Annotated in this window: 52 protein-coding genes and 1 riboswitch (2 of these 53 only partly in view); of the genes, 38 read left to right on the forward strand and 14 right to left on the reverse strand. The window is 61.4% G+C overall.

The features are described 5' to 3' along the window. Positions 1-129, forward strand: the 3' end of a protein-coding gene (locus L8I05_RS01545; protein ID WP_242166982.1) for an NlpC/P60 family protein. Its footprint begins 501 nt before the window's first position; 129 of the gene's 630 nt are visible here — the last part of the coding sequence; the start codon falls outside the window, past its left edge; the stop codon is at positions 127-129. Positions 130-273: 144 nt separating this feature from the next. Continuing rightward, on the forward strand, positions 274-813 hold the full coding sequence (locus L8I05_RS01550; RefSeq protein ID WP_159958706.1) for a C40 family peptidase: 540 nt from the start codon (positions 274-276) through the stop codon (positions 811-813). 166 nt (positions 814-979) lie between these two features. Here the strand turns inward: L8I05_RS01550 and L8I05_RS01555 are convergent, their stop codons facing one another. Then, entirely contained in the window at positions 980-2,293 is a 1,314-nt protein-coding gene (locus L8I05_RS01555; RefSeq protein WP_242166983.1) for a sorbosone dehydrogenase family protein, read from the reverse strand. A 99-nt stretch (positions 2,294-2,392) separates the two neighbouring features. Continuing rightward, positions 2,393-2,641, forward strand: a riboswitch (cobalamin riboswitch). Between the two features lie 78 nt (positions 2,642-2,719). On the opposite strand from L8I05_RS01555, the gene cobO reads away from it, so the two are divergent. The 13 genes from cobO (at position 2,720) to L8I05_RS01620 (ending at position 14,597) form a co-directional block, all read left to right on the forward strand. Further along, entirely contained in the window at positions 2,720-3,331 is a 612-nt protein-coding gene (cobO, locus tag L8I05_RS01560) for a cob(I)yrinic acid a,c-diamide adenosyltransferase (RefSeq protein WP_060756089.1), read from the forward strand. Then, positions 3,328-4,731, forward strand: a complete 1,404-nt coding sequence (locus L8I05_RS01565; protein ID WP_242166984.1) for a cobyrinate a,c-diamide synthase — start codon at positions 3,328-3,330, stop codon at positions 4,729-4,731. Before cobO ends, L8I05_RS01565 begins: the two co-directional genes overlap by 4 nt. Then, complete coding sequence (bluB, locus tag L8I05_RS01570; protein WP_242166985.1) at positions 4,728-5,378, forward strand: 5,6-dimethylbenzimidazole synthase; 651 nt, start codon at positions 4,728-4,730, stop codon at positions 5,376-5,378. Before L8I05_RS01565 ends, bluB begins: the two co-directional genes overlap by 4 nt. Beyond that, positions 5,375-6,283 carry an adenosylcobinamide-phosphate synthase CbiB gene (cbiB, locus tag L8I05_RS01575; protein WP_159958698.1) on the forward strand — a complete coding sequence of 303 codons (909 nt, stop codon included), beginning with the start codon at positions 5,375-5,377 and terminating at the stop codon, positions 6,281-6,283. Before bluB ends, cbiB begins: the two co-directional genes overlap by 4 nt. Then, the gene (cobD, locus tag L8I05_RS01580; protein WP_242166986.1) at positions 6,276-7,265 is read left to right on the forward strand and encodes a threonine-phosphate decarboxylase CobD; all 990 of its coding nucleotides are present in this window, start codon (positions 6,276-6,278) and stop codon (positions 7,263-7,265) included. The genes cbiB and cobD overlap by 8 nt, the downstream gene beginning before the upstream one ends. After that, positions 7,262-8,713: a cobyric acid synthase gene (locus L8I05_RS01585; protein ID WP_242166987.1), complete on the forward strand. Its 1,452-nt coding sequence runs from the start codon at positions 7,262-7,264 to the stop codon at positions 8,711-8,713. The genes cobD and L8I05_RS01585 overlap by 4 nt, the downstream gene beginning before the upstream one ends. Before the next feature lie 598 nt (positions 8,714-9,311). Beyond that, on the forward strand, positions 9,312-9,833 hold the full coding sequence (gene cobU / locus L8I05_RS01590) for a bifunctional adenosylcobinamide kinase/adenosylcobinamide-phosphate guanylyltransferase (RefSeq protein WP_242166988.1): 522 nt from the start codon (positions 9,312-9,314) through the stop codon (positions 9,831-9,833). Continuing rightward, positions 9,830-10,885: a nicotinate-nucleotide--dimethylbenzimidazole phosphoribosyltransferase gene (gene cobT / locus L8I05_RS01595; protein ID WP_242166989.1), complete on the forward strand. Its 1,056-nt coding sequence runs from the start codon at positions 9,830-9,832 to the stop codon at positions 10,883-10,885. The genes cobU and cobT overlap by 4 nt, the downstream gene beginning before the upstream one ends. Continuing rightward, positions 10,882-11,457 carry an alpha-ribazole phosphatase family protein gene (gene cobC / locus L8I05_RS01600; protein WP_242166990.1) on the forward strand — a complete coding sequence of 192 codons (576 nt, stop codon included), beginning with the start codon at positions 10,882-10,884 and terminating at the stop codon, positions 11,455-11,457. Before cobT ends, cobC begins: the two co-directional genes overlap by 4 nt. Positions 11,458-11,459: 2 nt before the next feature. Beyond that, positions 11,460-12,188: an adenosylcobinamide-GDP ribazoletransferase gene (locus L8I05_RS01605; RefSeq protein ID WP_242166991.1), complete on the forward strand. Its 729-nt coding sequence runs from the start codon at positions 11,460-11,462 to the stop codon at positions 12,186-12,188. Positions 12,189-12,230: 42 nt separating this feature from the next. After that, complete coding sequence (locus L8I05_RS01610) at positions 12,231-12,635, forward strand: MarR family transcriptional regulator (RefSeq protein WP_017734645.1); 405 nt, start codon at positions 12,231-12,233, stop codon at positions 12,633-12,635. Positions 12,636-12,698: 63 nt separating this feature from the next. Continuing rightward, positions 12,699-13,898 carry an MFS transporter gene (locus L8I05_RS01615; protein WP_242167462.1) on the forward strand — a complete coding sequence of 400 codons (1,200 nt, stop codon included), beginning with the start codon at positions 12,699-12,701 and terminating at the stop codon, positions 13,896-13,898. 150 nt (positions 13,899-14,048) lie between these two features. Then, positions 14,049-14,597, forward strand: coding sequence for a redoxin domain-containing protein (locus L8I05_RS01620; protein WP_242166992.1), 549 nt, complete (start codon positions 14,049-14,051; stop codon positions 14,595-14,597). A gap of 65 nt (positions 14,598-14,662) precedes the next feature. On the opposite strand, the gene L8I05_RS01625 is transcribed toward L8I05_RS01620, so the two are convergent. The 4 genes from L8I05_RS01625 to L8I05_RS01640 all read right to left on the reverse strand — a co-directional run bounded on the left by L8I05_RS01625 (position 14,663) and on the right by L8I05_RS01640 (position 17,830). Continuing rightward, positions 14,663-15,952 carry an outer membrane protein transport protein gene (locus L8I05_RS01625; protein ID WP_242166993.1) on the reverse strand — a complete coding sequence of 430 codons (1,290 nt, stop codon included), beginning with the start codon at positions 15,950-15,952 and terminating at the stop codon, positions 14,663-14,665. A 146-nt stretch (positions 15,953-16,098) separates the two neighbouring features. After that, complete coding sequence (locus L8I05_RS01630; RefSeq protein WP_159958676.1) at positions 16,099-16,581, reverse strand: hypothetical protein; 483 nt, start codon at positions 16,579-16,581, stop codon at positions 16,099-16,101. A gap of 275 nt (positions 16,582-16,856) precedes the next feature. Beyond that, complete coding sequence (locus tag L8I05_RS01635; protein ID WP_019407963.1) at positions 16,857-17,081, reverse strand: hypothetical protein; 225 nt, start codon at positions 17,079-17,081, stop codon at positions 16,857-16,859. 443 nt (positions 17,082-17,524) lie between these two features. Continuing rightward, a complete protein-coding gene (locus tag L8I05_RS01640; protein ID WP_242166994.1) occupies positions 17,525-17,830 on the reverse strand; it encodes a hypothetical protein in 306 nt (101 codons plus the stop codon). Between the two features lie 456 nt (positions 17,831-18,286). On the opposite strand from L8I05_RS01640, the gene L8I05_RS01645 reads away from it, so the two are divergent. After that, positions 18,287-18,610 (forward strand): hypothetical protein, encoded by a 324-nt coding sequence (locus tag L8I05_RS01645; protein ID WP_043293316.1) that lies wholly within the window; start codon positions 18,287-18,289, stop codon positions 18,608-18,610. 175 nt (positions 18,611-18,785) lie between these two features. Continuing rightward, positions 18,786-20,150: a DNA recombination protein RmuC gene (gene rmuC / locus L8I05_RS01650; protein WP_174245685.1), complete on the forward strand. Its 1,365-nt coding sequence runs from the start codon at positions 18,786-18,788 to the stop codon at positions 20,148-20,150. A gap of 103 nt (positions 20,151-20,253) precedes the next feature. On the opposite strand, the gene L8I05_RS01655 is transcribed toward rmuC, so the two are convergent. From L8I05_RS01655 to L8I05_RS01665, 3 genes are all read right to left on the reverse strand, one after another. Beyond that, a complete protein-coding gene (locus tag L8I05_RS01655) occupies positions 20,254-23,724 on the reverse strand; it encodes a PAS domain-containing hybrid sensor histidine kinase/response regulator (RefSeq protein WP_242166995.1) in 3,471 nt (1,156 codons plus the stop codon). A gap of 230 nt (positions 23,725-23,954) precedes the next feature. Continuing rightward, a complete protein-coding gene (locus L8I05_RS01660) occupies positions 23,955-24,338 on the reverse strand; it encodes a YbaN family protein (protein ID WP_159958668.1) in 384 nt (127 codons plus the stop codon). A gap of 20 nt (positions 24,339-24,358) precedes the next feature. Then, a complete protein-coding gene (locus L8I05_RS01665; protein ID WP_106576431.1) occupies positions 24,359-24,946 on the reverse strand; it encodes a YecA family protein in 588 nt (195 codons plus the stop codon). A gap of 275 nt (positions 24,947-25,221) precedes the next feature. Between L8I05_RS01665 and recQ the strand changes: the two genes are divergently transcribed. Continuing rightward, positions 25,222-27,351: a DNA helicase RecQ gene (gene recQ, locus L8I05_RS01670; RefSeq protein WP_242166996.1), complete on the forward strand. Its 2,130-nt coding sequence runs from the start codon at positions 25,222-25,224 to the stop codon at positions 27,349-27,351. A gap of 121 nt (positions 27,352-27,472) precedes the next feature. Further along, the gene (locus L8I05_RS01675; protein ID WP_083357468.1) at positions 27,473-27,907 is read left to right on the forward strand and encodes a MarR family transcriptional regulator; all 435 of its coding nucleotides are present in this window, start codon (positions 27,473-27,475) and stop codon (positions 27,905-27,907) included. A gap of 144 nt (positions 27,908-28,051) precedes the next feature. Here the strand turns inward: L8I05_RS01675 and L8I05_RS01680 are convergent, their stop codons facing one another. Beyond that, a complete protein-coding gene (locus L8I05_RS01680) occupies positions 28,052-30,241 on the reverse strand; it encodes a patatin-like phospholipase family protein (RefSeq protein WP_242166997.1) in 2,190 nt (729 codons plus the stop codon). An 84-nt stretch (positions 30,242-30,325) separates the two neighbouring features. On the opposite strand from L8I05_RS01680, the gene L8I05_RS01685 reads away from it, so the two are divergent. Further along, positions 30,326-30,613, forward strand: coding sequence for a SelT/SelW/SelH family protein (locus L8I05_RS01685; protein ID WP_159958664.1), 288 nt, complete (start codon positions 30,326-30,328; stop codon positions 30,611-30,613). 3 nt (positions 30,614-30,616) lie between these two features. Here the strand turns inward: L8I05_RS01685 and L8I05_RS01690 are convergent, their stop codons facing one another. Together L8I05_RS01690 and L8I05_RS01695 are read right to left on the reverse strand one after the other, a co-directional pair. Next, the gene (locus tag L8I05_RS01690; protein ID WP_242166998.1) at positions 30,617-31,501 is read right to left on the reverse strand and encodes a DMT family transporter; all 885 of its coding nucleotides are present in this window, start codon (positions 31,499-31,501) and stop codon (positions 30,617-30,619) included. Between the two features lie 93 nt (positions 31,502-31,594). After that, entirely contained in the window at positions 31,595-32,344 is a 750-nt protein-coding gene (locus L8I05_RS01695; protein ID WP_242166999.1) for an AraC family transcriptional regulator, read from the reverse strand. Positions 32,345-32,482: 138 nt separating this feature from the next. On the opposite strand from L8I05_RS01695, the gene L8I05_RS01700 reads away from it, so the two are divergent. After that, positions 32,483-33,292, forward strand: coding sequence for a UDP-2,3-diacylglucosamine diphosphatase (locus L8I05_RS01700; protein ID WP_242167000.1), 810 nt, complete (start codon positions 32,483-32,485; stop codon positions 33,290-33,292). A gap of 124 nt (positions 33,293-33,416) precedes the next feature. Here the strand turns inward: L8I05_RS01700 and L8I05_RS01705 are convergent, their stop codons facing one another. The 3 genes from L8I05_RS01705 to phhA all read right to left on the reverse strand — a co-directional run bounded on the left by L8I05_RS01705 (position 33,417) and on the right by phhA (position 35,856). Further along, positions 33,417-34,610, reverse strand: coding sequence for an amino acid aminotransferase (locus L8I05_RS01705; RefSeq protein ID WP_242167001.1), 1,194 nt, complete (start codon positions 34,608-34,610; stop codon positions 33,417-33,419). Continuing rightward, positions 34,610-34,966, reverse strand: a complete 357-nt coding sequence (locus tag L8I05_RS01710; RefSeq protein WP_242167002.1) for a 4a-hydroxytetrahydrobiopterin dehydratase — start codon at positions 34,964-34,966, stop codon at positions 34,610-34,612. Before L8I05_RS01710 ends, L8I05_RS01705 begins: the two co-directional genes overlap by 1 nt. Before the next feature lie 98 nt (positions 34,967-35,064). Continuing rightward, positions 35,065-35,856, reverse strand: a complete 792-nt coding sequence (phhA, locus tag L8I05_RS01715) for a phenylalanine 4-monooxygenase (protein WP_177018985.1) — start codon at positions 35,854-35,856, stop codon at positions 35,065-35,067. 258 nt (positions 35,857-36,114) lie between these two features. Between phhA and L8I05_RS01720 the strand changes: the two genes are divergently transcribed. The 17 genes from L8I05_RS01720 to L8I05_RS01800 all read left to right on the forward strand — a co-directional run. Next, positions 36,115-37,677: a sigma-54-dependent transcriptional regulator gene (locus L8I05_RS01720; RefSeq protein ID WP_159958652.1), complete on the forward strand. Its 1,563-nt coding sequence runs from the start codon at positions 36,115-36,117 to the stop codon at positions 37,675-37,677. A gap of 314 nt (positions 37,678-37,991) precedes the next feature. Beyond that, positions 37,992-38,732 carry a flagellar basal body rod protein FlgF gene (locus tag L8I05_RS01725; protein ID WP_197627243.1) on the forward strand — a complete coding sequence of 247 codons (741 nt, stop codon included), beginning with the start codon at positions 37,992-37,994 and terminating at the stop codon, positions 38,730-38,732. 71 nt (positions 38,733-38,803) lie between these two features. Continuing rightward, on the forward strand, positions 38,804-39,589 hold the full coding sequence (gene flgG / locus L8I05_RS01730) for a flagellar basal-body rod protein FlgG (protein WP_005790105.1): 786 nt from the start codon (positions 38,804-38,806) through the stop codon (positions 39,587-39,589). 53 nt (positions 39,590-39,642) lie between these two features. Further along, on the forward strand, positions 39,643-40,338 hold the full coding sequence (gene flgH, locus L8I05_RS01735; protein ID WP_003214607.1) for a flagellar basal body L-ring protein FlgH: 696 nt from the start codon (positions 39,643-39,645) through the stop codon (positions 40,336-40,338). Positions 40,339-40,365: 27 nt separating this feature from the next. Beyond that, a complete protein-coding gene (locus L8I05_RS01740) occupies positions 40,366-41,454 on the forward strand; it encodes a flagellar basal body P-ring protein FlgI (protein ID WP_162530309.1) in 1,089 nt (362 codons plus the stop codon). A gap of 4 nt (positions 41,455-41,458) precedes the next feature. Then, entirely contained in the window at positions 41,459-42,727 is a 1,269-nt protein-coding gene (flgJ, locus tag L8I05_RS01745; RefSeq protein ID WP_242167003.1) for a flagellar assembly peptidoglycan hydrolase FlgJ, read from the forward strand. Between the two features lie 10 nt (positions 42,728-42,737). Next, the gene (flgK, locus tag L8I05_RS01750; RefSeq protein WP_242167004.1) at positions 42,738-44,774 is read left to right on the forward strand and encodes a flagellar hook-associated protein FlgK; all 2,037 of its coding nucleotides are present in this window, start codon (positions 42,738-42,740) and stop codon (positions 44,772-44,774) included. A gap of 14 nt (positions 44,775-44,788) precedes the next feature. Beyond that, complete coding sequence (locus L8I05_RS01755; protein WP_242167005.1) at positions 44,789-46,372, forward strand: flagellar hook-associated protein 3; 1,584 nt, start codon at positions 44,789-44,791, stop codon at positions 46,370-46,372. 277 nt (positions 46,373-46,649) lie between these two features. Continuing rightward, a complete protein-coding gene (locus L8I05_RS01760; RefSeq protein WP_177018988.1) occupies positions 46,650-47,579 on the forward strand; it encodes a ketoacyl-ACP synthase III in 930 nt (309 codons plus the stop codon). Positions 47,580-47,846: 267 nt separating this feature from the next. Further along, a complete protein-coding gene (locus L8I05_RS01765; protein ID WP_242167006.1) occupies positions 47,847-49,292 on the forward strand; it encodes a flagellin in 1,446 nt (481 codons plus the stop codon). Positions 49,293-49,367: 75 nt separating this feature from the next. Beyond that, complete coding sequence (locus L8I05_RS01770) at positions 49,368-49,727, forward strand: flagellar protein FlaG (protein WP_106576448.1); 360 nt, start codon at positions 49,368-49,370, stop codon at positions 49,725-49,727. Between the two features lie 79 nt (positions 49,728-49,806). Beyond that, the gene (gene fliD / locus L8I05_RS01775) at positions 49,807-51,210 is read left to right on the forward strand and encodes a flagellar filament capping protein FliD (RefSeq protein ID WP_242167007.1); all 1,404 of its coding nucleotides are present in this window, start codon (positions 49,807-49,809) and stop codon (positions 51,208-51,210) included. A 141-nt stretch (positions 51,211-51,351) separates the two neighbouring features. Continuing rightward, positions 51,352-51,741, forward strand: coding sequence for a flagellar export chaperone FliS (gene fliS, locus L8I05_RS01780; RefSeq protein WP_242167008.1), 390 nt, complete (start codon positions 51,352-51,354; stop codon positions 51,739-51,741). 24 nt (positions 51,742-51,765) lie between these two features. Next, on the forward strand, positions 51,766-52,062 hold the full coding sequence (locus tag L8I05_RS01785; protein WP_177018991.1) for a flagellar protein FliT: 297 nt from the start codon (positions 51,766-51,768) through the stop codon (positions 52,060-52,062). A 169-nt stretch (positions 52,063-52,231) separates the two neighbouring features. Continuing rightward, entirely contained in the window at positions 52,232-53,707 is a 1,476-nt protein-coding gene (locus L8I05_RS01790) for a sigma-54 dependent transcriptional regulator (RefSeq protein WP_197627247.1), read from the forward strand. Positions 53,708-53,817: 110 nt separating this feature from the next. After that, complete coding sequence (locus tag L8I05_RS01795; RefSeq protein ID WP_159961584.1) at positions 53,818-55,029, forward strand: ATP-binding protein; 1,212 nt, start codon at positions 53,818-53,820, stop codon at positions 55,027-55,029. A gap of 7 nt (positions 55,030-55,036) precedes the next feature. Beyond that, a protein-coding gene (locus L8I05_RS01800; RefSeq protein ID WP_177018992.1) for a sigma-54 dependent transcriptional regulator crosses the window boundary here: on the forward strand, positions 55,037-56,238 show its 5' portion. 178 nt of this gene lie beyond the right edge of the window; 1,202 of the gene's 1,380 nt are visible here — the first part of the coding sequence; its start codon is at positions 55,037-55,039; the stop codon falls past the right edge of the window.

Genomic DNA, 56,238 nt, shown 5'->3' on the forward strand with positions numbered 1-56,238 from the left:
CACTCCAGCAGCCGCCGCAGTGGTGGTGTTCGAGTCGACAACCTGGGCGACAGCTACTGGAGCAAAACCTTCATCGAAGCCAAGCGCGCACTCGCCATGGCCCCGACTACGGTTACCGCCAGTAAGTAAAGTTAAAGTGATACTTGAAGTTTGACGTGTAAGCGCTAGAATCCCTGGACATTGTTGTAATCCGTTCGCGCGAGCTTTGCTTGCGCGTTCTGGTTTTCAGCGTTCGGCAGCGAAAGCCGCATCCAGACCAGGATTGTTCTGCCCATGTCGACCTCAGCCCGCCTCATTCTGCTTGTTTGTGCCGCGCTCCTCAGCGCCTGCGCAAGCCGTCCACCGCCGCCTGCGCCCGTCGCCGTCAAGCCTAAGCCGGTGTTCAATTATTCCACCCAAAGCTTCTCGCCTGCGGCAGAAGACGTGCTATTCCGTGCGCTGGGCTTGGTCGGCACGCCTTATCGCTGGGGCGGCAACACGCCGGACTCGGGCTTTGACTGCAGTGGCTTGATTGGTTTTGTCTACCGTGACGCGGCGGGCATCTCTTTGCCGCGCACCACCCGTGAACTGATCGTGATGCGTGCCCAGGACGTCAGCGAAGCGAACCTGCAGACCGGTGACTTGCTGTTCTTCGCTACCGGCGGCGGTTCACAGGTCAGCCACGCGGGGATCTATGTCGGCGAAGGCCGCTTTGTGCATGCGCCGCAAACCGGCGGCACCGTGAAGCTGGATACGCTGTCCAAGGCCTATTGGCAGAATGCCTATTTGAGCGCCAAGCGCGTGCTGCCAGCGAATCTGGCGCGCAACCCTTAAGGCTCAGCAGAAATAAGAATGTGGGAGCTGGGCCTTTGTGGGAGCCGGGCTTGCCCGCGATGCAGGCACCTCAGTCTTCAAATTGGACCTAGGTGATGCAATCGCAGGCAAGCCAGCTCCCACAAAAGCCAGCTCCCACATTGGTTTGTGGTGTATTCGAGATCGGCTATTTGGCGGCCGACACCCGCCACACCTTATTCCCCACATCATCGGCCACCAGCAAATCCCCCTGCTGATCAATCACCACGCCCACTGGCCGGCCCATGGCTTTCTCGTCTTTGTCGAGGAACCCGGTCAGCACATCCACCGGCTGGCCTTTAGGCTGGCCACCCTCGAACGGCACGAAGATCACCTTGTAGCCACTGTGCGGCTTGCGGTTCCACGAACCGTGCTGACCGATAAATGCGCCATTGCTGAACTGCGCCGGGAGTTTGCTGCCTTCGGCAAAGGTCAGGCCCAGTGATGCTGTGTGCGGCCCCACCGCGTAGTCCGGCGCAATCGCCTTGGCGACCAGGTCCGGGTTTTGCGGAGAAACGCGTACATCCACGTGCTGCCCGTAGTAACTGAACGGCCAGCCATAGAAGGCCCCATCCTTGACCGAGGTAATGTAGTCCGGCACCAGGTCGCTGCCGATCTCGTCGCGTTCATTCACCGCCGTCCACAGCTTGCCACTCTGCGGTTCCCAGGCCATGCCGTTCGGGTTGCGCAGGCCTGAGGCAAAAATGCGGTGCTTGCCGGTAGTGCGGTCGACTTCCCAGATCGCCGCGCGACCTTCTTCCGCCGCCAGGCCGTTCTCGCCGACGTTGCTGTTGGAGCCGACGCTCACATACAACTTGCTGCCGTCCTTGCTGGCCACCACGTTTTTGGTCCAGTGGTGGTTGATGCTACCGCCCGGCAAGTCGACCACCGTGGTGCCGGCTGCCTTGATCGCGGTTTCGCCCGGCTGATAGGGGAAGCGCAACAGCTTGTCCGAGTCGGCCACATACAGGTCGTTACCGACCAGCGTCATGCCGAACGGAGAGTTGAGGTTCTCCAGGAACACGGTACGGGTTTCGGCTACACCATCGTGATCGGCATCACGCAGCAGGGTGATACGGTTCGGGCTCGGCACAGCGGCGCCGGCGCGGCCCATGACTTTCTCCATGACCCAGCCACGAACGCCCTTGGCATCATCCGGCTTGGGCGGCGCGTTGGTTTCCGCCACCAGCACATCACCGTTGGGCAATACATACAGCCAGCGCGGGTGGTCCAGGCCTTCAGCAAACGCCGCGACCTGAGTGCCGGAGGCCGCTGTCGGCTTCGCGCCGTCGGGCCAGCCAATTGCCGGGGCGATGTTCACCGTGGGGATCAGGGTTTTATTCGGCTCCGGCAGCTTGGGCGAAGGCCCGGTGCCGTCGGAGACCTGCAAGGTAGAGCTTTCGCCGCAGGCGGCGAGGGTGCCGGCGAGCATGATCAGTAAGGCGAGTCTGGTTTTGTGCATGGTTTTCTCCTTAATACCTGTAAGGGTAGAGAAGCGCGGCAGTCGGATGGTTCAAGTGCAAGGCCAGCTTTAATTGACGCTCCACCCCCAACCCACTAACCTTCGCGGCTTGTTCCAGGTGCTCTGTGGCCGTGTGCCGACAGAGTGAAACAGGGAAGCCGGTGAGCGAGCGCACTTGTACACAGTGCTGCCGCGATTCCGGCGCTGCCCCCGCAACGGTAAATGAGTCAAGACGGTGCCTTTTGCCACTGTATCCACGCGATATGGGAAGGCGCGCCGTTGGCCTGTTTTCTATCAAGAGAACGCCACTCATGAGTCCGGAGACCGGCCTGGATCATCCAACAGCATCACGGTGGGCGATGCTTGGCTGTCTGTTTTTTCTTTTTCCTGCCCGCCGTTTTTGTCCAGCCCCAACGGAGAGCTGCCATGACTGATTCCCCCGACCGCGACGAACGCCACCTGGCGCGCATGCTGCGCAAAAAAGCCGTGATCGACGAGCGCATCGCCAACTCCCCGAACGAATGCGGCTTGCTGCTGGTATTGACCGGCAACGGCAAAGGCAAAAGCAGCTCGGCGTTTGGCATGCTTGCTCGCGCCATGGGCCACGGCATGCAATGCGGCGTGGTGCAGTTCATCAAGGGGCGTAACAGCACCGGCGAGGAGTTGTTCTTCCGCCGCTTTCCCGAGCAAGTGCGCTTCCATGTGATGGGCGAAGGCTTTACCTGGGAAACCCAGGACCGCCAGCGCGACATCGCCGCCGCCGAAGCCGCCTGGGCGGTGTCCCGCGCAATGCTGCAAGACCCCTCCATTGGCCTGGTGGTCCTGGATGAGCTGAACATCGCCCTCAAGCACGGTTACCTCGACCTCGACCAAGTACTCAGCGACCTGCAAGCCCGTCCGCCGATGCAGCACGTGGTGGTCACCGGCCGTGGCGCCAAGCCCGAGCTGATCGAAATGGGCGACACCGTCACCGAAATGGGCATGCTCAAGCACGCATTCCAGGCCGGTATCAAGGCACAGAAGGGCGTCGAACTTTGAATCAGCCCCGTCATTGCCCGGCCGTACTGATCGCCGCTCCGGCGTCCGGCCAGGGCAAAACCACCGTCACCGCCGCGTTGGCGCGTTTGCACCGCAACCTGGGGCGCAAGGTGCGCGTGTTCAAATGCGGGCCGGACTTTCTCGACCCGATGATTCACGAACGCGCCAGCGGTGCGCCGGTGTATCAGTTGGACATGTGGATGGTCGGCGAGCAGGAGAGTCGGCGTTTGCTCTGGGAAGCGGCGGGCGAGGCCGACCTGATCCTGATCGAGGGCGTGATGGGCCTGTTCGACGGCACGCCCTCCAGCGCCGACCTGGCGCGGCACTTCGGCGTGCCGGTACTCGGCGTCATCGATGGCACCGCCATGGCCCAGACCTTTGGTGCACTGGCGTTGGGCCTGGCGCGCTACCAGCCGGACCTGCCGTTCGCCGGCGTGCTGGCCAACCGTGTCGGCACCCTGCGCCATGCGCAACTGCTGGAAGGCAGCCTCACCGAAGGCCTGCGCTGGTATGGCGCGCTGTCGCGTGAAACCGGAATCGAGCTGCCCAGCCGCCATCTGGGCCTGGTGCAAGCCAGCGAACTGAATGACCTCGACGTGCGCCTGGATGCCGCCGCCCAAGCCTTGGGCAGCAGTTGCGAAGTCGCCTTGCCGCCGCCGGTAACCTTCGCCGCGCCTGAGGTAATCGAAGCCGAGCCGCTGTTGGCAGGCGTGCGCATCGCCGTGGCCCGCGACGAAGCCTTCGCCTTCACCTATGGCGCCAGCCTCGACCTGCTGCGCGCGATGGGCGCCGAGTTGCACTTCTTCTCGCCGATCCATGATCACGAATTGCCTGACGCCGACAGCCTCTATTTGCCCGGTGGTTACCCGGAACTGCATCACCAGGCGCTGTCGGAAAATACCCCGATGCTCAACGCTATCCGCGCGCACCACGCCGCCGGTAAACCGCTGCTCGCCGAATGTGGCGGCATGCTCTACCTGCTGGACTCGCTCACCGATGTTGACGGCACCCGCGCCGAGCTGGTTGGCCTGCTGCAGGGCGATGCGGTGATGCAAAAGAAACTCGCGGCGCTGGCCCTGCAAAGCGTAGAGTTGCCGGAAGGCGTGCTGCGCGGGCATACCTATCACCATTCCCTGACCAGCACCGAGTGGCAGCCGATTGCCCGTGGCCTGAGCCCGAATGGCGGGCGCGGTGCCGAGGCGGTTTACCGGCAGGGGCGGATGACGGCCTCCTACGTGCACTTTTACTTCCCCTCCAACCCGGCGGCGGTGGCTGCATTGTTTGCGCCTAGCCTTGAGAGTGCTATCGCAGGCAAGCCAGCTCCCACATCGACAGCGTTCGCAAATCAAAATGTGGGAGCGGCGGTGCGACGATTCGACTTGCCCGCCAACAAGCCATGACAGACAACGCCTTCCCCCAAGCCGACCGCCAGGCCGTCTACCGCGCCATCGCCGAACGCCGCGACATGCGCCACTTCACCGGCGGCAGCGTCGCCCCCGAACTGCTGCAACGCCTGCTCCAGGCCGCGCACCAGGCGCCCAGCGTCGGCTTGATGCAGCCCTGGCGATTCATCCGCATCAGCGACCGTGCCCTGCGCGGCCAAATCCAGCAATTGGTGGAAGAAGAGCGCGTACGCACCGCCGAAGCCCTGGGGGAGCGCTCCGATGAGTTCATGAAGCTCAAGGTCGAAGGCATCCACGACTGCGCCGAGGTGCTGGTCGCCGCGCTGATGGATGATCGCGAGCGCCATATTTTTGGCCGCCGCACCTTGCCGGAAATGGACATGGCGTCGCTGTCCTGTGCGATTCAGAATCTGTGGCTGGCCGCCCGCGTCGAGGGCGTTGGGATGGGCTGGGTTTCGCTGTTCGAACCGCAAGCCCTGGCCGACCTGCTGGGCTTGCCGCCCGGCGCAAAACCCCTGGCGGTGTTATGCCTCGGGCCGGTGGCGGAGTTCTACTCGGCACCGATGTTGCAACTCGAAGGCTGGACCGAACCACGGCCGCTGAGTGACATGTTGTATGAGAATGTGTGGGGAGTGAGTCAATGAGTGTGGCCTTGCTGTGTGTCGCTGCGGTGGCGCTGGATGCGCTGCTGGGCGAGCCCAGGCGCTGGCATCCGCTGGTGGCGTTCGGCAATTTTGCCGGGCGCATCGAGCAACGCTTCAACACGGGCGGGCGCGGTTGGCGCAGCCACGGCGTGACCGCGTGGTTTATCGCGGTGGTGCCGCTGACCCTGCTGGCGACTGCACTGTCATGGGCGCCGTATATCGGCTGGGTCCTGGAGATTCTGGCGCTGTACCTGGCGTTGGGCATGCGCAGTCTCGGCGAGCATGTGATTCCGGTGGCCCAGGCCCTGCGTGGCGATGATCTGGATGAGGCACGCAAGCGCGTGAGTTATCTGGTCAGCCGCCAGACCAGCGAGCTGGACCGCACCGAAGTCGCGCGCGCGGCGACCGAGTCGGTATTGGAGAACGGCAGCGACGCCGTATTTGCCGCCATTTTCTGGTTTGTCGTCGCCGGTGTGCCGGGCGTGGTGCTTTACCGCCTGAGCAACACCCTCGACGCCATGTGGGGCTATCGCAACGAGCGCTTCGAGCGCTTTGGCTGGGCGGCGGCAAAAATCGACGATGTACTCAACTACATTCCTGCACGCCTGGTGGCATTGACCTACGCCGTGCTCGGCAAAACTCGCCTGGCGCTTAAATGCTGGCGCACCCAGGGCCCGACATGGGACAGCCCCAACGCCGGGCCGGTCATGGCGGCGGGTGCGGGCGCATTGGGCGTTGAACTGGGCGGCGCGGCGATCTATCACGGTGAGCTGCATCAGCGTCCGCAACTGGGCGAAGGCCCGGCGGCAGACGCCGACGCCATCGACCGTGGCTGGCAACTGGTGCAGCGCGGCGTATGGTTATGGCTGTTGATCCTCTGCGCGGGGGCGCAATTTTATGCTTGAGCACGGTGGCCGGCTGCGTAAGGCCGTGATTCAGTACGGGATTGCCGAGGCGGACTGGCTTGATTTGTCCAGTGGCCTCGCGCCCTGGCCGTGGCCGATCCCCGAGATCCCGCTGCGGGCCTGGGCGCGGTTGCCTGAAACCGATGACGGCCTGGAAAAGGCCGCCAGCGAGTACTACGGCGCCGCCCACGTATTGCCGGTGGCGGGTTCCCAGGCGGCAATTCAATTGCTGCCGCGCCTGCGCCGCTCCGGCAAGGTCGGCGTGTTGTCGCCGTGTTATGCCGAACACGCCGAAGCCTGGCGCCGCGCCGGTTACGTGGTGCGCGAAGTGCAGGAGCAGGAAGTCGACTTCTTTCTCGACGGCCTCGACGTGCTGGTGGTGGTCAATCCGAACAACCCCACCGGCCTCAGCCTGAGCCCGCAACGCCTGCTGGACTGGCACGCGCGGCTGGCCCAGCGCGGCGGCTGGCTGGTGGTGGACGAAGCGTTTATGGACGTGACGCCGCAATTGAGCCTGGCCAGCCAGGCCCATCAAGTCGGCCTGATTGTGTTGCGCTCGTTCGGCAAATTCTTTGGCCTGGCCGGCGTGCGCCTGGGCTTTGTGCTGGCGGAACGCAAGCTGCTCAAGTTGCTCGCCGAACAGCTCGGCCCTTGGGCCGTCAGTGGGCCGACGCGGGTGCTTGGCCAGGTGTGCCTGCGCGATACGGCGGGGCATGTGCAACAGCGAGAGCGTTGTATCGACGCCGGCCAGCGCTTGTTTGACCTGCTTGAGCGCCATGGCTTTCAGCCTCACGGTGGCTGCGCGTTGTTCCAGTGGCTGATCACGCCGCACGCCGAGCGCATGCACGAATTCATGGCCCAGCGCGGCATCCTGCTGCGCCTGTTTATTCACGACAGCAGCCTGCGTTTTGGCCTGCCCGACACGGAGGCGGATTGGTTGCGCCTCGATCAAGCCCTGGCCGCCTACAAGGACGCTGTATGAGTACGCTGATGGTGCAAGGCACCACCTCCGACGCGGGCAAAAGCACCCTGGTGACTGCGTTGTGCCGCTGGCTGGTGCGTCAGGGCATCGCCGTAGTGCCATTCAAACCGCAGAACATGGCGCTCAACAGCGCCGTCACCGCTGAAGGCGGCGAGATCGGCCGCGCCCAGGCGGTACAGGCCCAGGCCGCCAACCTGGCGCCGCACACCGACATGAACCCGGTGCTGCTCAAGCCCAACAGTGACACCGGTTCCCAGGTGATCATCCACGGCCGTGCCGTCACCAGCATGAACGCCGTGGCCTATCACGACTACAAAGCCATCGCGATGCAAGCGGTGCTGGCCTCCCACGCGCGGTTGAGCGCGGCCTACCCGGTGGTGATGGTGGAAGGCGCAGGCTCCCCGGCGGAGATCAACCTGCGCGCCAACGACATCGCCAATATGGGCTTCGCCGAGACGGTGGATTGCTCGGTGCTGCTGATCGCCGATATCAATCGTGGTGGTGTGTTTGCCCATCTGGTCGGCACCCTCGAATTGCTCTCGCCGACGGAGCAGGCGCGGGTCAAGGGGTTCATCATCAACCGGTTTCGCGGCGATATCGCCTTGCTGCAGCCAGGGCTCGATTGGCTGGAAGCGCGCACTGGCAAACCGGTGGTCGGCGTGTTGCCCTATGTGATGGACCTGCACCTGGAGGCCGAAGACGGCATCGACCAGCGCCAGATCGACAAGGCCGCGCAAGTGCTCAAGGTGGTGGTGCCGGTGTTGCCGCGCATCAGCAACCACACGGATTTCGACCCCCTGCGCCTGCATCCGCAGGTCGACCTGCAGTTTGTCGGGCCCGGCCAGGCGATTCCGGCCGCTGACCTGATCATTCTGCCCGGCTCGAAAAGTGTACGCAGTGATTTGGCCTACCTGCGCGCCAACGGCTGGGACACGGCAGTGGCCCGGCACTTGCGCTATGGCGGCAAGGTGCTGGGGATTTGCGGCGGGTTGCAGATGCTCGGTGAACACGTGCACGACCCGCTTGGGCTGGAAGGGCCTGCCGGGTCGAGTGAAGGCTTGGGCTTGCTGGCATTCAGTACGACGCTGGAACAAGAAAAGCAGTTGCGCAATGTGCGTGGGCGCTTGTTGCTCGAGGACGCGGAGGTCAGCGGCTATGAAATCCATGCGGGTGTGACCGCAGGCAATGCCTTGTCGCGCGCCGCCGTGCTGCTCGATGACGGCCGCACTGACGGCGCCCAGAGTGAAGACGGCCAGATTCTTGGCACCTATCTGCATGGCCTGTTCGAGACCCCGGCGGCGTGCAGTGCGTTGCTGCGTTGGGCTGGGTTGCAAGACGTGCAAGAGGTGGATTACCACGCCTTGCGCGAGCGCGATATCGAGCGGTTGGCGGACCTTGTGGAGAACCATCTGGACACCGATTTGCTGCGTAAGCTGTGCGGGATCTGACGGTGTATATCCGATTCCTCTGTGGGAGCTGGCTTGCCTGCGATGGCGGTGGGGCGGTGTATATATCCATTCCTTGGGTCACGGCCACCTATGGTTCCGCTCTTACAGCGGCTCACTTTTTGAGGGACCAAAAAGTAAGCAAAAAGTCCTCGCCCCACCACTCGGCACCTCGCTCAGGCTCGGTGTGCCCGAACGCAGGCTTGAATCCGTGGGCCGCCGCGATGGGCCATCCTTGGCCCAGCGCGGCTAACCCGGCGTCCTGCCGGGTTACCCACGGATTCAAGCCTGCGCTCGGCCAGCGTGGTTTAACGGGGCGCCTGAGATCAAAATCAAAAGCCAGATCTACAGCCAGATCAAAAGCTAGATCAAAAGCCAATCTGCCTTTCTGTGGGAGCTGGCTTGCCTGCGATGGCGGCCTGCCAGCCAACCCCTATTCATCTGATGCACCACACCTTAAATGTGGGAGCGGGCTTGCTCGCGAATGCGGTGGTTCAGTCAGCTCATTTGTAACTGACACACCGCATTCGCGAGCAAGCCCGCTCCCACACTGGACAGTGTTCGCCTCAAACTTTCGGCCGGCCGATAAAGGTGCCTTCCCATGTATCAACTGATCCTCGGCGGTGCCCGTTCCGGCAAGAGTCGGCTCGCCGAAAGGCTTGCCAGTGAGAGCGGCCTGGATGTCATCTACATTGCCACCAGCCAACCGCTGGACGGCGAGATGAACGAGCGCGTCGCGCTGCATCGTCAGCGCCGTCCCGAGCACTGGGGGCTGGTCGAAGAGCCGGTCGAGCTCGCGCGCGTGTTGCGCGAAAACGCATCCGCCGAGCGCTGCCTGCTGGTGGATTGCCTGACGCTGTGGCTGACCAATCTGCTGATGCTTGAAGACCCGGCGCGCCTGGCGTTTGAGCGCGATCAACTGCTGGAAACCCTGGCTTCGTTGCCAGGGGAAATCATGTTTGTCAGCAACGAGACCGGTCTGGGTGTCGTGCCGCTGGGCGAATTGACTCGCCGCTATGTGGATGAAGCCGGTTGGCTGCATCAAGCCTTGGCCGAGCGGTGTCAGCGCGTTGTCCTGACCGTCGCCGGCCTGCCCCTGACTTTGAAAGGTACTGCGTTATGACTGACACCTGGTGGCTCAACCCCTGTAAAGCCGTCGATGCTTCGGCACATGCACAAGCGCTGGCTCGCCAGCAGCAATTGACCAAACCGGCCGGTTCTCTCGGCCAGTTGGAGGCCGTGGCGGTGCAGCTGGCCGGGCTGCAAGGCCAGGTCAAGCCGCTGGTAGATCACGTATGGATCGCCATTTTCGCCGGTGACCACGGCGTGGTCGCAGAAGGCGTGTCGGCATTTCCCCAGGAAGTGACCGGGCAGATGCTGCACAACTTTGTCAGCGGTGGCGCGGCCATCAGTGTGTTGGCGCGGCAGCTGGATGCGCAGCTGGAAGTCGTCGACCTTGGCACGGTCACGCCGTCGCTGAATCTGCCCGGTGTGCGCCACCTGAACATCGGCGCGGGCACGGCCAACTTCGTCAACGGCCCGGCCATGACTGAGGCCCAGGGGCGCCTGGCCCTGCAAGCCGGTCGCGACAGCGCACGCCGTGCACTGGATAACGGCGCGCAGCTGTTTATCGGTGGCGAGATGGGCATCGGCAACACCACCGCCGCCAGCGCCCTGGCGTGCGCGTTGCTCGATTGCGCGGTGAGTGACCTGACTGGCCCGGGCACCGGTTTGAATGCCCAGGGCGTCAGCCACAAAGTGGCCGTCATTGAACGCGCGCTGGCGCTGCATGCCGGGCAACGGGGTGACGCACTGCACACGCTGTTCAACCTCGGCGGTTTTGAAATTGCCGCGCTGGTGGGGGCGTATCTGGCCTGCGCCCAGGAAGGCATCGTGGTGCTGGTGGACGGGTTTATCTGCACGGTCGCCGCCTTGGTTGCCACGCGCCTGAACCCGGCATGCCGTGAGTGGCTGGTGTTTGGTCATCGTGGTGCCGAGCCAGGCCATCGTCATGTGCTGCAAAGCCTCGACGCGCAACCGTTGCTGGAGCTGGGTCTGCGCCTGGGTGAAGGCAGCGGCGCGGCGCTGGCCGTGCCGATGTTGCGCCTGGCGTGTGCGCTGCACGGGCAGATGGCGACGTTCGCCGAAGCGGCCGTGGCAGATCGCCCGGCATGATCTTGCACCTGGACCTGCTGCGCCACGGCGAAACCGAGCTGGGCGGTGGCCTGCGCGGCAGCCTCGACGATGCGTTGACGGCCAGGGGCTGGGCGCAGATGCGCGCCGCCGTGCTGGAACAGGGCCCGTGGGACCGGTTGATCAGTTCGCCGCTGCAACGTTGCGCGCTGTTTGCCCATGAGCTGGGCGCGCGGTTGAATCTGCCGGTGAGCTTGGAAAAGGATCTGCAGGAGCTGCACTTCGGCGCCTGGGAAGGGCAGAGCGCCGCAGCGCTGATGGAGACCGACGCTGAAGGGCTGGGCCGGTTCTGGGCCGATCCGTACGCTTTTACGCCGCCCGAGGGCGAGCGCGTCAGCGACTTTTCCGAGCGTGTTCTCGGCGCCGTCTCACGTCTGCATCAGGCCTATGCCGGTGAGCGTGTTTTGCTGATCAGCCACGGTGGCGTGATGCGCCTGCTGCTGGCGCAGGCGCGTGGCTTGCCTCGGGAGCAATTGCTGAATGTCGAAGTCGGCCACGGCGGGCTGTTCAGCCTGCAAGTGGCGGCCGACGGCGTGTTAAAGGAAGGAATCTGACGATGTTGCCGTTCTGGATCGCCCTGCAATTTCTCAGCAGCCTGCCGATTCGGCTGCCAGGCATGCCGCAGCCTCAGGAGTTGGGGCGTTCGCTGCTGTTTTATCCGCTGGTGGGGTTGTTGTTCGGGTTGCTGTTATGGGTGCTGAATACAGCGCTGATGGGCGCGCCGTTGTTGCTGCACGCCGCGCTGTTGCTGACGGCCTGGGTGCTGCTCAGTGGCGGCCTGCACCTGGACGGCCTGGCGGACAGCGCCGATGCCTGGCTCGGCGGCTTTGGCGACCGCGAGCGCACGCTGACCATCATGAAAGACCCGCGCAGCGGGCCGATTGCCGTGGTCACCCTGGGCCTGGTGTTGTTGCTCAAGTTCACCGCGCTGGTGGCCTTGATCGAACAGCACAACGGCGCGGCGCTGATTCTGGCGCCGCTGATCGGGCGCGCTTCGATGCTGGCGCTGTTCCTCACCACACGCTATGTGCGTGCAGGCGGATTGGGGCAGGCACTGTCGGATCACTTGCCGCGAGTTGTAGGCCAACAGGTGCTGATCCTCAGCGGCCTGGCTTGTATCCTGATCGGCGGTTTCAGTGGCGGGATTGCCGTCTTACTCGCGGCGCTGTGTTTTATCGGGCTGCGCCAGTTGATGGTCAATCGACTTGGAGGCACCACTGGCGACACTGCAGGAGCCCTGCTGGAGCTGCTGGAAGTCGCGGTGTTGGTCGGCTTGGCGCTGTAACACTTTCTTGCATTTTCATAATCGCGGGTATATACACGGTCCATGCTTGCCTCCCAATGTTTATGCACCAACCTGCGACGTGCCGCCCGTGGCGTCAGCAGGCATTACGACGGCGCTCTCGACGGCTTCGGGATCAACGTCGCCCAGTATTCTTTGCTGTGTAACCTGCAGCGCCTCGACCAACCGAGCATTTCCAGCCTGGCCGAAGCCATGGGCCTGGATCGCAGCACGTTAGGGCGCAACCTGCGGGTGTTGGAAGGCGAAGGCCTGGTGCAGTTGGTTGAGGGTGACGACCTGCGCAACCGCCTGGTGCTGTTGACGGCGGCCGGTGAAGAACGCCTGGCTGCCGCCTTGCCGGCGTGGGAAGCGGCACAGCAGAAATTAATTGACCGGTTAGGCGCCGAAAAGCGCGAAACCCTGTTGGCCTTGCTGGATGAACTCGCCTGAAGGTGGGTTTGTTCGACTACAAGCGGGTATATACCCGCGAGCGGAGAATAAGAAATGACCTCGATGTGGCGCACCAGTGGCTGGGTTCTTGTAGGGAGTGCGCTGATCCTGGCGTTGTCGTTGGGCGTGCGGCATGGCTTCGGCCTGTTCCTGGCGCCGATGAGCATGGAGTTCGGCTGGGGCCGTGAGACCTTTGCCTTCGCCATCGCCCTGCAAAACCTGATCTGGGGCCTGGCACAGCCGTTTACCGGCGCCCTGGCCGACCGTTTCGGCGCCACCAAGGCGGTATTTGTCGGCGGGGTACTTTACGCCGTGGGCCTGGTGTTGATGGGCATGTCCGACTCGGCGTGGTCGTTGTCGCTTAGCGCGGGGTTACTGATTGGCATCGGCCTGTCGGGCACGTCGTTTTCGGTGATTCTCGGTGTTGTCGGCCGCGCCGTGCCGCCGGAAAAGCGCAGCATGGCCATGGGCATCGCCAGCGCCGCCGGTTCTTTCGGCCAATTCGCCATGGTGCCGGGCACCTTGGGCCTGATCGGCTGGTTGGGCTGGTCCGCCGCCTTGCTCGCACTGGGTTTGATGGTGGCGCTGATCCTGCCGCTGGTGGCGATGCTCAAGGACAAACCGCTGCCCGTGATGGTCGGCCAGCAAACGCTGCGTGAAGCGCTGAAAGAGGCCTGCTCCCATTCCGGGTTCTGGTTGCTGGCGTTCGGTTTTTTCGTCTGCGGGTTCCAGGTGGTGTTTATTGGTGTGCACCTGCCGGCGTATCTGGTGGACCAGCATCTGCCGGCCACGGTCGGCACCACGGTGCTGGCGTTGATCGGCCTGTTTAATGTGTTTGGTACGTACACGGCAGGTTGGCTTGGCGGGCGTATGTCCAAGCCGCGTTTGCTCACCGGCTTGTACCTGCTGCGCGCAGTGGTGATTGCGCTGTTCCTGTGGGCGCCGGTGACCGAAGTCACGGCCTACCTGTTCGGCATGGCCATGGGCTTTTTGTGGCTGTCCACCGTGCCGCTGACCAACGGCACCGTCGCGACTTTGTTTGGCGTGCGCAACCTGTCGATGCTCGGCGGTATTGTGTTCCTGTTCCATCAGCTCGGCTCGTTCCTCGGCGGCTGGTTGGGTGGGGTGGTCTATGATCGAACCGGTAACTACGATTTGATCTGGCAGGTGGCTATCCTGCTGAGCCTGCTCGCTGCCGCGCTGAACTGGCCGGTGCGCGAGCGGCCGGTGGCGCGTTTGCAGACGCAAATGGAGGCGGCATGAGTGTGACGGTGCGCTGGCTGGCCCTTTCGGCGGGCGTGGTTTTGTTGTTGCTGGCCTGGTGGGGCTGGCAGCACGGCGGGCTGGCGTTGATGCAACTGGGGATGTCGATCTGTTAAGTTCTGTTTCTGTACTGACTCAAGGACCTCCAAGATGCTGATGCGCTGGCTCGCTGTACCCGTCCTGATGGCTGTTGGCAGCGTGGCCATGGCCGCCAATTGCCCGCCGTTGCTGGAGGGCCAATTGCCCAAGTTGCGGGCCAAGGAATCCATCGATTTATGTCAGCGCTTTGCTGGCAAGCCCCTGGTGATCGTCAATACCGCCAGCTTTTGTGGCTTTGCGCCGCAGTTCAAAGGCCTTGAAGCCTTGTATCAGCGCTACAAGGGGCAAGGGCTGGAAGTGATCGGCGTGCCGTCCGATGACTTCAAGCAGGAAGCCAAGACTGGTGAAGAGACTGCCAAGGTCTGTTACGTGAATTACGGCGTGACCTTTACGATGACCGAACCGCAGAAGGTCAAGGGGCCGGATGCGGTGCATCTGTTCAAGGCTCTGGCGCAGCAGAGCAACGCGCCGAAGTGGAATTTCTACAAGTACGTGGTCGACCGCCAGGGCAAGGTGATTGCTGATTTCTCCAGCCTGACCAAACCGGACAGTCCGGAGCTGATCAAGGCGGTGGAACAGGCAATTGCGTCCAAACCCTGATTAGCGCCGACTAAAAAGCCCCGCCTCCTTTGCAGGAGAGCGGGGCTTTTTTATGCAGCGTCAGATCAGAACTTGTACGTTACGCCCAGGCCAAAACCGTTGGCGCTGTTTTCGTACTTGGCGTTGTAGGACTGGCCCAGTGCGTTGGAGCGCGCAACCTTGACTGGTTCTTCCTTGAGGTAGGAGTAAGCCAGGTCAACGGTCATGTTCGGCATTACGTCGTAGCCCAGGCCGAGACTGAAGATAGTCCGGTCACCGGTAGGGATACGTGGCGAACGATCGGTGTTGTTGGTCGGCGACTGGTCGAAGGTCAGGCCGGTACGCAACACCACTTGCTTGGTGACGCGGTACGACGTCCCGAGGGCATATGCCCAGGTATCGTGCCAGTTCTGATCTTCTTTGATGCTGCCGACAATTTGCGGAGCCAAAAGACCGCTACCGGCTGCGGCCGATACACCTTCGTTGTTGACGGTGATGTCTTTCAGGCGGCTCCAACGAGTCCAGGTGGCACCTGCGTAGAGTTTCCAGGCGTCGCTCATGTCTTGAGTAACGGACAGGTCCCAGGTTTCAGGGGTGTCGATTTTCAAGGAAGCGTCGTAGCGGCCATTGTTAAACAGCCCGGCCGGTACGTTGGTGCCCTTGCTCACTTCGGTGTGGCCTTCGAGCTTGTATTTCACCTTCGAGTGGTAGGTGAGGCCCACGCGGGTGGTGTCAGTGGCTTGAACCAACAGGCCGGCGTTGAAGCCGACGGCGGTGTCATCACCCTTGATCTTGATGTTGTTGGAGCCTGTGCCCGGGACTGGCAAGTTGATGTCGGACTCAAGCGTACCCGAGATACGGTTGATGGTCGGACCAAAACCGATGGAAACCCGGTCATTGAAGGCATAGCTGACAGTCGGCTGGAAAGTGATGACTTTCACTTCACTCTTACTGCCAAAGGCTTTGCCCTGGAAGCCATTTTCGTAGTCGGTCACCAAGCCAAACGGAGCATAAACGCCGAAACCGACAGCCCATTGCTCGTTGAGTTTATTGGTGTAGAAGCCGAAAGGCACAGCGGTGAAAGGCACCATATCGCCTTTGTTCGAACCGCTGGAGCGGCCGCTGACATCCTTGATATTGGTCGAAGCATCGATCGCTGCAACACCGCCGGTGATTTGCTGGCCTTCGAGGCGAGCCATACCGGCAGGGTTACCGTAGACAGTGCTGGCGTTTTCGGCAGAAGAAGAACGGCCTGCGAAACCCGTACCCATGCCCGCGACGTCTTGTTCGTTCAAGGCGAAGCCGCTTGCAAACAGTTGGGAGGAGGCCATGGTAACGGCGAGGCTAAGTGTGGTCTTGAGCATTACTTTTTTCATTATTAGAACTCCGTGGTGATCACCGCTGCGGAAAGTAACAATAAATTTACGTTAGCGCTATAGGGCGTAATGCAGGAGATAGAGCGGTTTTGTAGGACAATCCGACCAGATTCGCGGTTTTTTGCCGAATCTTGCAAAACGCCTGATCAACAAGTGACCTGATTCATGGGTGAAACACAGGTTTGCCACGCTTGGGTGAAGTCCCGGAGCCGACCTTGAGGGTGAAATATTTCTTTCCAGATACGCGCCATGGCCAGTACATCGCCCGCCGGCGGCAGGGCAGGGCGGTGTTGTTCTACCAGGAGCCAGGCGATGGCGGTGGCGTAACGCAGGTTGACGGTCAGTTCCAGCTGCGGCGCGCTGAGAAATGCATGCTGGCTGGCCAGGCCACGTACCAGGCTGGCACGTTCGGGATCTTGTGCGAGGTAGCCGTCCCACAGGGCGCGGTGACGAGGTTCGGTGATGCTGTAGAGGCCGTGGCCGCGCCGGTCATGCAGGGCCGAGCCGAGTTCCGACTGGCTGGCGGCAATGCCCAGCAGCAGGGCTTCGGCTGTCGGGTTATGGCGGCCGAGGTAAATCAACGTCGGCCTGATCACATAACGACACAATTCACTGGCGGCGATACCCATACAAGCCTCGATCCATGAAAGTGGTCGACGATGCCTGAGAGGGGGCTTGGCAGCTGTGAATCGGATCTCAGGCTCGTCGCAAGCGGATCATGCCGCTTGAGTTGAAGTGTAGTGTCATATTTACGATGTAAAGGATTGTTTTTAAAACATCTTCTTCATTTAGTTATAACGTTTATATCGTTTTGAACTTAATTCATCGCCTGTGCTTAAACGACAGGCAATAAAAAACCCTGCGTTTTAAGCAGGGTTTTTTGTGTTTCAGCGACTCGGGTCGATCAGGCAATCAATGCCTGACGGGTACGCTCGATCACGGCCTGCAGCGGCTCTGCGCTGGAGTATTGATCGGGGTACAGGCGTTCGCTGTGACGCGCGATGCCGTGTTCGTTGACCAGGGTGAAGCTGAAGCAGCCTTTGCGAGCGGCCATGATCAGGCAGTTCATTGGTGCAAAAGCGTTGGTGAGGGTGCGAATGGCATCCTGAGTGTGGATTTGAGTGGACATATTATTGGTGTTCCTACAAATGACACGGATAAGAACCGTGCAACGTTAAAACGTTCCAGTAACGTTGATCACCATTGATCAAACGAAGAACCCGACTGGAACAAAGCAGCCAGTTTGAAGCGCTAATAAGTTAGGCGCGCTTGGGCTGGCAGGTAGGTACTTAGGAGGGCAGGCAACACGACAAGGGCAAAGGTTCTGGGCCCGGGGTGAAGATCCTGATCAATTTGCAGGTTGGTTCGGTCAGAGTATTTAAACTTCGCGACACCCTTTGCTTGTTCAAAGGCAGTGTCGTCACAAGGAATACCTGGAAACCATCGAGGTGGTCGATCCCGTGTTGTTCAGGGGAGTTGTTCGACCAGAATTGACTTTCAGCTTGGTACTAACGCCGCGGATAGTAACGGATTGAAACACGGAAGGGAAGTGTGATAGCCAAAAAATCTTAATCAGTTGCCCAGCAACCCGCGATAGACCAGCACTGTAACCGCCGCCGCCAGTGAGCAACCCAGCCCATAGGCCGCCAGGGTCAGGCGCAAGGAGCGGCCGGTCTCGATCACTTTGATCACGTCGCGCATGTCATTGATCCGACCTTCACCCAGTTCGATGCACAGGCTCACGGCGGTAAACGCTGCCGACAGCAGGATGGCGATGGCAAACAAAGCACCGTCGGGCGAGGGCAGCGCTGCATTGATACCCAGCGAGGTCGCGCAGATAGCCAGCAACAACATGGCGAATACGAGAATTCCTTTCATCGAGCCTTTCGAGGTTGCGTGGAGGTAGGGCAGTGTGGCGAGCCGGGGCAGATTTGAAAAGTCCCCGGATTGGACCTCCGGTAACATTTTTCAGACATGTAGGCGCAAAAAATCTCGGCGATATAACCAGCGGATGGTTACTTGTGCACATTAGTTGCGAGGTGTGTAACCACTCTGATCCTGACGTGGAAGCAGCGCCATTTGCCTGTAATGAAAATTTAAGTCAATGAAAAATATCGCTTTTTTTTATTGGTGAAAAAATCGTCAGTTTGACTGCGGCCCCCGTTCCATGGGCCTTTGCGCGAGTTAAAGGCGGGTTGTCCACTGAGTTATCCACAGCTTCTGTGGATTGTCCCAAGCGCTTGCTCTAGAACGGGCGTGCACGGATTTTTCAGCTTTACCTGTAGGAAAAAAAGAGTAGAGTGGCGCGCCTTCCGTTCTGTCCCGCAGTGCTTTATGAAGTTTCGCTCAGTATCACCTTCTGTTACCGATACCCCTCAGACTGTTACCGCACCCAAGCGTTTCTCATTGAAAGTCGCCTTGTGGCTGCTCGACAGCCCGCGCCTGGGGCACAGCACCAACGTCAAGCACTTCGCCGGGCGCTTGCTCAAGCAGCCCGCCCGTGAAGGTGTGGTGGCTGCGCAGAGCCGCCTGGGCCAATTGATGTGCCGTGAGTGCGGCAACGCCCGCGACCGTCGCATCGGCCATGACCTGCTGCGCCTGGCCGCGCGTGCCGGCGACCGCCGCGCCCAGCGCGAACTGGGCCAGGTCGAAGACTGAGCTGTCCTCGAGCCCTGTGCTTGGTTAACCTTGGTCTTTTTCGGTGATGGCAGAAATGGCGATGGCTTTTGACTGGACCAGTATTGCCTTGGGCGTCGCTGGCGCTGCAGTGCCTTTATTGGCCGTGTGCTGGCAGATTCAACGGCGGCTGAGCGCGCGCATGACCGGCTGGGAGCTGCTCGAAGAGCGCCTGGCCACCGCGCAGCTGGCCCAGGAAGGGCTGGCCGCGCAACTCGACGCCAGCCGCGACGAGATCAGCGACCTCAGCCAGGCCAACGCCGCCAAGCAAGCTGACTTGGCGGCCGTGCGCCGTGAAGTCGAACTGCTGCAGATCGACCGCGATAACGCCCGCGACGCCGCCCATGCCTGGAACCTCGACCGCAGCGCCAAGGACACCGAGCTGCGCCGTCTCGACGCGCTATCAGCCGCACTGCGCGCCGAACTGCGCGAACAACAGGACAGCCATCAACAACGCCTTGCCGACCTGCAAGGCTCGCGGGACGAGCTGCGAGCGCAGTTCGCCGAGCTGGCCGGGAAGATTTTCGACGAACGTGAACAACGCTTTGCCGAAACCAGCCAGGAACGCCTCGGCCAGTTGCTCGACCCGCTCAAGGAACGTATCCAGTCCTTCGAAAAGCGCGTGGAAGAAAGCTATCAGAATGAAGCGCGTGAGCGCTTTTCCCTGGCCAAAGAGCTTGAACGCCTGCAGCAACTGAACCTGCGCCTGTCGGACGAAGCCACCAACCTCACCCGTGCACTCAAGGGTCAGAAAACCCAGGGCAACTGGGGCGAGTTGATCCTTGAACGTGTACTGGAACATGCCGGGCTGGAGAAGGGCCGCGAGTACCAGACTCAAGTCAGCCTCAAAGGCCCGGACGGCGAGCGCTTCCAGCCGGACGTGCTGATCATGTTGCCCGGCGACAAACAGGTAGTAGTCGACTCCAAAGTCAGCCTGACGGCCTATCAGCAGTACGTGGCGGCAGACGATGACGTGATTGGCCAGGCGGCCCTGAAGCAGCACGTACTGTCCTTGCGTAATCATGTCAAAGGTTTGGCCGGCAAGGACTACAAGCGCCTGGAAGGCCTGCACAGCCTGGATTTCGTGTTGTTGTTCGTGCCGATAGAAGCCGCATTTTCCGCCGCGTTGCAGGCCGAACCGAATTTGTTCCAAGAGGCGTTCGACCGCCATATCGTCATCGTCAGCCCCACGACTTTGCTGGCCACCCTACGGGTGATCGACAGCCTGTGGAAGCAGGAACGCCAGAGCCAGAACGCGCGGGAAATTGCCGAGCGTGCCGGCTGGCTCTATGACAAGTTCGTGCTGTTTATCCAGGACCTGGATGAGGTGGGCAACCGCCTGCAACAGTTGGATAAGGCTTACAGCGCGGCGCGAAACAAACTGACGGATGGGCGCGGAAACCTGGTCAGCCGTACCGAGCAGTTAAGGTTGCTGGGCGCGCGGGCGAGTAAAAGCCTGCCGGCGGATTTGCTCGAGCGGGCGATGACCGATTCGGATGGCGTGGCGCACTTGCCCGAGTAGCACACCGTCGATGTGGGAGCTGGCTTGCCTGCGATGGCGAGGGTGACTGATCCACCGCTATCGCAGGCAAGCCAGCTCCCACAAGGCATTGAGTTCAGCCGAATTACAGTGGCAAATGCCGACTCAGCAACGCCCGCAACGCCGCCGGCTTCACCGGCTTGGCCAAATAATCCAACCCCGCCGCATGTACCTTGGCCACCATCTCCGGGCGCCCATCGGCGCTGATCACCACGCCGGGAATCGGCTCCGCCAATTGCGCGCGCAGCCAGCCCATCAACTCGGTGCCGGTTTCGCCATGGTCCAGGTGGTAATCCACCAGCGCCAATTGCGGGCGCACGCCCTCGGCCAGCAGTGCCGCGCATTGCGCCTGGTCGGTGGCGGTCCACACCTCGCAACCCCAGCGGGTGAGCAGGCTGCGCATGCCGATCAGGATGCTTTCTTCATTGTCCACGCACAACACCTGCGCCCCGCTCAGCGCCAGCCCGTTGTCTGGCGTCGGCTTGGCTTTCGGGCTGGCCTGGTTACGCGCCAAAGGCACGCGCACGCTGAACACGCTGCCTTTGCCCGGCCACGAACGCACGCTCAGGCGGTGGCCGAGTACCCGGCACAAGCCGTCGGCGATCGCCAGGCCCAGGCCCAGGCCTTTTTCGGCGCGGGTCTGGTGGCTGTCGAGGCGTTTGAACTCTTCGAAGATCACCTGCTGCTTATCCAGCGGGATGCCCGGGCCACGGTCCCAGACTTCCAGGCACAGTTCACCCTGGCGCCGGCGTACGCCAAGCAGCACTGGGCCGTCGGCATAGCGGAAGGCGTTGGTGAGAAAATTCTGCAGGATGCGCCGCAGCAACTTGATGTCACTGTCCACCCGCAAACGGCTACCACGCAGGCGGAAACGCAGGCCTTGCTCGTGGGCCAGGGCCTTGAATTCGGCGCCCAGGGTGTCGAACAGTTCGTTGAGCACAAAGGGTTGGCGCTGTGGGTTGATCTTGCCGTTTTCCAGGCGCGAGATATCCAACAGGTCGCTGATCAGGTCTTCGGCGGAACGCAGCGAGCTGTCCAAGTGCTGCACCAACTGCCGGGCTTCGCTGGACAGGCCGTCGTTCTGGTGGGAGAGGGCGGCTGAGAACAGCCGCGCCGCGTTCAGCGGTTGCATCAGGTCGTGGCTTACCGCAGCCAGGAAGCGCGTCTTCGACTGGCTGGCGGATTCGGCCACGCCTTTGGCGTCGGTGAGCGCCACATTCAGTTGCGACAGTTCATGGGTGCGCTCGGTGACCCGTTGTTCCAGGCCCTCGTTGGCCTCGGTCAGCGCCTGCTCGGCTTCACGGAAGGCGGTGATATCCGTGAAGCTCATGACAAACCCGCCACCGGGCATCGGGTTGCCGATCAGCTCAATCACGCGGCCATTCGGAAACAGCCGTTCGGAGGTGTGCGCGCGGCCCTGACGCATCCAATGCAGGCGTCGCGCCACGTGCACTTCGGCTTCACCCGGCCCGCAAAGGCCGCGCTCGGCGTTGTAGCGAATAATGTCGGCAATCGGCCGGCCCACGCTGATCAGGCCGTCGGGGTAGTTGAACAGCTCCAGGTAACGCCGGTTCCAGGCCACCAGCTTCAGCGACTGGTCGACCACGCTGATGCCCTGGGTGATGTTTTCAATCGCGCCTTGCAGCAACGCGCGGTTGAACTGCAGCACTTCAGAGGCTTCGTCGGCGATGCGTACGACGTCCTCCAGCTGCATTTCCCGCCCTTCAATCGCCGCTTTTACCACGGCACGCGTCGAAGAAGCGCCGAGCACGCCGGCGAGCAGGCGTTCGGTGTGGGCGATCCAGTCGTTATCGGCATTCTGGTTGGGGTTAAAGCCTTTGCCTTGACGATAGGCAAAGCGGATAAAGCTCTGCTGGGCACGTTCTTCGCCGACAAAACGCGCCGCCAGGCTGAGCAGGTCGCTGATCTGCACCGACAACATCGAGCGTGCGCTGGCGCGTTGGCTGATTTCCTGGCCAATAAAGCGTCCGGCCTGCCAGTGCTCGGACACACGTGTGCGCGACAGCATCGAGACCCACACGAACAGCGTGAAGTTACCCGCCAGCGAGAACACCGTGCCGAGTGTCAGCGAGGTGACGGCGAAGCCAAACGGGTGCGAATGCAGCCACGTCAGACCAGGGAAAAGGCTCAGCGACCAGCCCAGGCTTTTCGCCGTAACCGGTAGGACCAAGGTGTAGAACCACAAGAATGTGCCTGCCGCCAACCCGGCGAATACCCCGCGCCGGTTAGCCTGCTTCCAGTACAGCGCGCCGAGCATCGCCGGGGCCAGTTGAGTGACCGCCGCAAACGCAATCTGGCCGATGGTCGCCAGGCTTGCCGTGGAACCGAGCAGCCGGTAACTCACGTAGGCCAGCAGCAGGATGATCACGATGCTGACCCGGCGCACCGACAGCATCCAGTGACGGAACACTTCGAATGGCCGCTCGGCGCTGGAGCGCCGCAGCAGCCACGGCAGCAACATGTCGTTGGAGACCATGGTCGACAACGCGATGCTGGCGACAATCACCATGCCGGTCGCCGCCGATGCACCGCCGATAAACGCCAGCACCGCGAGGGCCGGATGCGCTTCGGCCATGGGCAGGCTGATCACGTAGGAATCCGGCAATACGGAGCCTGGCAAAAGCATTTTGCCGCCTAGGGCGATAGGAATCACAAACAGTGCCGCGAGGATCAAGTAGGCCGGGAACACCCACTTGGCCAGGCGCAAATCCTGCGGGTCGATGTTCTCCACCACGGTCACATGGAACTGCCGGGGCAGGCAGATAATCGCCATCATCGCCACGCCGGTTTGCACCACCATCGACGGCCAGTTGATGGTTTCTTTCCAGTATTCCTCAAGGCGCGGCGCCAGCATCGCCTGGCTGAACAAGTCACCGAAACCGTCGTACAAACCGTAGGTCACGAACGCACCGACGGCGAGAAAGGCGAACAGCTTGACCAGCGATTCAAACGCAATTGCCAGCACCATGCCACGGTGGTGTTCAGTGGCGTCGAGGTTGCGTGTGCCAAACACAATGGTGAACAGCGCGAGTACCAGCGACACGATGAGCGCGGTGTCCTGGGCGCGTGTGCCGGTGGTGTCGGGGCCGGAGCCGATCAACAGGTTCACGCCCAGCACGATGCCTTTGAGTTGCAGGGCGATGTAGGGCAGCACGCCGACCAGGCAGATCAGCGCCACCACCACTGCCAGGGATTGGGATTTGCCGTAGCGCGCGGCGATAAAGTCGGCGATGGAGGTGATGTTTTCCTGCTTGCTGATCAGAATCATCTTCTGCAGCACCCAAGGTGCCAACACCAGCAACAGTACCGGTCCGAGGTAAATCGGTAAAAAGGCCCACAGTTGTTCGGCGGCCTGGCCTACAGCGCCGAAGAAGGTCCAGCTGGTGCAGTAAACGGCCAGCGAGAGGCTATACACCCACGCACGCACCCGTGGCGGCAGCGGCGCGTGGCGGCGGTCACCGTAAAAGGCGATGGCAAACATAATGGCCATATAGGCCAGGGCAACGGCGGCGATCAGCCCGCTGGACAGCGTCATGGTAACTCCGAGCATAAGAACACCCAGGCTTCCGGGCCCGGTGGCACAGTCTCGCATGATGCTTGGGGTTAGTCAGTGTCGACCAAGGTCGTGTGCAGGATCTGGCGTGTTTGGCTACTGGCTTTTGTGGGGGCTGGCTTGCCTGCGATTCAGGCACCGCGGTGTGACAGTTGCACCGTGGCGATGCTATCGCGGGCAAGCCCGGCTCCCACACAAGCCAGCGCCCATGGTTATCGCGGTGGCAGGGTCTTCTGGCGCAGGATGTAGATCGTCACGAGCACCGCACTGGTCAGCATAAACCCACGTGCCCACGGCAGCGGCACCAGGTAGCAGGAGACGCCAATGCTCAGCCACATCAGGCCGATGGCATAGACCTTACCCTTGAGCGGGATGCCATTGCCATCCAGGTAATCTTTGATCCACGGGCCCAGGCGCGGGTGTTCCACCAGCCAGTGGTAGAAACGCGGGGAGCTTCGAGCGAAGCAGGCGGCGGCGAGTAGCAGAAAGGGGGTGGTTGGCAGCACCGGCAGGAAGATGCCGATGACGCCCAGCGCCACGCTCAGCCAGCCGATGGCCAGCAGTGCGTAACGCAGGAGCGGCGAGCGAGTGCCCATGGGTGTCACGGGCAAACGACTCAGTGGTGGCGTGGCTTGAGGATCGCCGGTTTTTCGTCAGGCGCGTTGCACAGCAGGTACAGCGCGGTCAGGGCTTCCGGAATCTGTACGATCATGTCGTCCATCAGGTTGGCGTCGGAGGCGATGTCGGAGAACTCCGGCTGGTCGTCGAACAGGCCCGAACCGACCATGATCGGCAGCAGCATTTCGCTGACTTCTTCCTCGGCGGTTTCAAACCAGGCGGCTTCGCGCAGGAACACGCCTTCCATGAAACCGATGCACCAGCCGCGCAGGTCGGAGTCGTCCGGGTCTTCGCCCAGGTCCAGCTCGCATGGCAGCTCGAATTCTTCGTCGGAAGCCAGTTGGCGACCGATGTGGGCCTTGAGGGCCAGCAGGGTGGATTCGATTTCTTCGCGCTGGGCGGCATCAGCGTAGTGCGGTTCTTCGGCAAACAAGGCGTCGATCCACTCACGGTCCGGCACGATGTCGGAAGAGATCGACAGGGCGGTCAGGTAGCCGTGGGCGGCCACGTAGTCCAGCGCCTCGTCATGCAGCTCATCGGCGTCGAGGAAGGCTTGCAGGCGGGTTAGTTGCTCAGCGAAGGACATTACGGGATACCTTGGGAATAAACGATGCGCAATTCTAGGCTTTCTTGAGCGCCCCGGCCAGCTGCAAGGCATATTTGCCGGGTTTTAGATAGCGGTCGCTATTCGTCAGTGGCGCCCTTTGCGGGCCGACGCTCGGGTATACTGCCGCGTTTTGTGATGCCCCTGCAGGCCAAGCGCCAACCCGCGAAAACTTCGCTTACGGATTATTTCCCGTGAAGCCCGGGTTTTTCGGCCAGCCTGTACAGAGGGATTTCGGCACCATTTTGGAGTTATACATGCTCGAGCAGGCTCAACGCGTCCTCAAGGACATCTTCGGCTACGACAGCTTTCGTGGCCGCCAGGGTGCGATCATTGAGCGCGTGGCCAGTGGCGGTGATGCCCTGGTATTGATGCCTACCGGCGGCGGCAAGTCGTTGTGCTTCCAGGTGCCGGCGCTGTTGCGTAATGGCTTGGCCGTGGTGGTGTCGCCGCTGATCGCGTTGATGGACGATCAGGTCGCCACCCTCGAAGAACTCGGCGTCGCCGCCGCGTCGTTGAACTCCACCCTCAGCGCCGAGCAGCAGCGCGACCTGGCCGCGCGAATCAAGCGCGGCGAAGTCAAGATGCTCTACCTGGCCCCTGAGCGCCTGGTGCAGCCGCGCATGCTGGCATTTTTGCAGAGCCTGGAAATCGCCCTGTTTGCCATCGACGAAGCCCACTGCGTGTCGCAATGGGGCCACGATTTCCGTCGCGAATATTTGCAGCTGGGCCAGTTGGCGGAATTGTTTCCCGACGTCCCGCGTATCGCCCTGACGGCCACCGCCGACAAGCGCACCCGCGAAGAAATCGTCGAGCGCCTGCATTTGCAGAACGCCGAGCGTTTCCTGTCGAGCTTCGACCGGCCGAATATTTTCTACCGCATCGTGCCCAAGGAGCAGCCACGCAAGCAGTTGCTGGCATTCCTGTCCGAGCGGCGCAGTGATGCGGGCATCGTCTATTGCCTGTCACGCAAGAAGGTCGACGAAGTGGCCGCGTTCCTCTGCGAGCAAGGCTACCCGGCGCTGCCGTACCACGCGGGCCTGCCCAATGAAACGCGCTCTGCGCACCAGAAACGCTTCCTCAACGAGGAAGGCCTGATCATGGTCGCGACCATCGCGTTCGGCATGGGCATCGACAAATCCAACGTGCGTTTTGTGGCGCACATGGACCTGCCCAAGTCCCTTGAGGCGTACTACCAGGAAACCGGTCGCGCCGGCCGTGATGGCCTGCCGGCGGATGCCTGGATGGTCTACGGCCTGCAAGACGTGGTGATGCTCAAGCAGATGCTGCAGAACTCCGAAGGCGACGAGCGCCACAAGCGCCTGGAGCAACACAAGCTCGACGCCATGCTGTCGCTGTGTGAAGAGACCCGCTGCCGCCGTCAAACCCTGCTGGCGTATTTCGACGAAGACATGCCCGAGCCGTGCGGCCACTGCGACAACTGCGTCGACGGCGTGCAGACCTGGGACGCCACCGAACCGGCGCGCCAGGCGTTGTCGACCATCTACCGCACGGGGCAGCGCTACGGCGTCGGCCACCTGGTGGATGTATTACTGGGCAAGGACAACGAAAAAGTGCGCAGCTTCGGCCACGAAAAACTCTCGGTCTATGGCGTCGGCAAGGCCCGCGCCGAGGGTGAATGGCGCTCGCTGTTCCGGCAGATGGTTGCACGCAACCTCGTGGACATTGACATTGAAGGCTATGGCGGCCTGCGCTTGAACGACAGTTGCCGGCCATTGCTCAAGGGCGAAGTGAGCCTGGAGCTGCGCCGCGACCTCAAGCCGCAAACCACCGCCAAAAGCAGCAGCACCAGCCCGGCCAGCCAGTTGGTACGTGGCGAAGAGCGCGAACAGTGGGAAGCCTTGCGCACCCTGCGGCGCAAGTTGGCGCAGGAGCACAGCGTGCCGCCTTACGTCATCTTCCCCGACTCCACGTTGCTGGAGATGCTGCGCGAGCAGCCCACCACCCTGGCCGAAATGGGCCGGGTCAGTGGTGTCGGCGCACGCAAGCTGGAGCGTTACGGGCAGGCCTTCCTCGAAGTGCTTGGCGGCCAGGCCGAAGCGCCGAAGGAAGTCGCCGATATTCGCCACGAACTGATCAGCCTGGCGCGTGCCGGCATGACCCCGATGCAGATTGCCGGCCAGCTGCAATGTTCGGAAAAGAACGTCTACACCTTGCTGGCTGAATCCATCGGCAAGCAGCAGCTGTCGTTGGAGCAGGCCCTTGATTTGCCGGAAGTTCTGCTCGGTGAAATCCAGGACGCCTTCCTCGACGGAGAAGGCGAATTGCCACCGGTTACGGAGATCGCGCCGCTGTTTACCGGGCGCGTTCCAGAGGGTGTTTTGTACTGCGTGCGGGCCGCGTTGCAGTCTGAATTCGAAATTTAGTGTGCCAATTGCGCCAATGTAACGAATCAGTACATAGCGGCGCTTGCCTCCTGGCATGGCTCATGCTTAGCTGACTAATAATTAGCCACACTTTATTTTCAGTCTAAACCATGAGTTTTTTATGCCTTTAACCGATCAACACCGCTTTGGCATGCAGTTGGCGCAAATGTCCCGAGGTTGGCGCGCCGAGCTGGACCGCCGTTTGGCGGGGCTGGGTTTGTCCCAGGCGCGTTGGCTGGTGCTGCTGCACCTGGCCCGTTTCACCGAGGCGCCGACCCAGCGTGAGTTGGCACAAAGTGTCGGGGTAGAAGGGCCGACCCTGGCACGCCTGCTCGACAGCCTCGAAGGCCAGGGCCTGGTGCAACGCCAGGCCGTGCTCGAAGACCGCCGCGCCAAGCGCATTTTGCTCTGCGACACCGCCCGCCCTTTGATCGAACAAATTGAAACCATCGCCACGGCGTTGCGCCATGAGCTGTTTGTGGGCGTGGACGAAGAAGATTTGCGCGTGTGCATGCGGGTGCATGGGCACATTCTGGCGAATCTGGAAAAGTCCTGATCTCAGATACACAGAGATAAAAAATGTGGGAGCTGGCTTGCCTGCGATAGCCGTAGTTCAGTCAGCTTATTCAGCGACTGATACACCGCTATCGCAGGCAAGCCAGCTCCCACACAAGCCCGCTCCCGCCGTTGTTTTTACTGCCTAGAAGGTCTGGCCCAGGTTCAGATACACCGCCTGCTGATTATCATCATTGAACCCATAGCTGAAATTCAGCGGCCCCAGCGGCGTATCAAAGCCCAGGAACACACTCGCGGCGTTGATGTAGCCACTGTCGAACTGATTGTCGTTGTTCCATGCCCGGCCGCGTTCCACGGAGGCCCCAAGGTACAGCGGGAAATCCAGCGGCAGGTACGAGCGCGGCGTCAGGCGGCGGTAGTACACCGCACGCATCAACGCGATGTTCTGCCCCGAAATCGAATCTTCGCGAAAGCCTGACAATTGCCGCGCACCGCCCAGCAGGAAGCTGGAAATCACTACGTCAGACTTATCCAGTGTGCGCCCGTAACGCCCGCCGAGTATCAGTGTGTCCGGGCCATGACTCATGGCCTTGTCCAGCTTGAACTCCCACTGCCGGTAGCGCTGGTCCGAGCCCAGGCCGGGTTCGAACTCGCGAAAGGCCAGGCCAATGTCTTCGCCGGTATGCGGGAAGTACACGTTATCCAGGGAGTCGAACGAGTACTTCAGCTCATAGAACCCTTCGCTGAAGCTCACGCTCGGCAAGTCGCGCTCGCCAATGCGCACGTCCGCCTTGCCCCAGGCTTCGCCGACGCCGAAGCGAATCTCGCCGCTGTTGCCGATCTGGCGCCCCACATTCAAGCCAAAGCCGTAGCGTTCCAGGCGGTATTCGGCGATAGGGTCGTTGTCCAGAACCAGGTCAACGTTCTGCGCCTGGGCACTGATATAGGGCGCGACGAAGTAGCGTGATCCGACATCCAGTGGCTGGTAGAACTCGCTGTACAGCTCTTGTCGGTCGCCAATCTGCACGCGCGTCAGCCATTCGGCGCCGAGGCGGTTGATGCCATTCATGCGGTAGCTGGCGCCGAGGTTGAAGGCGCTGTCGCCGCGCATGTCATCCGACAGGTTCAGGCCCAGGCGCAAATAGTCGGTGCCGCTGCGTTTGCCGCGTGCGCTGATCACCAGGGTGTTGTCCTGGCCCTTTTTCACCACGCGGTATTGCACCTGCTCGAAGTAATCCAGGCCGTACAGAGTGCCCATGTCGGTTTGCAGGCGGCCCAGGTTCAGCGGCTCGCCCAGGTTCTGGCGGATGTAGTAGCGGATCACGTCATCGCTGACTTTCGAGTCGTTCTCCACCTTGATTGCGGTGATCACCGGGGTGCGTTCGCCCGGCGTGCGCGCTGCGACCAGTTCCGGATCAATGGGCTCGGCAGGATGCAGATGCGCCAAGCGCACATCGAGGGCACGGGTGGCGCGGTAGCCGGCGTCGATCATGTCCTTGGCGCGGCCGAAGTCCGTGACACCGTAGGCCGCCAGCGGCGGTTGGATCAGTACATCCTTGGGGTGCAGGGCCTTGAGCTGTTCCTCGGAGTTGCGCCGGGTCATCAGCGTGATCGACTGGTTGAGCACGTCCACCACGGTAGCCAGCTGTTTGCGCGAGCGCAGCGGGGTGCCGATGTCGACCACGATGGCAATGTCGACGCCCATTTCGCGCGCCACATCCAGCGGGATGTTGTCGGTCATGCCACCGTCCACCAGCAGCCGGCCGTCGATTTCCACCGGGGCGAACACCGCCGGGATCGACATGCTGGCGCGGATCACCTGGGGCAAGTGGCCTTTGTTGAACACCACTTTTTCGCCCGTGGTGATGTCGGTGGCCACCGCGCGGAAGGGAATCGGCAGCTTGTCGAAATTACGCGTGTTGCTGCTATGGGCGAACATGCTCTCCAGCAGCAGTGCCAGGTTCTGGCCCTGGATCACCCCCAGCGGCAGGCCGAGGCTGCCATCGTCGCGAAAGCTGAGCTTCTGCTTGACCAGAAAATCGCGGTCATCCTGCTTGCGTCGAAACGGCACGTCTTCGCGGGGTGGCGCGTCGGACAGCGCCTGTTGCCAGTCAATACTCAGCGCGAGCTTTTCCAGCTCATCGATCTTGTAGCCGGAGGCGTAAAGCCCGCCAATCACGGCGCCCATGCTGGTGCCGGCGATGGCATCGATTTGAATGCCTTGCTCCTCCAGGGCTTTGAGCACACCAATATGCGCCAGGCCACGGGCCGCGCCACCGGACAGCACCAGGCCGATTTTCGGGCGTGGGCTTTCGACGGCGTCGGCGAGCAGGGGGAGCAGGCACAGAAACAGGCAGGACAGCAGGCGGCGCATCATGAATCTCGAGGCTGGGCGATAAAGGCCGGTATTATAGCCACTCGATCCGCCGAGCTCGTTATGCCAGGAACCTCTCAAATTATGTCTGCAACCAAACCCGAGATCGTCATCACCTATTGCACTCAATGTCAGTGGCTGCTGCGCGCCGCCTGGCTGGCCCAGGAACTGTTGAGTACGTTTGCCGATGATTTGGCGCGTGTGGCCCTGGAACCGGCTACCGGCGGCGCGTTTCGCATCACCTGCGACGGTGTGCAAATCTGGGAGCGCAAGGCCGATGGCGGCTTCCCGGAGGCCAAGGTGCTTAAACAGCGCGTGCGCGACCAGATCGACCCGCAGCGGGATCTGGGCCACAACGACCGCAACGCCTGAACATCAGGCCACCGCCGCAGGTGCCTTGGCTTGGCTGGTGCTGCCCATCAGCCCGGACAGCACGATGGCGACAATGATCAGCGCGCCGCCCAGCAACATGCGCAAGGTCGGGGTTTCGGCAAACAGCAGCCAGGCAGCGGTAATGCCGTAGACCGGCTCCATGGCAAATACCACCGAGGCGGTGCGCGCCTTGATTACCGCGAGGCTGGCGACAAACAGGCTGTGGGCGAGGCCGGTACAGAACACCCCGAGCAGCCCGATCCACAACCAGTCGATTGCGCGCACATCCGCCAGCCCCGATGCCGCTACCGGCAGCAGGCAGGCCGCGACCACCACGTTCTGGCACAGCGCCGCTTGTACCGCCGGGATGCGCCCGGAGCTGGCGCGGTTGTTCAGCGACAGCAGCGAGAACAGCAGGCCCGAGGCGATGCCCCACAGCAGGCCGCCTGTGGCGGCGCTGGCGAGGTTGAAGTCTGGCGTCACCAGAATCAAACCGACGCTGACCAGCACCACCAGCAGCACTTCATTGGCGCGAATGCGCTCGCGGAAGATCAGCCCTTCAAGGATCACGGTAAACGCCGGGAACGCGGTGAACCCGAGCGTGGCGACCGCAACCCCTGCGGTTTTGACGGCAATAAAGAAGGTCACCCAATGCGCCGCCAGCAGCACGCCGCTGAGCAGCAGGCGGCGCCAGTCGCGCATTTCGAGTTTTTTCCAGACGGTGTTGCTGGCGAATCGCGCAAAGACGGCGAGGGCGACCACGGCAAAGGCTGCGCGGCCGAACACGATGATGGCCGGCGAGGCAGCCGCCAGCTTGCCGAATACGCCGGTGAGGCCAAACATCAATGCGCCGATATGCAGGGCGCCGAGGGCTGAGCGGGGAGTCATTGCGATCCTTGAACCAACGGGGGGACAGCATCGCAGTCTAGAGGGTTGAAGGTCTGGTCGTCTGTCGCGCGACTCGCGTTTTTTATTGCCAGACTATGCTGAGCGTCGCAAGGCGCCAGGGGAGGCGCCGAACTTGCGCAACATGGCGGCGGCAAACGCACTTTGCGAGCTGTAGCCGACGCGCTCAGCGATCTCGCCGATGGGCAGCGGCGTTTCGCGCAACATGCCCAGGGCCATGTGCAGGCGACGACTGCGGATGTAGTCCATCGGCGTCTGCCCGCACTCGGCGATAAAGCGCGCATGCAAGCGCGCCACTGACAGGTCGGCGATGCGCGCCAGGTCTGCGACCTGCAAGGGGTGCTTAACGTGCCGCTCGATATGCGCATTGAACGCCGCATACGGCAGGCGTTTTCCCGGCGCCGGTTGGGCCAGCGGGTGATTGAGGCTGGCCAGCAACAGCACCGCACCTTGCTGCACGATCAGCGGGTCATCCACCGGGCTGTGCGCGAGCCATTGCACCAGCTGGCTTTGGCGCGAATCCAGGGTCAGGTGTGCCGATTGGTCGAGCAGGCGGCGGCTGGCATCGGCATGCTCGCCCAGCGATTGCACCACCCAATGGTCGGTGGGCACATCCAGCACCAGGCAGCGGCTGCCATCGCGACTGCCGCAGGCATGGTGGGCGCAGAAGGGCAGCACCATCACGCTGCTTTCATGCACCTGGCTGCCACGGCCATCGACTTCCAGGTCCAAATGCCCCGACAGGCCAAACACCAGCTGTGCGTGGTCATGGCTGTGGGCGAGGGGCTCTTCGAGGTAGTGGCGCAGCGTGAGGGTCGGTCTCATCGCGGTCTCCTGGTGGCGCAAGGCAGCAGTCTACAACGCTTCACGGGTGCCAGGCGCTGTCATTAGAGTGACGCAAATTTGTCATGGGCTATTAACCGCCAGGGCGCAAGCTCGCGAAAACACCGTTGAGGGAAGCCCATGACCCGTGCCGAGTTTGCCAAACCCAGCCGTAAACAACGGGTTCGCACCCTGTGGATTTCCGACGTGCACTTGGGCACGCGGGATTGCCAGGCCGAACACTTGTCGCAGTTCCTCAAGGGCTACCACGCCGACAAGGTGTACCTGGTCGGCGACATTATCGACGGTTGGAAAATGCGCGGCGGCATGTATTGGCCCCAGGCGCATACCAACGTGATCCGCCGCCTGCTGACCATGGCCAAGCGCGGCACCGAGGTGATCTACGTCACCGGCAACCACGACGAGTTTCTACGGCGCTATTCCAAGCTGATCCTGGGCAATATCCAGCTGGTGGACGAAGCCGTGCACGTCACCGCCGATGGCCGCCATTTGCTGGTGATTCACGGCGATCAGTTTGATGTGATCACCCGTTACCACCGTTGGCTGGCGTTCCTTGGCGACTCGGCCTATGAGTTCACCCTCACGCTGAATCGCTGGCTCAATCACTGGCGGGCGCGCTATGGCTACGGCTACTGGTCGCTGTCGGCGTACCTGAAGCACAAGGTAAAGACGGCGGTGAGCTTTATCAGCGATTTCGAAGAGGCCATCGCCCACGAAGTGACCAAGCGCGAGTTGCATGGCGTGGTCTGCGGGCATATTCACCACGCGGAAATTCGCAAGGTGGGCGAGGTGGATTACCTCAACTGCGGGGATTGGGTGGAGTCGTGCACGGCGTTGATCGAGCACTGGGATGGGCATATCGAGTTGTATCGGCTGGCGGACGCGCAGGCGAAGGAAGCGCAGATCAAAGCCGAGATGGTCGCGGGCTAAGGGTTCACACGGTCAAAAAATTTGGGAGCTGGCTTGCCTGCGATGGCGGTGTGTCAGCCAAAAAAGGCTAACTGATACACCGCCATCGCAGGCAAGCCAGCTCCCACAGTTTGATTCAGTTTCTTCAGTTGGAAACGTCGGCGATGGCTTGGGCCAGCAGGGTCAGGCGCGTCGCGTCAAACCCGGCAACGTTGGCCCGGCCCGAACTGACCATATACACGCTGTGCTTCTCGCGCAGTTGCTTGACCTGTTCGGCACTCAAGCCGGTATAGGAAAACATCCCGCGCTGCGCACCGATATGCGCAAAGCGTTCAGCCAGCCCGTGGGGCGCCAGTGCCTCCACCAAGCCTGCGCGCAGTTGAGCAATCCGCGAGCGCATGGCTTCGACTTCGTCGCTCCATACCTGCTTGAGCTCGGCATCGCCGAGGATGGTTGCCACCACGGCCGCGCCATGATCCGGCGGCGTCGACCACAAATTACGCGCCGTATTGGCCAGCTGGCTGCGTACATCCGTGAGCTTCTCGGCATCCGCTGCGCACACGATCAACGCGCCGACACGGTCGCTGTACAGGCCGAAGTTCTTCGAGCAGGAGCTGGTGATCAGTACTTCCGGCAGCTCGGCGGCAAACAACCGTACCGCCCAGGCGTCCTGCTCCAGGCCGTCGCCAAAGCCCTGGTAGGCGAAGTCGATCAGCGGCAGCAACTGGCGCTCGCGCACGATCTGCAGCACCTGGCGCCAGTCATCCTGGGCCAGGTCAAAACCGGTCGGGTTATGGCAGCAGGCGTGCAGCAGCACCACGTCGCCCTTGGGCACGGTGGCGAGTGTCGCCAGCATTGCGGCGACATCCAGGCGGTTATCAGCCCCCACGTACGGGTAATGGCTGACTTTGAGGCCGGCCTTGGCGAAGAGGGTTTCGTGGATCGGCCAGGTCGGGTTGCTCAGCCACACGCCACGGCCGGGCAAGTGTTGAGCAATAAAGTCGGCACTCAGACGCAGTGCGCCGGTGCCGCCCGGGGTTTGGGTCGCGCCGGCACGTCGTTCGCGAATCAGCGCTGAACCGCTGCCCAGCACCAGCTCGCTGATCAACGCACCGAATGCCGCATTGCCGTGGCCGCCGATGTAGGTCTTGGTGGGCTGGGTATCGACCAGGCGCTGTTCGGCCAGCTTCACTGCGTGAGGAATCGGCGTCAGGCCCTGGTCGTCTTTATAGACGCCCACGCCGAGGTCGAATTTGTTCGGGTTGGTGTCCTGGGCATACAGGTCCATCAGCCCGAGGATCGGGTCGCCGGGCACGCGGCCAATGGCATCGAAATGCATTACTTGCGGCCCTCGGCGTCCTTGGCCACTTCGTCGGTGCGCGCGGCCATGATGAAGTCGTTGCGGTGCAGGCCTTTGATCGAGTGGCTCCACCAGGTCACGGTGACTTTGCCCCACTCGGTCAGCAGGCCTGGGTGGTGGCCTTCGGCTTCGGAGATTTCACCCATGGCGTTGGTAAAGGCCAGGGCGAATTTGAAGTTCTTGAACAGGAAAACCTTTTCCAGCTGCATCACGCCGTCGCGTACTTCAATGTTCCAGTCGGGAATCTGCTTGATCAGTACCGGCAACTCTTCGTCGCTGACGTGTGGGGCATCGGCGCGGCAGGCTTCGCAGTGGGCTTGGTTCAAGGTGGTCATGTGGGTGTCCTGAATTCGAATGATTGAAGATCAGTGGGCGTTACCCTAAAGCAACGCGCGGCCAGGGAACAGACTCACCTGGCCTCAAAACGTAAGGCTCAAGCAGCCTTGGGCTTCGGAGGGAATTTCGGCGCGTGCAGACCCAGCTGCATACCGCGCTCGACCATGCCCATGATGTCTTCCTGCGCCACGTCAAACAGGCGCTTAAGCTCAGGCAGGACGAAGTACAGCGGCTGCAGGATGTCGATACGATACGGCGTGCGCATGGCTTCGAGCGGGTCGAAGGCCTGGTGCTCGGGCTCGTCCGACAGGCAGTACACACTCTCCTTGGGCGACGACAGAATGCCGCCACCGTAGATGCGCCGACCCTGCGGCGTATCCACCAAACCGAATTCGATGGTCATCCAGTACAGGCGCGCCAGGTACACCCGTTGCTCCTTGGTGGCCGCGAGGCCGAGCTTGCCGTAGGTGTGGGTGAATTCGGCAAACCAAGGGTTGGTCAGCAGTGGGCAGTGGCCGAAGATCTCGTGGAAAATATCCGGCTCTTGCAGGTAATCCAATTCTTCACGGGTGCGAATAAAGGTCGCCACCGGAAATTGTTTGCTGGCGAGCAATTCGAAGAAGGTCTGGAAAGGAATGAGTGCGGGGACACGGGCGACTTGCCAGCCGGTGGTCTCGGCCAGCACTTTGTTGATTTCGCCCAGTTGCGGAATGCGATCCAGCGGCAGGCCGAGCTTGTCGATGCCGTCCAGGTATTCCTGGCAGGCGCGACCTTCGATCACTTTCAGCTGACGGGTGATCAGGGTGTTCCACACCGCGTGTTCTTCCGGCGGGTAGTGGATAAAACCTTGCGCATCGGGCTCACGCGCCACGTATTGCGTCTGCTTCATACGGCTCTCCTGCTAGGCATTCGTTCTTGTTATGTCCTGCGATGAGCCTATTGATAACGCGCAAGGCGGGCGGATTCCATCCGGCTGATGGTCAGGGCTGTAGGAAAGTTTACCGATTATCGTAAAGTTTTCGTTACGATCGGCCTGCCTGTCGTTGTATTGGGCTGTGAAAAGCTCACGCGCTGTCACATAATCTTGACGACTATCTGCGCCCAGCGGCAAAAAGCCGCGGCGTCTTCCCACCTTTTGGGCCTCTTCATGCGTATCAAAGTGCATTGCCAGAACCGCATCGGCATCCTGCGGGACATTCTCAACCTGCTGGTGGAGTACGGCGTCAACGTCGCCAAGGGCGAGGTCGGCGGCGAACATGGCAACGCCATTTACCTGTTTTGCCCGAACCTGGTGAACATGCAATTCCAGGCGCTGCGCCCGCAATTCGAAGCGATTGCCGGGGTGTTTGGCGTCAAGCGGGTAGGGCTGATGCCCAGCGAGCGTCGGCACATGGAGCTCAATGCGCTGCTCGGCGCCCTGGAGTTCCCGGTACTGTCCATCGACATGGGCGGCTCCATCGTCGCCGCCAACCGTGCGGCGGCGCAGTTGCTCGGCGTGCGCGTGGACGAGGTGCCAGGCATTCCGCTGTCGCGCTATGCCGAAGATTTCGACTTGCCGGAGTTGGTGCGCGCGAGCAAGTCGCGGATCAACGGCTTGCGGGTCAAGGTCAAGGGCGACGTATTCCTGGCGGACATCGCGCCGCTGCAATCCTCTGAGCATGACGACAGCGAGGCCATGGCCGGCGCGGTGTTGACCCTGCACCGCGCCGACCGTGTGGGTGAGCGTATCTACAATGTGCGCAAGCAGGAGCTGCGCGGCTTCGACAGTATCTTCCAGAGTTCCAAGGTGATGGCGGCGGTGGTGCGTGAAGCGCGGCGCATGGCGCCGCTGGATGCGCCGCTATTAATAGAAGGCGAAACCGGCACCGGCAAAGAGCTGCTGGCGCGCGCCTGCCACCTGGCCAGCCCGCGTGGGCAGTCGCCGTTGATGGCGCTTAACTGCGCGGGCCTGCCGGAGTCGATGGCCGAGACCGAGCTGTTTGGCTATGGCCCCGGCGCCTTTGAAGGGGCGCGGGCCGAGGGCAAGTTGGGGCTGCTGGAGCTGACGGCGGGCGGTACGTTGTTTCTTGATGGCGTGGGCGAAATGAGCGCGCGCCTGCAGGTGAAGTTGCTGCGCTTTTTGCAGGACGGCTGCTTCCGCCGGGTGGGCAGTGATGAAGAGGTCTATTTGGATGTACGGGTTATCTGTGCGACCCAAGTGGATTTGTCGGAGCTTTGTGCGCGCGGGGAGTTTCGCCAAGACCTTTATCACCGCCTGAATGTGCTGTCGCTGCATATCCCGCCGTTGCGCGAATGCCTGGATGGGTTGGCGCCGTTGGTCGAGCATTTCCTTGACCAGGCCAGCCGGCAAATCGGCTGCCCGCTGCCCAAGCTGGCGCCGGCGGCGATGGATCGGCTCAGCCACTACCACTGGCCGGGCAACGTGCGCCAGCTGGAAAACGTGCTGTTTCAGGCGGTGTCGTTGTGCGAGGGCGGCACGGTCAAGGCTGAGCATATTCGCTTGCCGGATTACGGTGTGCGTCAGCCGCTTGGCGATTTTTCCCTGGAGGGCGGGCTGGAGGAGATCGTCGGGCGGTTTGAAAAGGCAGTGCTGGAGGCTTTATATGCCGAGCATTCCAGCAGCCGGCAGCTCGGCAAGCGCCTTGGCGTTTCCCATACCACCATCGCCAACAAGCTGCGCGATTACGAAATTCTCAAGGCTGATAAGTAAACACATCCCCTGTGGGAGCTGGCTTGCCTGCGATGGCGGTGGGTCAGTTAGCTGATGTATCCACTGATACACCGCTATCGCAGGCAAGCCAGCTCTCACATTTGTTATTTGTCATCTTCAAGACCTGTGCTTGCCGTAAGCGGCAGTAGTCCGCCGTTTTTTCGACTCTCGTCCAGCCTCATCATCTCCGCACCTCCCCGCAAACACCCGCTCCGCCTGGACTTTTCCTGGTTTTAAAAAGTTGGTTCGCAAATTGCTTAAGCCTCATCAGTACAGCGGTGGGCGGCAAGCGTCCGTCAGAAAGAGGATAGAGCGTGGATAAGTACCTTTACGTGGCAATGACCGGCGCCAGCCAGAATGCACTGGCGCAGAAGGCCCATGCCAACAATCTGGCGAACATCTCCACCAACGGCTTTCAGCGTGACCTGGAGCAGGCGCGTTCGATGCCGGTGTTCGGTGACAGCTTTCCGGCGCGGGCGTTTGCCATGACCGAGCGGCCGGCCACTGACTTCTCGCCGGGCGCCATGATCGAGACCGGTCGTGACCTGGATGTGGCGGTCAATGGCAATGGCTGGATCGCCGTGCAAACCCCGGATGGCAGCGAAGCCTATGTGCGCAGTGCCAGCATGAACGTCGATGCGCTGGGCGTATTGCGCGCCGGCAACGGCATGCCGGTGATGGGCAACGGTGGCCCGATTGCCGTGCCGCCCCAGCAGAAAATCGAAGTCGGCTCGGACGGCACCATCAGTATCCGTGCCATGGGCGAAGGCCCGCGAGTGATGGCGGAGGTGGACCGCATCAAGATGGTCCAGCCCGACCTCAAGAACATGAATAAAGGCCTCGACGGCACCATCCACACCAAGGATGGCCAACCGGCGCAGGCGGATGCGAACGTCACGCTGACCTCGGGTTTCCTGCAGGCGAGCAACGTCAACGCGGTGGAAGAAATGACTGCGGTGCTCTCGCTTTCCAAGCAGTTCGAGCTGCACATCAAGATGATGAACAGCGCTAAAGAAGACGACCAGGCCATGACTCGCGTACTGGCGATGAGCTGATCGCGGCCTCACTGAACGAACACTAATTTTGCAGCGCGGCGCCAACAAACAGGCGCACGAAGGAGAACAGCATGCTTCCGGCTCTATGGGTTGCCAAAACAGGTTTGTCCGCCCAGGACACCAACCTGACCACCATTTCCAACAACTTGGCAAACGTGTCGACCACGGGCTTCAAACGTGACCGCGCCGAGTTCCAGGACTTGCTCTATCAGATCAAGAAGCAGCCGGGCGCCCAGTCGACCCAGGACAGCGAACTGCCGTCGGGCCTGCAACTGGGTACCGGTGTGCAGATCGTTGGCACCCAGAAGAACTTCAGCGCCGGTAACCTGCAGCAAACCGGTCAGCCGTTGGACATGGCCATCAACGGCCGTGGCTTCTTCCAGATCCTGCAACCGGACGGCACTACGTCCTACACCCGTGACGGTACTTTCCACCTCGACTCCAATGGCCAGATCGTCACCGCCAACGGTTTCGCCCTGGAGCCGGCTGTCGTGGTGCCTGCGGACGCCAAGACCTTCACCGTCGGCAACGACGGCACCGTGTCGATCACCGTGGCCGGCAACCCGGCGTCGCAAGTGATCGGCAACCTGCAAACCGCCGACTTCATCAACCCGGCCGGTCTGCAGGCCATGGGTAACAACCTGTTCCTGGAAACCGCCTCCAGCGGCGCGCCGCAAATCGGCACCCCTGGCCTGAACGGTTTCGGCACCACCCTGCAAAGCACCCTGGAAACCTCCAACGTGAGCACGGTTGAGGAGATGGTCAACATGATCACCACCCAACGCGCCTACGAGATGAACTCCAAGGTGATTTCCACCGCCGACCAGATGCTTTCGTTCGTAACGCAGAATCTGTAATCAAGTCTATGGGGCGCCATTGACGGCGCCTGCAACACCGTGAGGTAAGGGTCATGAATCGCTATGTTTCTGTTCTGGCATTGAGTGGGATCGCCGTGCTCGCGGGCTGTGTCGCCCCGACGCCAAAGCCCAATGACCCGTACTACGCGCCGGTGTTGCCGCGCACGCCGTTGCCGGCGGCGGCCAACAATGGCTCGATCTACCAGGCCGGTTTCGAACAGAACCTGTACAGCGATCGCAAGGCGTTCCGCGTGGGTGACATCATCACCATCACCTTGAACGAGAAAACCCAGGCGAGCAAAAACGCCAACTCGCAGATCGGCAAGACCAGCAAGACCAGCATCGGCCTGACCTCGCTGTTCGGCGGCGTGCCCAACACCAACAACCCGCTGGGCAGTGGCGACTTGAGCCTGGACGCCGGCTACAGCGGCGACCGTGCCACCAACGGCAAGAGTGCGGCAGGGCAGGGCAATAGCCTGACCGGTTCGATCACCGTGACCGTGGCCGATGTGTTGCCCAACGGCATCATCGCCGTACGCGGTGAAAAGTGGATGACCCTCAACACCGGCGACGAGCTGGTGCGGATTGCGGGCATGGTCCGCGCCGATGATATTTCCACTGACAACACCGTGCCGTCGACACGGATTGCCGATGCGCGCATTACCTACTCGGGTACGGGTTCGTTTGCTGATGCGAGTCAGCCGGGCTGGTTCGACCGTTTCTTCCTTAGCCCGCTGTTCCCTTTCTAGGTGGCCACTTTGAAACTCAAACAGCTGATGGCTGCCGCGTTATTGCTGGCCTTGAGCGCAGGGGCACACGCCGAGCGGTTGAAAGACATCGCGAGTATTTCCGGCGTGCGTTCCAACCAACTGATCGGTTACGGCCTGGTGGTGGGGCTCAACGGTACGGGTGACCAGACTACTCAGACGCCGTTCACCCTGCAGACCTTCAACAACATGCTCTCGCAGTTCGGCATCAAGGTGCCGGCGGGCTCGGGCAACGTGCAGCTGAAAAACGTCGCGGCCGTATCGATCAGTGCCGACTTGCCGGCCTTCTCCAAGCCGGGCCAGGTGGTGGACATCACCGTGTCTTCCATCGGTAACTCGAAAAGCCTGCGCGGCGGCACCTTGCTGATGACGCCGCTCAAAGGTATCGACGGCAACGTCTACGCCATCGCCCAGGGCAACCTGGTGGTGGGCGGCTTCGACGCCGAGGGCCGTGACGGTTCGAAGATCACCGTCAACGTGCCATCGGCCGGTCGCATTCCGGGCGGCGCCACGGTTGAACGCACCGTGCCGAGCGGTTTCAACCAGGGCAACAGCCTGACCTTGAACCTCAACCGGTCAGACTTCACCACCGCCAAGCGCGTGGTCGACAAGATCAACGACATGCTCGGCCCTGGCGTCGCCCAGGCGATCGACGGCGGTTCGATCCGCGTCACCGCGCCGTTGGACCCAAGCCAGCGCGTCGACTACCTGTCGATCCTGGAAAACCTTGAGGTCGACCCAGGCCAGGCCGTCGCCAAAGTCATCATCAATTCGCGTACCGGCACCATCGTGATCGGCCAGAACGTCAAGGTGTCGCCGGCAGCGGTAACCCACGGCAGCCTGACGGTGACCATCACCGAAGACCCGATCGTCAGCCAGCCTGGGCCGTTGTCCAACGGCCAGACGGCGGTAGTGCCGCGTTCGCGTGTGAATGCTCAGCAAGAAGCCAAGCCGATGTTCAAGTTCGGCCCCGGCACCACGCTGGATGAGATTGTCCGCGCGGTGAACCAGGTGGGCGCAGCCCCTGGCGACTTGATGGCGATCCTCGAAGCTCTGAAACAGGCCGGCGCCTTGCAAGCCGACCTGATTGTGATCTGAGGCTATGGCCATGGATATGCGCAAGAGCGGGATCAGCAGCACGGCGGACTCGGGGTCTTACTCCGACCTCAACCGGCTTAACCAGCTCAAGGTCGGCGCCGACAAGAACAGCGAAGGCAACATGCGCAAGGTGGCGCAGGAGTTCGAGTCGCTGTTTTTGAGCGAAATGCTCAAGTCCATGCGCTCGGCCACCGAGGCGCTGGGCAAAGACAACCCGATGAACACCCCGGCTGCCAAGCAGTACCAGGAAATGTACGACCAGCAGCTGGCGGTGTCGATGTCCCGCGAAGGCGGCGGTATCGGCTTGGCCGACGTGCTGATGCGCCAGATGCAGAAGAACAAACCGGTGGACGCCCAGGCGGCCACCTTGCAAGGCCCGGAAGCCGCGCAGGCGCCAGCGAAGAAGGTTGATGTGCCGACGGAAATCGCCGCCGGCACTAAAGCCGAAGGCCCATTGGGCCGCTCCAATGGCCAGCGCCCACTGTGGGCTTATCGCGTGGCCGTGCCGGAAGGCGCGAGTGCACACGCCAACGATGTGGAGCTGATGAACCAGCGCCGTATTGCCCTGCCGAGCAAACTGACCGACCGCCTGTTGGCCGGCATCGTGCCGAGCACCGACGCAACGACTGTCGCCCAAAGCGCGCCGCTGCGTAACAGCGCCGGCGCCGATAACGTGATCAACAGCACGGCGCGCAGCTTTGCCGTGCCGAGCGGGCGCATGCAGGTCTACGGCCGCGCCATCGCCCAGCCACCGCTGGCGCCGGCGAAAAAAGCCTTCAGCTCGCAGGATGAATTCGTCGCCACCATGCTGCCGATGGCCAAGGCGGCCGCCGCGCGCATTGGCGTGGATCCGAAGTACCTGGTAGCCCAGGCCGCGCTGGAAACCGGTTGGGGTAAATCGGTGATGCGCGCCGAAGACGGCAGCAGCAGCCACAACCTGTTCGGCATCAAGGCCGGGCAGAGCTGGCAGGGCGGCCAGGCGCGTGCAATCACCAGCGAGTTTCGTGATGGAGCGATGGTCAAGGAAACGGCGCAGTTCCGTTCCTATAACTCCTACCAGGACAGCTTCCACGACCTCGTGACATTGCTGCAAAGCAATGATCGCTATAAAGAAGTTGTGAAATCAGCCGACAACCCGGAACAGTTTGTACGCGAGTTGCAAAAAGCCGGATATGCAACCGACCCGGACTACGCCAGCAAGATTTCGCAGATCGCCAAAACGATGAACAGTTACCAGAACTACGCTGCCGCGGGCGCATCCACTCATTTATAAGGTCTGAATCATGAGTTTGCTCAATATCGGGATGTCGGGGCTCAACGCCGCTCAAGGATCGCTGTCGGTCCTGAGTAACAACATTGCCAACGTCAACACCCCGGGATACTCGCGTCAGCAGACCACCCAGAACGCCAGCGCCAACAACCAGTATGGCGGCGTGTACATCGGCAGCGGCACGACCCTGGCGGATGTGCGCCGCATTTATAACGACTTTTTGGGCGCCGCCTACCAGAGCAGCACCTCGCTCAACAGCGACGCCACCGCCTACGCGGGCCAGGCTGCAGCCATCGACAAGACCATGTCGGACAAGTCCACCGGCATGTCGGCGGTGCTCAGCGCGTTTTTCGCCTCGCTGCAAACCGCGGCGGCGACCCCAAGCGATGTGTCCGCGCGGCAATTGCTGGTGACCAGCGCCCAGACCCTGAGCAACCGCTTCAACGCGATTTCCACCCAGTTGACCCAGCAGAAAGAGACCATCAACGGCCAGCTGAAGACCATGAGCGATCAGGTCAACACGATCACCGCGTCGATTGCCTCGCTGAACAGTCAGATTGCGCAGGCCCAGGGCTCGTCGAACAGCGCGCCGAACAACCTGCTGGATGCGCGTAATGAAGCCGTGCGTTCGCTCAACGAATTGATTGGCGTGACCGCGACCGAGAAGAACGGCCAACTGAGCATCACCACCGGCACCGGCCAGTCGCTGGTCGAGGGCAGTATCTCCAATACGATTTCGGCCGTACCCAGCAGCACCGACAATAGCCAGTACACCCTCCAGCTCAAAATGGGCGACACGTCGATGGACATCGGCTCGGTGGTGACCGGCGGCAGCATCGGCGGCCTGCTGCGTTACCGCAGTGACGTGCTGATGCCGGCCATCAACGACTTGGGTCGCATCGCCATTGCCACCGCCGACAGCGTCAACAGCCAGTTGGGCCAGGGCCTGGACCTGAATGGCGATTTCGGTTCCTCGCTGTTCAGCGACATCAACAGCGCCGCGGCGATTGCCCAGCGCAGCCAGGCGGCGGCGGGTAACAGCGCAGGTTCGGGCAACTTGAATGTGACGATTGCCGACAGCAGCAAGCTGTCGACCTTCGACTACAAGGTCACCTTCACCAGCGGCAACCAGTACAACGTGGTGCGTTCCGATGGCAAGGCCATGGGTTCGTTCGACACTACCACCACGCCGCCGCCGGTGATTGATGGTTTCACCCTGGCGTTGAATACCGGCGGCACAGTGGCTGCCGGTGACAGCTTTAAAGTCAGCCCGACCGCCACGGGTGCCAGCAACATCGGTGTCGATTTGAAAGACCCGAATAAAATCGCGTTTGCCGGGCCATTGGCCGGCAATGCCAGCAAGACCAACACTGGCACCGGCACGTTCACGCCACCGGTGTTGACCGTGCCTATCGATATCAATGGCGGCGCGGCTACCGCTCAGCTGCGCACCGGGATCGAGAACTCGATGCCGGTGAAGATGGTGTTCGGCGACCCGGCAGCGGACGGCACCCAGCCTTACTCGCTCACCGACGCCCAGGGCAACTCGATCGGCACCGGCAGCATCATTCCGGGGCAGGGCAACAAGATCACCGTCAACGTGCCGATGCGCGATGCGAGCGGCACGTTGATCCCTGGCAAAAGCTTCAGCTTTGATACCACCGTGGCCGGTTCGCCGGTCAAAAACGACAGCACTACGTTTTCGTTCAACAGCGGCGCGGCGTCCGATGGCCGCAACGCCCAACAGTTGCTGGGCTTGCAAACCAAGGCGACGGTGGGTGCGGTGGACGGCAACGCGGGCGTAAGCCTGGTCAGCGCCAATAGCCGATTGGTCTCCCAGGTCGGCTCCAAGGCCGCCCAGGCCAATACCGACAGCACCGCCACCGGCGCCTTGCTGGCGGCGAACAAGGCGGCGAGCAACTCCGTGTCCCAGGTCAACCTGGACGAGGAGGCGGGCGACATGATCAAGTTCCAGCAGTACTACACGGCGTCGTCGCAGATCATCAAGGCCGCGCAAGAAACCTTCAGCACACTGATTAACGCCCTTTAAAGGAGTCTGGAACGATGCGTATCTCTACACAGCAGTATTTCGACACCAGCTCCAGCAAGTATCAGGATAACTATTCCGGTGTGGTGAAGGCCCAGGACCAGGCGAGCTCCGGTGTGCGCGTGCAAACCGCCGCCGATGATCCCGTGGCCGCCGCCCAATTGCTGATGCTGCAACAGCAGAAAGACATGCTGGGGCAATACAACGGCAACATCACCAGCCTGCAAAACTCGCTGACCAACGAAGAAAGCGTGCTCGGCAGCATCAACACTGCGCTGCAAACCGCCCAGGGCCTGGCGTTGCAGGCCGGTAACCTCAAGCTCAGCAATGATGACCGCCAGGCGATTGCCGCCCAGGTCGGCGCACTCGAGGACCAGGTATTGGGCTTGCTCAACACCAAGGACTCGAGCGGCAACTACATGTTCTCCGGGGCCAAGACCGATACGCCGCCTTACAGTCGCAACAACGATGGCACCTACACCTACCAGGGCGATGAGACGCCGCTGAGCCTGCAAGTGTCGAGCAACCTGACCATCGCTGCGGGCGACACCGGCAAGACGCTGCTGGAGAGTTCTTCCAATACTGGTCGCACCCAGGCCACGATTTTGCCGCCGGCGGTCAATGACGGCAAAGTCGCGATCTCGGCGGGCCTGGTCACTAACGGCACGGCGTACACCAAGAACTTTGCCGATGGTCAGCCGTACAAGGTGACCTTCGCCAGCAGCACTCAATACAGCGTGACCGACAAGGACGGTAACGACGTGACCGCCGAGATCACCGGTAACGGCACGTTTGACTCCACCAAGGAAGGCGCGCACAGCATCAACCTGCGCGGGGTCAAGTTCGATATCAGCCTGAACCTGGGTTCGGATGTGGCCTCGGGCCCGGACTCTGATGCCTTGGTGGCGGGCAAGGCGTTTACCCTGGAAAGCAAGCCGGACACGTTCAGCAGTTCGCGTACGGCGAGTAATGCATCCACCGCGCAGTTGACCGGTGGCCGGGTCACGGATCAGGCGGCCTACACCAGCACCTTTCCCAACTCGGGTGCGATTATCAAGTTCACCAGCGGCAATGCTTACGAGGTGTACGCCCAGCCGTACACGGCCAACAGCAAGTCGATTGCCACCGGCACCATGGCCACGGGCGCGACGTCGATCACTGCCGCCGGCGTGACCTTTGATGTGAGTGGCACGCCGGGTGCCGGTGACCAGTTTGCCGTCGGCGCCACCAGCAACAAGAACATGAACGCCCTGGACACCCTTGGCCAGTTGCGCAAGGCGCTGGAAACCCCGGCCGATGGCGACCCGGTGGCGATGAACACGCTCAAGGATGTGCTCAACACCACCATCGGCAACCTGGGCAACGCGACGGCGCAAATCGACCAGGTACGCGGCTCGATTGGTGCACGCCAGAATGCGTTGGATATTCAGGGCCAGGAAAACACCAGCCTGGGCCTGGCCAACACCTCCACCATGTCGTCGCTGGCCAACGTCGACATGGGCCAGGCCGCCATCGACCTGACGCTGCAGCAGACCATGCTGCAAGCCTCGCAGCTGGCGTTTGTGAAAATCTCTCAGTTGAGCCTGTTCAGCCGCATGTAATCATCGGCGGAACAGACGGCCCACCCTGGCAACAGGGTGGGCCGTTGTCATTTCTGCCGCCGTAAATGTTGCAGGGTTTTGCACAAAGCGCACAAAATTGAGTGACCTGTGAGTCATAAAGCGCATCTTCACTGTATCGTGTGAAAAGGATAAGTCGACTGCGGGTCTTTGCGCGGCGGCTTTCAGCGATATTTTTACGGGGTTATCCCCTTTATTGTCAGCACTCCCGGCGTCGTTCGAGGGGTGTTATCCAGCTATTTAGTATTGGGAAGCCACAATGATTGGCATAAAAAGCATCGCCAGTTACGTGCCGGCAGACGGGGTCGATAACTACGCCCAGGGCGCCAAATTCGCCAAGGATGAAGATTTCATCATCGGCAAGATCGGTTCGGCGTTCCTGCCGCGCAAGGATGCTGCGCAGGAAACCTCCGACCTGTGTGTCGAGGCGGTGAATGCCTTGTTTGCTGCCAACCCGCAACTGTCGCGCGAGTCCATCGATGCGGTCATCGTCGTGACCCAGAACGGCGACGAAGAGGGCTTGCCCCACACGGCCGCCATCGTTCAGGACAAGTTGGGCTTGCCGACCCACGTGGCCGCCTTTGATATCTCCCTGGGCTGCTCCGGTTACGTCTACGGCATTTATGCGATGAAGGGCTTCATGGAAGCCACTGGCCTGAAAAACGGCCTGCTGATCACCGCTGACCCGTATTCGAAGATTGTCGACCCGGAAGACCGCAACACCACCATGCTGTTCGGCGATGCCGCCACCGCGACCTGGATGGGCGAAGACGCCCCGTGGCTGCTGGGCAAGTCGAAGTTCGGCACCGACGGTTCCGGCGCGCCGCACCTGAAGGTCAGCGACGGTGTGTTTTTCATGAATGGCCGCCAGGTGTTCAACTTCGCCCTGCTCAAAGTACCGGCGCATTTGCACGAGCTGCTCAACGAGTCTGAGCTTAAGGCTGACGAGATTGATGCGTTCTGCATTCACCAGGGAAGTGCGGCGATCGTCGACGCCGTGGCGCGACGGTTTGAAGACGCCCCGGTAGAGAAATTCATCAAGGACATGGTCGAGACGGGCAATACCGTGTCGTCGAGCATTCCGCTGCTGCTGGAAAAGCACATGATGGATGGCGACTGGAAGCGGGTGGCGATCAGTGGCTTTGGTGTGGGTTTGTCGTGGGGTTCGGCGATTCTCTATCGTCCGTGACCTGCTGATAGCGCCGCACACAAAAACGCCCAGGCTTGAAAAAGCCTGGGCGTTTTTTATTTGGCGCCAGAAAACCCAGCAAATGCGAGGCTTTGGGCTATCGTAAATGCTTGAATTGCAAAGGGTGGCCACGTGCTAGTAAAAAAAATCAAAAAAATCCTCAAGAGACCTGCATTCACGACGATAACTATTACGAAGGTTCTCTAGGCCACACCCGGCGGTTGCCAGGGCCGGAAGCCGCAGTACACCACCCACGAGGATTTCGTCATGGCTTTAACAGTAAACACTAACCTTGCTTCGTTGAACGTTCAGAACAACCTGAACAAGGCTTCCGGCGCTCTGCAAACTTCCATGCAGCGTCTGTCCTCCGGCCTGCGTATCAACAGCGCCAAAGACGATGCGGCCGGCCTGCAAATCTCCAACCGTCTGACCAGCCAAATCAACGGCCTGGGCGTTGCAATCAAGAACGCCAACGACGGCAGCTCGATTGCTCAGACCGCTGAAGGCGCCATGCAGCAGTCCACCAACATCCTGCAAAGCATGCGTACCCTGGCTCTGCAATCCGCCAACGGCTCGCCAAGCGCTGACGACCGTAAGTCGAACCAGGCTCAATACGCAGCACTGACTGCTGAATTGACCCGTATCGCTACCACCACTACTTTCGGTGGCAAGAACCTGCTGGACGGTTCTTTCGGTACCACTTCGTTCCAGGTCGGCGCCAACGCCAACCAGACCATCGACATGAGCATCGGTAACGTTGCAGCCAACAACATTGGTTCGCAGCAGCTGAAATCCCAAGGCGTTGCTCCAAGCGCAACAGGCGTTGCCGGCGGCGCACTCACCGTTACCGGTGGCGGCCAGTCCAAGAGCCTGACCATCGCTGCCGGTGCTTCGGCCGGGCAGATCGCTGCGCAAATGAACGGCGCTGTAGGCGGCCTGGCTGCTACTGCCAGCACTGTTGCCCAGTTCACCGTTGACTCCACTGCCATCGCTGCTGCATCTCCAGCCAGCGCCAACTTCACCTTGAAAGTCGGTAGCGGTGCTGCGGTCCAGTTCACTGGCGTGACCAGCGCTTCTGACCTGGCTGACCAACTGAAGTCCAACGCTGCCAAACTGGGCATCACCGTTAACTACGATTCGACCACTCAAGCGCTGTCGGTCAAGTCCGATACCGGTGAGAACCTGACCTTCAACGGTGGCGACGCCGGTGCTATCGCAGGCGTCAAGGTTGCCACCCTGGATGGTACCGGTACTGCCGGCACTGCCGTTGCCCTGGCTGCCACCGCGATCATCGCCACGGGTGCAGTTTCCCTGAACTCCTCCAGCAGCTACTCGCTGAGCGGCGCTGGCGTGACAGGTCTGTTCGCAGCTACCGGTACAGCTGCCAACTCCACCAAAACCACCGTCAACAACACCGACATCACCACTGCTGCTAACGCACAGAACTCGATCGACGTGATCACTCAGGCGATCTCGGACATCGACTCCCAGCGTGCCGGTCTCGGTGCTGTACAAAACCGTTTCGACAACACCGTTGCCAACCTGCAGAGCATCTCCGACAACTCCAGCGCCGCTCGCGGTCAGATCCAGGACGTTGACTACGCTGCTGAAACTGCTCAGTTGACCAAGCAACAAACCCTGCAACAGGCTTCCACTGCGATCCTGTCCCAGGCCAACCAACTGCCATCCGCTGTACTGAAGCTGCTTCAGTAATAGCCATCGGTAGATGACTGACGGAAGGGCGCGTTTACGTGCCCTTTTGTCTTTTGCGTGATGAGGAGATTGGACATGGACATGAGCGTCAAGTTGAACCTGTCTTATCCAGCAGCGGCGCCGCAGAGCGCGCCTGCCCCTGTGACAGCCGACCCGCAGAAAACCAAGGTAGACCCCACGGTTGCCACGGGCGAACCCAAGCAGGACTCGAAATCCTCCGACCTTGAACAGGCGGTAACGGATATTCGCAAATTCGTCCAGGCTGCCCAGCGCAACCTGGACTTTTCCATTGATGACTCCACCCATCAGGTGGTGGTCAAGGTCATTGCGACCGACAGTGGCGAGGTCATTCGTCAAATCCCTTCGGAAACGGCATTGAAACTCGCACAAAGCCTTCACGACGCCAGCAGTGTGTTGTTTGACGCCAAAGTCTGAGCTGGCATGAATTTTGTTGCTGTAGCTGCTTGAGGCGTCGTCCGTCAATAAAGCGCCAGCCCCGATCAGGAGAAGAGTCATGGGTGATATCACGGTAAGCGGCCCGGTTACGGGGATTAATACCGAGTCGATCGTTACGGCCTTGGTCAACGCTGAACAAGCGCCAAAGCAGTCGCAGATCAACAAGCAGACGCAAACGTCGACTGCCCAGCTGTCCTCGATCGGCAAGATTCAAGCAGCGCTGGATGCCTTCCGCGGGGCCTTGGACAATATGGCCAAGGACGCCAGTATCGGCGGCCTGACGGCGACAACGTCGGATTCAAACGTGTCCACCATTACCTTGGGGGCTGGTGCCTCTGCAGGCAACTATTCGCTGGTGGTCAACCAGTTGGCGACCTCCTCGAAGGTTGCGACCCAGACGTATGCAAAGGGGCCGAGTACGGTCGTCAATGCCGGTACGACGTCGACGAAACTGGAGATTTCCCAGTCTGGGCAGAGTTATGGGGTCACTGTTCCACCGGGCGCGACGTTGCAACAAGTACGTGACTCGATCAACGCGCAATACAGCAGCGTAGGCCTGAGTGCGAACATCCTGACTGACGCCACGGGTTCTCGACTGGTCATGACGTCAACCAATACCGGTGTCGGCACCGACATTACCCTGGGTGGTAACTCCGGCCTGGAAGCGGGGACATCAGTGGTGACCGAGCCGAAGAATGCGAAGTACACCATTGACGGTACTGCGCAGGAATCCAAGAGCAATACCCTGACTGACGCAATCAGCGGCGTGAGTATCAAGTTGACGGCGCTGTCGCCTCTTCCGTCTGGCGTCACAGATCAGAACAGTCCAAATCGAATCGCCTCGACCATCACGGTCAGCCGCAGCAACGACACCCTCAAAAGCTCGGTAAAGGGCTTTGTCGACACCTATAACGCCTTGATGACGGCGATCAATACTGAAACCAAAATCACCACCAACGCCGATGGTTCGACCACGCCGTCTGCGCTGACCGGTGATGCCACCATGCGTACTTTGCAGTCGTCCCTGCGTGCGCAGATGAACGCACTGGCTGGCACGGGCACGTTGAAGTCCCTGGCGCAATTTGGTGTGAACACTGACTCCGGCACCGGCAAGCTGAGTATTGACGATAAAATATTCGGTGCGGCGATCTTGACCAACCCTACCGACATCGGCGGTATTTTCAACGGCGACAATGGCCTGCTGGCGCGCATGAAAACCGCGACCGACAGCTACGCGCTGAGCAACACCGGTGTTCTCGCCACGCGCTCCTCGACCCTGTCGAGCAACCTCAAGGACCTGCAAAACCAGCAGGACACCCTGACCGCGCGCATGGCCGCCCTGAAGACCAGCCTCACCGCTAAATATACGACGATGAACAACCTGGTGGCCCAGCTCACCAGTCAGCGTTCCAGCGTCATGACCACGCTCAACGCGCTGAACAAGTCGTCCTCGGACAGCTGATCCCGATGAAGTCGCCCGGTGGTAAATACCGCCATCGGGCGCCGCCTTCGACCGACTTGGGGGTTAAAGTTTTTTGCGACCCAGTCGACATATTAGTCAGAGCCCATCCAATTTAGCTGTCGCCTGTCACGAGGTAGAAACATGAATCCCATGAGAGCCCTTCGCCAATACCAGAAGGTCAATTCCCATGCCCAGGTCTCCGAAGCCAGCCCGCACCGTCTGGTCCAGATGCTGATGGAAGGCGCACTGGATCGCATGGCCCAGGCCAAGGGCGCCATGGCTCGTGGTGATATCGCGCAAAAAGGCCTGCTGCTCGGTAAGGCGATCGACATCCTGATCGGCTTGCGTGACGGCCTGAACCCGGAAAAAACCGATGATCCGGCCGCCTTGCAACAGTTGGACAACCTGTACGCCTACATGACTGCGCGCCTGCTGGAAGCCAACAGCAAGAACGATGTCACCATGATCGACGAAGTAGCCGGCCTGATGATTACGCTCAAGGAAGGCTGGGACGGTATTGCAACACTGTAGGCCTTTCGGCCTGAGGATGATGTCATGAGCCACGCCCTGCAACGGATTGACGAAACCCGCGAAGCCTTGGTCGACGCCTTGGCGGCACGTAACTGGGACGCTATCGGCGAACTGGATATGGGCTGCCGTGCGGTGATCGATGAGGCACTCAATAACGCGCCGGTGGATGAGGATGCCCTGCGGGAAAAGCTGGAGAGCTTGTTGGCGGTGTATCAGCAGTTGCTGGAGGTGACGACGGGCGAGCGCCAGGCGATTTTCGAAGAGATGTCGCAGATCAACCGAGCGGAAAACGCGTCAAAGGTTTACCATCTGTTCGGCTGAATGGGCTCAGTTAGTCCGAACGGTGCGTCATATATTTGACTGTGCCAGCATTTTTGACTTAACTAGTGCTGTTTTCAGATTTCAGACGTCTACCAAGTAAGAAATCTTACAGACGTCTAGATTGCCCTCACTCTGGGGCAGGAAGTTTTACTAGGGAAGTTGCTATTGCATGTGGCGTGAAACCAAAATTCTGCTGATCGATGACGATAGCGTCCGCCGCCGCGACTTGGCGGTGATTTTAAATTTTCTTGGTGAAGAAAATTTACCCTGCGGTAGCCATGATTGGCAGCAGGCGGTCAGCTCTTTGTCGTCGAGCCGTGAAGTCATTTGTGTGCTGATCGGGACGGTAAACGCTCCTGGTGCAGTACTGGGCTTGTTAAAGACACTGTCGACCTGGGATGAGTTCCTTCCGGTACTGCTAATGGGCGATGTTTCTTCTGTCGACCTGCCGGAAGACCAACGCCGCCGCGTGCTTTCGACCCTGGAAATGCCGCCCAGCTACAGCAAATTGCTCGACTCCCTGCACCGCGCCCAGGTTTACCGTGAGATGTACGACCAGGCCCGCGAGCGCGGCCGTCATCGCGAACCCAACTTGTTCCGCAGCCTCGTCGGCACCAGCCGTGCGATCCAGCACGTGCGCCAGATGATGCAGCAAGTGGCCGACACCGACGCCAGCGTGCTGATCCTCGGCGAGTCCGGCACCGGCAAGGAAGTGGTCGCGCGCAACCTGCACTATCACTCCAAGCGCCGCGACGGGCCGTTCGTGCCGGTCAACTGCGGGGCGATCCCGGCAGAGCTGCTTGAAAGCGAATTGTTCGGCCACGAGAAGGGCGCCTTTACCGGGGCGATCACCAGCCGTGCCGGGCGTTTCGAGCTGGCCAACGGCGGCACCCTGTTCCTTGACGAAATCGGCGACATGCCGCTGCCGATGCAGGTCAAGCTGCTGCGCGTACTGCAGGAACGCACCTTCGAACGCGTGGGCAGCAACAAGACCCAGAGCGTCGACGTGCGCATCATCGCGGCCACGCACAAGAACCTCGAAAGCATGATCGAGGTCGGCAGCTTCCGCGAAGACTTGTACTACCGCCTCAATGTATTCCCTATCGAAATGGCCCCGCTGCGTGAGCGCGTCGAAGACATCCCGCTGCTGATGAACGAACTGATCTCGCGCATGGAACACGAAAAGCGCGGCTCGATTCGCTTCAACTCCGCCGCGATCATGTCCCTGTGCCGCCACGGCTGGCCGGGCAACGTCCGCGAGCTGGCCAACCTGGTGGAGCGCATGGCGATCATGCACCCGTACGGGGTGATCGGCGTGGTCGAGCTGCCGAAGAAATTCCGCTACGTCGACGACGAAGACGAGCAATTGGTCGACAGCCTGCGCAGCGACCTGGAAGAGCGCGTGGCCATCAACGGCCATACGCCGGACTTCGGTTCCACCGCCATGCTGCCGCCCGAAGGCCTGGACTTGAAGGACTACCTCGGTAGCCTTGAACAAGGCCTGATCCAGCAGGCGCTGGACGATGCCAACGGCATTGTCGCGCGCGCCGCCGAACGCTTGCGTATCCGCCGAACCACCCTGGTTGAGAAGATGCGCAAGTACGGCATGAGCCGCCGGGAAGGCGATGAGCAGACAGATGATTGACGCCTGAAATATAAACCGCTGATTAGTCAGCGGTTTTTTTTCGGCACGGGTATTGCTACAGCCCTCGCAACGTTCCGTTTAACTGACGGTCAGCCAAGCGAGAGAGCATGATGCCCCACGCCGCCCAACATTCTTCGGCCCCCGACATCCAGGGGCTTCTCCCCTCTGTAGAGCAGCAAAGCCGGCAGGGCCTGGAACAGGCCTTTTCGCTGTTCAACCAGATGTCGAGCCAACTGACTGACTCCTACAGCTTGCTGGAGGCCCGGGTTTCCGAGCTTAAGGGCGAGCTGGCGGTGGTCAGTGCCCAGCGCATGGAAGAGCTGGCCGAGAAAGAGCGCCTGGCCAACCGTCTGCAAAACCTCCTCGACCTGTTGCCCGGTGGCGTGATCGTCATCGACGAGATGGGCCGCGTGCGCGAAGCCAACCCGGCCGCGCGCGACTTGCTCGGCGAACCGCTTGAAGGCGAACTGTGGCGCCACGTGATTACGCGCTGCTTTGCGCCTCGCGAAGACGATGGCCATGAAATCTCCCTTAAGGACGGCCGCCGCCTGTCCATCGCCACCCGTTCTCTCGACGCCGAGCCCGGCCAACTGGTGCTGCTCAACGACCTGACTGAAACCCGTCACCTGCAAGACCAACTGGCGCGCCACGAGCGCTTGTCGTCGCTGGGGCGGATGGTCGCTTCTTTGGCGCATCAGATCCGTACGCCGCTGTCGGCGGCGCTGATCTACGCCAGTCATTTGACTGATGAGCAATTGCCCGCCGCCACCCACCAGCGATTTGCCGGCCGCCTCAAGGAGCGCCTGCATGAATTGGAGCACCAGGTGCGCGACATGCTGGTGTTTGCCCGCGGCGAATTGCCGCTGACCGACCGCCTCACGCCGGCTGTGCTGATGCAATCGCTGCAGGCGGCAGCGGCGACGCATATTCAAGAGGCCAACGTGCGCTGGCAGTGCGACAGCCATCTCGGCGAGTTGCTGTGCAACCGCGACACGCTGGTCGGCGCCTTGCTCAACCTGATCGAAAACGCCACCCAGGCCAGCGGCCCCGGTGCGCGCCTCAAAGTGCACCTGTACAACCGCGGGCAAACCCTGCGCCTGTGCATCAGCGACAGCGGAAGCGGCATCGACCCGGTGGTGCTGCAGCGCCTGGGCGAACCCTTTTTCACCACCAAAACCAACGGCACGGGCCTGGGCCTGACCGTGGTCAAGGCAGTGGCGCGTGCGCATCAGGGAGAATTGCAGCTGCACTCCCGGTTGGGGCGTGGCACCTGTGCATTGATGACCTTGCCGTTGTTTTCCAGCGCGGCAAGCGCGGAGTAAAAGGACTATGGCTATCAAGGTTTTATTGGTTGAAGACGATCGCGCCCTGCGTGAAGCATTGGCTGACACGCTGCTGTTGGCGGGCCATGACTACCGGGCGGTCGGTTCGGCCGAGGACGCCTTGGAGGCCGTTGAGCAAGAGTCCTTCAGCCTGGTGGTCAGCGACGTGAACATGCCCGGCATGGACGGCCACCAGTTGCTCGGCCTGCTGCGCGCACGCCAGCCGCAACTGCCGGTCTTGCTGATGACCGCCCACGGCGCGGTAGAGCGGGCGGTGGACGCCATGCGCCAAGGCGCGGCGGATTACCTGGTCAAGCCGTTCGAGCCCAAAGCCTTGATCGAGCTGGTCGCCCGGCATGCGCTTGGCGTGGTCCCGGCCAGCGACGGTGAAGGCCCGATTGCCTTCGAGCCGGCCAGCGCGCAGTTGCTGGAACTGGCGGCCCGTGTGGCGCGCAGCGATTCCACCGTGTTGATCTCCGGCGAGTCCGGCACCGGTAAAGAAGTGCTGGCGCGGTATATCCACCAGCAATCCAGCCGCGCCAAACAACCGTTTATCGCGATCAACTGCGCGGCGATCCCTGACAACATGCTCGAAGCCACGCTGTTCGGCCATGAAAAGGGCTCGTTCACCGGCGCCATCGCCGCCCAGGCGGGCAAGTTCGAACAGGCGGACGGCGGCACCATTCTGCTCGATGAAATCTCGGAAATGCCCCTGGGTCTGCAAGCCAAGTTGCTGCGGGTGCTGCAGGAGCGCGAAGTGGAGCGCGTCGGCGCACGTAAGCCGATCCAGCTGGACATTCGCGTGGTCGCCACCACCAACCGTGATCTCGCGGGCGAAGTGGCGGCGGGGCGCTTCCGTGAAGACTTGTTCTACCGCCTTTCGGTATTCCCGCTGGCCTGGCGCCCACTGCGCGAGCGCCCGGCAGACATCATCCCGCTGGCCGAGCGCCTGCTGAACAACCACGTCAAAAAAATGAAGCACGCCCAGGCGCGGTTGTCGGCCGATGCCCAGGCCTGCCTGATCAGCTACCCATGGCCCGGCAATGTGCGCGAATTGGACAACGCGATCCAGCGCGCGCTGATTTTGCAGCAGGGCGGGCTGATCCAGCCGCAGGACTTCTGCCTGGCCATGGGCACTGGCGCGGCACCGTTGCCGAGCCTGGCGCCGGCGCCTGTGGTGGCGGTCGAAGCCGAATCCGCCGGCGGTTT

This window comes from Pseudomonas sp. MONT-RG-20F-20-E-7-02 (genome assembly GCF_022662395.1).
Taxonomy (GTDB): domain Bacteria; phylum Pseudomonadota; class Gammaproteobacteria; order Pseudomonadales; family Pseudomonadaceae; genus Aquipseudomonas.

What these genes read in the sequence shown, in the direction of transcription:
- L8I05_RS01550 (WP_159958706.1), top strand. Translation starts at nt 274, where the DNA reads ATGTCGACCTCAGCCCGCCTCATTCTGCTTGTTTGTGCCGCGCTCCTC.
- L8I05_RS01555 (WP_242166983.1), bottom strand. Translation starts at nt 2,293, where the DNA reads ATGCACAAAACCAGACTCGCCTTACTGATCATGCTCGCCGGCACCCTC.
- cobO (WP_060756089.1), top strand. Translation starts at nt 2,720, where the DNA reads ATGACTGATTCCCCCGACCGCGACGAACGCCACCTGGCGCGCATGCTG.
- bluB (WP_242166985.1), top strand. Translation starts at nt 4,728, where the DNA reads ATGACAGACAACGCCTTCCCCCAAGCCGACCGCCAGGCCGTCTACCGC.
- cbiB (WP_159958698.1), top strand. Translation starts at nt 5,375, where the DNA reads ATGAGTGTGGCCTTGCTGTGTGTCGCTGCGGTGGCGCTGGATGCGCTG.
- cobD (WP_242166986.1), top strand. Translation starts at nt 6,276, where the DNA reads ATGCTTGAGCACGGTGGCCGGCTGCGTAAGGCCGTGATTCAGTACGGG.
- L8I05_RS01585 (WP_242166987.1), top strand. Translation starts at nt 7,262, where the DNA reads ATGAGTACGCTGATGGTGCAAGGCACCACCTCCGACGCGGGCAAAAGC.
- cobU (WP_242166988.1), top strand. Translation starts at nt 9,312, where the DNA reads ATGTATCAACTGATCCTCGGCGGTGCCCGTTCCGGCAAGAGTCGGCTC.
- cobT (WP_242166989.1), top strand. Translation starts at nt 9,830, where the DNA reads ATGACTGACACCTGGTGGCTCAACCCCTGTAAAGCCGTCGATGCTTCG.
- cobC (WP_242166990.1), top strand. Translation starts at nt 10,882, where the DNA reads ATGATCTTGCACCTGGACCTGCTGCGCCACGGCGAAACCGAGCTGGGC.
- L8I05_RS01605 (WP_242166991.1), top strand. Translation starts at nt 11,460, where the DNA reads ATGTTGCCGTTCTGGATCGCCCTGCAATTTCTCAGCAGCCTGCCGATT.
- L8I05_RS01610 (WP_017734645.1), top strand. Translation starts at nt 12,231, where the DNA reads ATGCTTGCCTCCCAATGTTTATGCACCAACCTGCGACGTGCCGCCCGT.
- L8I05_RS01615 (WP_242167462.1), top strand. Translation starts at nt 12,699, where the DNA reads ATGTGGCGCACCAGTGGCTGGGTTCTTGTAGGGAGTGCGCTGATCCTG.
- L8I05_RS01620 (WP_242166992.1), top strand. Translation starts at nt 14,049, where the DNA reads ATGCTGATGCGCTGGCTCGCTGTACCCGTCCTGATGGCTGTTGGCAGC.
- L8I05_RS01625 (WP_242166993.1), bottom strand. Translation starts at nt 15,952, where the DNA reads ATGAAAAAAGTAATGCTCAAGACCACACTTAGCCTCGCCGTTACCATG.
- L8I05_RS01630 (WP_159958676.1), bottom strand. Translation starts at nt 16,581, where the DNA reads ATGGGTATCGCCGCCAGTGAATTGTGTCGTTATGTGATCAGGCCGACG.
- L8I05_RS01635 (WP_019407963.1), bottom strand. Translation starts at nt 17,081, where the DNA reads ATGTCCACTCAAATCCACACTCAGGATGCCATTCGCACCCTCACCAAC.
- L8I05_RS01640 (WP_242166994.1), bottom strand. Translation starts at nt 17,830, where the DNA reads ATGAAAGGAATTCTCGTATTCGCCATGTTGTTGCTGGCTATCTGCGCG.
- L8I05_RS01645 (WP_043293316.1), top strand. Translation starts at nt 18,287, where the DNA reads ATGAAGTTTCGCTCAGTATCACCTTCTGTTACCGATACCCCTCAGACT.
- L8I05_RS01655 (WP_242166995.1), bottom strand. Translation starts at nt 23,724, where the DNA reads ATGACGCTGTCCAGCGGGCTGATCGCCGCCGTTGCCCTGGCCTATATG.
- L8I05_RS01660 (WP_159958668.1), bottom strand. Translation starts at nt 24,338, where the DNA reads ATGGGCACTCGCTCGCCGCTCCTGCGTTACGCACTGCTGGCCATCGGC.
- L8I05_RS01665 (WP_106576431.1), bottom strand. Translation starts at nt 24,946, where the DNA reads ATGTCCTTCGCTGAGCAACTAACCCGCCTGCAAGCCTTCCTCGACGCC.
- recQ (WP_242166996.1), top strand. Translation starts at nt 25,222, where the DNA reads ATGCTCGAGCAGGCTCAACGCGTCCTCAAGGACATCTTCGGCTACGAC.
- L8I05_RS01675 (WP_083357468.1), top strand. Translation starts at nt 27,473, where the DNA reads ATGCCTTTAACCGATCAACACCGCTTTGGCATGCAGTTGGCGCAAATG.
- L8I05_RS01680 (WP_242166997.1), bottom strand. Translation starts at nt 30,241, where the DNA reads ATGCGCCGCCTGCTGTCCTGCCTGTTTCTGTGCCTGCTCCCCCTGCTC.
- L8I05_RS01685 (WP_159958664.1), top strand. Translation starts at nt 30,326, where the DNA reads ATGTCTGCAACCAAACCCGAGATCGTCATCACCTATTGCACTCAATGT.
- L8I05_RS01690 (WP_242166998.1), bottom strand. Translation starts at nt 31,501, where the DNA reads ATGACTCCCCGCTCAGCCCTCGGCGCCCTGCATATCGGCGCATTGATG.
- L8I05_RS01695 (WP_242166999.1), bottom strand. Translation starts at nt 32,344, where the DNA reads ATGAGACCGACCCTCACGCTGCGCCACTACCTCGAAGAGCCCCTCGCC.
- L8I05_RS01700 (WP_242167000.1), top strand. Translation starts at nt 32,483, where the DNA reads ATGACCCGTGCCGAGTTTGCCAAACCCAGCCGTAAACAACGGGTTCGC.
- L8I05_RS01705 (WP_242167001.1), bottom strand. Translation starts at nt 34,610, where the DNA reads ATGCATTTCGATGCCATTGGCCGCGTGCCCGGCGACCCGATCCTCGGG.
- L8I05_RS01710 (WP_242167002.1), bottom strand. Translation starts at nt 34,966, where the DNA reads ATGACCACCTTGAACCAAGCCCACTGCGAAGCCTGCCGCGCCGATGCC.
- phhA (WP_177018985.1), bottom strand. Translation starts at nt 35,856, where the DNA reads ATGAAGCAGACGCAATACGTGGCGCGTGAGCCCGATGCGCAAGGTTTT.
- L8I05_RS01720 (WP_159958652.1), top strand. Translation starts at nt 36,115, where the DNA reads ATGCGTATCAAAGTGCATTGCCAGAACCGCATCGGCATCCTGCGGGAC.
- flgG (WP_005790105.1), top strand. Translation starts at nt 38,804, where the DNA reads ATGCTTCCGGCTCTATGGGTTGCCAAAACAGGTTTGTCCGCCCAGGAC.
- flgH (WP_003214607.1), top strand. Translation starts at nt 39,643, where the DNA reads ATGAATCGCTATGTTTCTGTTCTGGCATTGAGTGGGATCGCCGTGCTC.
- L8I05_RS01740 (WP_162530309.1), top strand. Translation starts at nt 40,366, where the DNA reads ATGGCTGCCGCGTTATTGCTGGCCTTGAGCGCAGGGGCACACGCCGAG.
- flgJ (WP_242167003.1), top strand. Translation starts at nt 41,459, where the DNA reads ATGGCCATGGATATGCGCAAGAGCGGGATCAGCAGCACGGCGGACTCG.
- flgK (WP_242167004.1), top strand. Translation starts at nt 42,738, where the DNA reads ATGAGTTTGCTCAATATCGGGATGTCGGGGCTCAACGCCGCTCAAGGA.
- L8I05_RS01755 (WP_242167005.1), top strand. Translation starts at nt 44,789, where the DNA reads ATGCGTATCTCTACACAGCAGTATTTCGACACCAGCTCCAGCAAGTAT.
- L8I05_RS01760 (WP_177018988.1), top strand. Translation starts at nt 46,650, where the DNA reads ATGATTGGCATAAAAAGCATCGCCAGTTACGTGCCGGCAGACGGGGTC.
- L8I05_RS01765 (WP_242167006.1), top strand. Translation starts at nt 47,847, where the DNA reads ATGGCTTTAACAGTAAACACTAACCTTGCTTCGTTGAACGTTCAGAAC.
- L8I05_RS01770 (WP_106576448.1), top strand. Translation starts at nt 49,368, where the DNA reads ATGGACATGAGCGTCAAGTTGAACCTGTCTTATCCAGCAGCGGCGCCG.
- fliD (WP_242167007.1), top strand. Translation starts at nt 49,807, where the DNA reads ATGGGTGATATCACGGTAAGCGGCCCGGTTACGGGGATTAATACCGAG.
- fliS (WP_242167008.1), top strand. Translation starts at nt 51,352, where the DNA reads ATGAATCCCATGAGAGCCCTTCGCCAATACCAGAAGGTCAATTCCCAT.
- L8I05_RS01785 (WP_177018991.1), top strand. Translation starts at nt 51,766, where the DNA reads ATGAGCCACGCCCTGCAACGGATTGACGAAACCCGCGAAGCCTTGGTC.
- L8I05_RS01790 (WP_197627247.1), top strand. Translation starts at nt 52,232, where the DNA reads ATGTGGCGTGAAACCAAAATTCTGCTGATCGATGACGATAGCGTCCGC.
- L8I05_RS01795 (WP_159961584.1), top strand. Translation starts at nt 53,818, where the DNA reads ATGCCCCACGCCGCCCAACATTCTTCGGCCCCCGACATCCAGGGGCTT.